The sequence below is a fragment of the Lysinibacillus sp. GW823-FHT06C08 genome, from assembly GCF_058795135.1.
This window is the reverse complement of record NZ_JBXAHN010000010.1, coordinates 1-57,671: the sequence shown is the minus strand read 5'-3', so window position 1 is coordinate 57,671 and position 57,671 is coordinate 1. Positions and strand designations below refer to the sequence as shown.

The 57,671-nt window shown below is 37.4% G+C and carries 58 protein-coding genes and 1 riboswitch (1 of these 59 running past the window's edge); of the genes, 39 read left to right on the top strand and 19 right to left on the bottom strand.

All coding sequences use genetic code 11. The annotated features are described in order from the left end of the window. The 3 genes from AC1Q6O_RS19665 to AC1Q6O_RS19655 form a co-directional block, all read left to right on the top strand. A protein-coding gene (locus tag AC1Q6O_RS19665) for an SGNH/GDSL hydrolase family protein (RefSeq protein ID WP_089986815.1) crosses the window boundary here: on the top strand, positions 1-430 show its 3' portion. Its footprint begins 482 nt before the window's first position; 430 of the gene's 912 nt are visible here — the last part of the coding sequence; its start codon lies beyond the left edge, outside the window; its stop codon occupies positions 428-430. Positions 431-553: 123 nt separating this feature from the next. After that, positions 554-1,711, top strand: a complete 1,158-nt coding sequence (locus AC1Q6O_RS19660; protein WP_089986816.1) for an exonuclease SbcCD subunit D — start codon at positions 554-556, stop codon at positions 1,709-1,711. Then, positions 1,708-4,788 (top strand): SbcC/MukB-like Walker B domain-containing protein, encoded by a 3,081-nt coding sequence (locus AC1Q6O_RS19655; protein ID WP_089986817.1) that lies wholly within the window; start codon positions 1,708-1,710, stop codon positions 4,786-4,788. The genes AC1Q6O_RS19660 and AC1Q6O_RS19655 overlap by 4 nt, the downstream gene beginning before the upstream one ends. Before the next feature lie 40 nt (positions 4,789-4,828). Here the strand turns inward: AC1Q6O_RS19655 and AC1Q6O_RS19650 are convergent, their stop codons facing one another. Both AC1Q6O_RS19650 and AC1Q6O_RS19645 read right to left on the bottom strand, forming a co-directional pair. After that, positions 4,829-4,951 (bottom strand): small protein YxzF, encoded by a 123-nt coding sequence (locus AC1Q6O_RS19650; protein WP_008173566.1) that lies wholly within the window; start codon positions 4,949-4,951, stop codon positions 4,829-4,831. Positions 4,952-5,006: 55 nt separating this feature from the next. After that, a complete protein-coding gene (locus AC1Q6O_RS19645; protein ID WP_008173564.1) occupies positions 5,007-5,330 on the bottom strand; it encodes a magnetosome magnetite crystal formation protein family in 324 nt (107 codons plus the stop codon). Between the two features lie 126 nt (positions 5,331-5,456). Continuing rightward, positions 5,457-5,564, top strand: a riboswitch (TPP riboswitch). A gap of 134 nt (positions 5,565-5,698) precedes the next feature. Here AC1Q6O_RS19645 and thiT point away from each other — a divergent pair. Both thiT and map read left to right on the top strand, forming a co-directional pair. After that, entirely contained in the window at positions 5,699-6,259 is a 561-nt protein-coding gene (gene thiT / locus AC1Q6O_RS19640) for an energy-coupled thiamine transporter ThiT (protein WP_008173562.1), read from the top strand. A gap of 170 nt (positions 6,260-6,429) precedes the next feature. After that, positions 6,430-7,185 carry a type I methionyl aminopeptidase gene (gene map / locus AC1Q6O_RS19635; RefSeq protein WP_008173560.1) on the top strand — a complete coding sequence of 252 codons (756 nt, stop codon included), beginning with the start codon at positions 6,430-6,432 and terminating at the stop codon, positions 7,183-7,185. A gap of 27 nt (positions 7,186-7,212) precedes the next feature. Here map and AC1Q6O_RS19630 read toward each other — a convergent pair whose 3' ends face one another. Beyond that, positions 7,213-7,908, bottom strand: a complete 696-nt coding sequence (locus AC1Q6O_RS19630; protein WP_492402019.1) for a TspO-related membrane protein — start codon at positions 7,906-7,908, stop codon at positions 7,213-7,215. A gap of 218 nt (positions 7,909-8,126) precedes the next feature. On the opposite strand from AC1Q6O_RS19630, the gene AC1Q6O_RS19625 reads away from it, so the two are divergent. Continuing rightward, positions 8,127-8,936 carry a polyphosphate kinase 2 family protein gene (locus tag AC1Q6O_RS19625; RefSeq protein ID WP_008173556.1) on the top strand — a complete coding sequence of 270 codons (810 nt, stop codon included), beginning with the start codon at positions 8,127-8,129 and terminating at the stop codon, positions 8,934-8,936. Between the two features lie 175 nt (positions 8,937-9,111). Beyond that, positions 9,112-9,699: a GNAT family N-acetyltransferase gene (locus tag AC1Q6O_RS19620; protein WP_008173553.1), complete on the top strand. Its 588-nt coding sequence runs from the start codon at positions 9,112-9,114 to the stop codon at positions 9,697-9,699. 71 nt (positions 9,700-9,770) lie between these two features. Here AC1Q6O_RS19620 and AC1Q6O_RS19615 read toward each other — a convergent pair whose 3' ends face one another. From AC1Q6O_RS19615 to AC1Q6O_RS19605, 3 genes are all read right to left on the bottom strand, one after another. Continuing rightward, on the bottom strand, positions 9,771-10,334 hold the full coding sequence (locus tag AC1Q6O_RS19615; RefSeq protein ID WP_008173550.1) for a beta-class carbonic anhydrase: 564 nt from the start codon (positions 10,332-10,334) through the stop codon (positions 9,771-9,773). A 176-nt stretch (positions 10,335-10,510) separates the two neighbouring features. Then, positions 10,511-10,645, bottom strand: a complete 135-nt coding sequence (locus AC1Q6O_RS19610; protein WP_255250397.1) for a hypothetical protein — start codon at positions 10,643-10,645, stop codon at positions 10,511-10,513. A gap of 138 nt (positions 10,646-10,783) precedes the next feature. Continuing rightward, on the bottom strand, positions 10,784-12,025 hold the full coding sequence (locus AC1Q6O_RS19605) for an aminopeptidase (RefSeq protein ID WP_342530861.1): 1,242 nt from the start codon (positions 12,023-12,025) through the stop codon (positions 10,784-10,786). Positions 12,026-12,214: 189 nt separating this feature from the next. Here AC1Q6O_RS19605 and motA point away from each other — a divergent pair, with 189 nt between their 5' ends. Both motA and motB read left to right on the top strand, forming a co-directional pair. Beyond that, on the top strand, positions 12,215-13,018 hold the full coding sequence (motA, locus tag AC1Q6O_RS19600; RefSeq protein ID WP_008173543.1) for a flagellar motor stator protein MotA: 804 nt from the start codon (positions 12,215-12,217) through the stop codon (positions 13,016-13,018). After that, on the top strand, positions 13,002-13,766 hold the full coding sequence (gene motB / locus AC1Q6O_RS19595; RefSeq protein WP_008173542.1) for a flagellar motor protein MotB: 765 nt from the start codon (positions 13,002-13,004) through the stop codon (positions 13,764-13,766). The genes motA and motB overlap by 17 nt, the downstream gene beginning before the upstream one ends. A gap of 56 nt (positions 13,767-13,822) precedes the next feature. On the opposite strand, the gene AC1Q6O_RS19590 is transcribed toward motB, so the two are convergent. Then, complete coding sequence (locus AC1Q6O_RS19590; RefSeq protein WP_008173540.1) at positions 13,823-14,044, bottom strand: DUF1128 domain-containing protein; 222 nt, start codon at positions 14,042-14,044, stop codon at positions 13,823-13,825. 178 nt (positions 14,045-14,222) lie between these two features. On the opposite strand from AC1Q6O_RS19590, the gene AC1Q6O_RS19585 reads away from it, so the two are divergent. Together AC1Q6O_RS19585 and AC1Q6O_RS19580 are read left to right on the top strand one after the other, a co-directional pair. Further along, positions 14,223-14,549 carry a hypothetical protein gene (locus AC1Q6O_RS19585; RefSeq protein ID WP_089986819.1) on the top strand — a complete coding sequence of 109 codons (327 nt, stop codon included), beginning with the start codon at positions 14,223-14,225 and terminating at the stop codon, positions 14,547-14,549. A gap of 22 nt (positions 14,550-14,571) precedes the next feature. After that, a complete protein-coding gene (locus AC1Q6O_RS19580) occupies positions 14,572-15,489 on the top strand; it encodes a YihY/virulence factor BrkB family protein (protein ID WP_090002971.1) in 918 nt (305 codons plus the stop codon). 60 nt (positions 15,490-15,549) lie between these two features. Here AC1Q6O_RS19580 and AC1Q6O_RS19575 read toward each other — a convergent pair whose 3' ends face one another. Continuing rightward, positions 15,550-17,454, bottom strand: coding sequence for a heavy metal translocating P-type ATPase (locus AC1Q6O_RS19575; RefSeq protein ID WP_427071314.1), 1,905 nt, complete (start codon positions 17,452-17,454; stop codon positions 15,550-15,552). A 261-nt stretch (positions 17,455-17,715) separates the two neighbouring features. After that, complete coding sequence (locus tag AC1Q6O_RS19570; protein WP_043989602.1) at positions 17,716-19,251, bottom strand: fumarate hydratase; 1,536 nt, start codon at positions 19,249-19,251, stop codon at positions 17,716-17,718. 190 nt (positions 19,252-19,441) lie between these two features. On the opposite strand from AC1Q6O_RS19570, the gene AC1Q6O_RS19565 reads away from it, so the two are divergent. Next, positions 19,442-20,242, top strand: a complete 801-nt coding sequence (locus tag AC1Q6O_RS19565; RefSeq protein WP_008173530.1) for a YwqG family protein — start codon at positions 19,442-19,444, stop codon at positions 20,240-20,242. Between the two features lie 43 nt (positions 20,243-20,285). Here the strand turns inward: AC1Q6O_RS19565 and AC1Q6O_RS19560 are convergent, their stop codons facing one another. Then, a complete protein-coding gene (locus AC1Q6O_RS19560) occupies positions 20,286-20,471 on the bottom strand; it encodes an SE1561 family protein (RefSeq protein ID WP_008173529.1) in 186 nt (61 codons plus the stop codon). Positions 20,472-20,833: 362 nt separating this feature from the next. Here AC1Q6O_RS19560 and AC1Q6O_RS19555 point away from each other — a divergent pair, with 362 nt between their 5' ends. Both AC1Q6O_RS19555 and AC1Q6O_RS19550 read left to right on the top strand, forming a co-directional pair. Beyond that, positions 20,834-22,018: an MFS transporter gene (locus tag AC1Q6O_RS19555; protein WP_043989601.1), complete on the top strand. Its 1,185-nt coding sequence runs from the start codon at positions 20,834-20,836 to the stop codon at positions 22,016-22,018. A gap of 236 nt (positions 22,019-22,254) precedes the next feature. Then, the gene (locus AC1Q6O_RS19550; RefSeq protein ID WP_089986822.1) at positions 22,255-22,890 is read left to right on the top strand and encodes a hypothetical protein; all 636 of its coding nucleotides are present in this window, start codon (positions 22,255-22,257) and stop codon (positions 22,888-22,890) included. Positions 22,891-23,432: 542 nt separating this feature from the next. Here AC1Q6O_RS19550 and AC1Q6O_RS19545 read toward each other — a convergent pair. The 5 genes from AC1Q6O_RS19545 to AC1Q6O_RS19525 all read right to left on the bottom strand — a co-directional run bounded on the left by AC1Q6O_RS19545 (position 23,433) and on the right by AC1Q6O_RS19525 (position 28,361). After that, positions 23,433-24,095 carry a peroxiredoxin-like family protein gene (locus AC1Q6O_RS19545; protein ID WP_089986823.1) on the bottom strand — a complete coding sequence of 221 codons (663 nt, stop codon included), beginning with the start codon at positions 24,093-24,095 and terminating at the stop codon, positions 23,433-23,435. A gap of 135 nt (positions 24,096-24,230) precedes the next feature. After that, positions 24,231-24,914: a Crp/Fnr family transcriptional regulator gene (locus AC1Q6O_RS19540; RefSeq protein ID WP_089986824.1), complete on the bottom strand. Its 684-nt coding sequence runs from the start codon at positions 24,912-24,914 to the stop codon at positions 24,231-24,233. Between the two features lie 231 nt (positions 24,915-25,145). Beyond that, a complete protein-coding gene (gene rlmD, locus AC1Q6O_RS19535) occupies positions 25,146-26,534 on the bottom strand; it encodes a 23S rRNA (uracil(1939)-C(5))-methyltransferase RlmD (RefSeq protein WP_486347505.1) in 1,389 nt (462 codons plus the stop codon). Between the two features lie 37 nt (positions 26,535-26,571). Continuing rightward, the gene (locus tag AC1Q6O_RS19530; protein ID WP_008173518.1) at positions 26,572-27,396 is read right to left on the bottom strand and encodes a polysaccharide deacetylase family protein; all 825 of its coding nucleotides are present in this window, start codon (positions 27,394-27,396) and stop codon (positions 26,572-26,574) included. Between the two features lie 56 nt (positions 27,397-27,452). Further along, positions 27,453-28,361: a TIGR01777 family oxidoreductase gene (locus AC1Q6O_RS19525; RefSeq protein ID WP_239355284.1), complete on the bottom strand. Its 909-nt coding sequence runs from the start codon at positions 28,359-28,361 to the stop codon at positions 27,453-27,455. A gap of 159 nt (positions 28,362-28,520) precedes the next feature. On the opposite strand from AC1Q6O_RS19525, the gene recX reads away from it, so the two are divergent. Genes recX through AC1Q6O_RS19510 form a run of 3 tightly spaced genes read left to right on the top strand, consistent with a single transcriptional unit; the run spans position 28,521 to position 29,920 of the window. After that, the gene (gene recX, locus AC1Q6O_RS19520) at positions 28,521-29,324 is read left to right on the top strand and encodes a recombination regulator RecX (protein WP_107922567.1); all 804 of its coding nucleotides are present in this window, start codon (positions 28,521-28,523) and stop codon (positions 29,322-29,324) included. Beyond that, positions 29,321-29,650, top strand: a complete 330-nt coding sequence (locus tag AC1Q6O_RS19515; RefSeq protein WP_008173513.1) for a YfhH family protein — start codon at positions 29,321-29,323, stop codon at positions 29,648-29,650. Before recX ends, AC1Q6O_RS19515 begins: the two co-directional genes overlap by 4 nt. Then, complete coding sequence (locus AC1Q6O_RS19510) at positions 29,651-29,920, top strand: YfhJ family protein (protein ID WP_107922568.1); 270 nt, start codon at positions 29,651-29,653, stop codon at positions 29,918-29,920. Between the two features lie 35 nt (positions 29,921-29,955). Here the strand turns inward: AC1Q6O_RS19510 and AC1Q6O_RS19505 are convergent, their stop codons facing one another. Further along, complete coding sequence (locus AC1Q6O_RS19505) at positions 29,956-30,942, bottom strand: metal-dependent hydrolase (protein WP_107922569.1); 987 nt, start codon at positions 30,940-30,942, stop codon at positions 29,956-29,958. A gap of 200 nt (positions 30,943-31,142) precedes the next feature. Between AC1Q6O_RS19505 and mutY the strand changes: the two genes are divergently transcribed. The 18 genes from mutY to AC1Q6O_RS19415 all read left to right on the top strand — a co-directional run bounded on the left by mutY (position 31,143) and on the right by AC1Q6O_RS19415 (position 51,198). Continuing rightward, entirely contained in the window at positions 31,143-32,177 is a 1,035-nt protein-coding gene (gene mutY / locus AC1Q6O_RS19500) for an A/G-specific adenine glycosylase (protein WP_492402012.1), read from the top strand. A 92-nt stretch (positions 32,178-32,269) separates the two neighbouring features. Then, positions 32,270-32,446, top strand: a complete 177-nt coding sequence (locus AC1Q6O_RS19495; protein ID WP_008173504.1) for a gamma-type small acid-soluble spore protein — start codon at positions 32,270-32,272, stop codon at positions 32,444-32,446. Positions 32,447-32,726: 280 nt separating this feature from the next. Further along, entirely contained in the window at positions 32,727-33,275 is a 549-nt protein-coding gene (ntdP, locus tag AC1Q6O_RS19490; protein ID WP_036120520.1) for a nucleoside tri-diphosphate phosphatase, read from the top strand. 226 nt (positions 33,276-33,501) lie between these two features. After that, positions 33,502-35,226 (top strand): ABC transporter ATP-binding protein, encoded by a 1,725-nt coding sequence (locus tag AC1Q6O_RS19485; RefSeq protein WP_171366111.1) that lies wholly within the window; start codon positions 33,502-33,504, stop codon positions 35,224-35,226. Positions 35,227-35,531: 305 nt separating this feature from the next. Beyond that, positions 35,532-36,545: an ABC transporter ATP-binding protein gene (locus AC1Q6O_RS19480; RefSeq protein WP_008173496.1), complete on the top strand. Its 1,014-nt coding sequence runs from the start codon at positions 35,532-35,534 to the stop codon at positions 36,543-36,545. Beyond that, positions 36,520-37,500: an ABC transporter ATP-binding protein gene (locus AC1Q6O_RS19475; protein WP_239355282.1), complete on the top strand. Its 981-nt coding sequence runs from the start codon at positions 36,520-36,522 to the stop codon at positions 37,498-37,500. The genes AC1Q6O_RS19480 and AC1Q6O_RS19475 overlap by 26 nt, the downstream gene beginning before the upstream one ends. A 31-nt stretch (positions 37,501-37,531) precedes the next feature. After that, positions 37,532-39,151, top strand: coding sequence for an ABC transporter substrate-binding protein (locus tag AC1Q6O_RS19470; RefSeq protein WP_089986830.1), 1,620 nt, complete (start codon positions 37,532-37,534; stop codon positions 39,149-39,151). 224 nt (positions 39,152-39,375) lie between these two features. Next, positions 39,376-40,380 carry an ABC transporter permease gene (locus AC1Q6O_RS19465; RefSeq protein ID WP_008173491.1) on the top strand — a complete coding sequence of 335 codons (1,005 nt, stop codon included), beginning with the start codon at positions 39,376-39,378 and terminating at the stop codon, positions 40,378-40,380. A gap of 12 nt (positions 40,381-40,392) precedes the next feature. Then, positions 40,393-41,289: a nickel transporter permease gene (gene nikC / locus AC1Q6O_RS19460; protein WP_008173489.1), complete on the top strand. Its 897-nt coding sequence runs from the start codon at positions 40,393-40,395 to the stop codon at positions 41,287-41,289. Positions 41,290-41,556: 267 nt separating this feature from the next. Beyond that, complete coding sequence (locus AC1Q6O_RS19455) at positions 41,557-42,174, top strand: TerD family protein (protein ID WP_008173487.1); 618 nt, start codon at positions 41,557-41,559, stop codon at positions 42,172-42,174. 31 nt (positions 42,175-42,205) lie between these two features. Next, positions 42,206-42,787 (top strand): TerD family protein, encoded by a 582-nt coding sequence (locus AC1Q6O_RS19450; protein WP_008173485.1) that lies wholly within the window; start codon positions 42,206-42,208, stop codon positions 42,785-42,787. A 34-nt stretch (positions 42,788-42,821) separates the two neighbouring features. After that, positions 42,822-43,397: a TerD family protein gene (locus AC1Q6O_RS19445; RefSeq protein ID WP_008173483.1), complete on the top strand. Its 576-nt coding sequence runs from the start codon at positions 42,822-42,824 to the stop codon at positions 43,395-43,397. Positions 43,398-43,785: 388 nt separating this feature from the next. Next, positions 43,786-44,979, top strand: a complete 1,194-nt coding sequence (locus AC1Q6O_RS19440; RefSeq protein ID WP_090002966.1) for an HpcH/HpaI aldolase/citrate lyase family protein — start codon at positions 43,786-43,788, stop codon at positions 44,977-44,979. Beyond that, entirely contained in the window at positions 44,960-46,321 is a 1,362-nt protein-coding gene (locus AC1Q6O_RS19435) for a phosphoribosyltransferase family protein (RefSeq protein WP_492402007.1), read from the top strand. Before AC1Q6O_RS19440 ends, AC1Q6O_RS19435 begins: the two co-directional genes overlap by 20 nt. Then, positions 46,318-47,418: a cysteine protease StiP family protein gene (locus tag AC1Q6O_RS19430; RefSeq protein WP_096365879.1), complete on the top strand. Its 1,101-nt coding sequence runs from the start codon at positions 46,318-46,320 to the stop codon at positions 47,416-47,418. Before AC1Q6O_RS19435 ends, AC1Q6O_RS19430 begins: the two co-directional genes overlap by 4 nt. A gap of 11 nt (positions 47,419-47,429) precedes the next feature. Then, the gene (locus tag AC1Q6O_RS19425; protein WP_492402005.1) at positions 47,430-48,227 is read left to right on the top strand and encodes an HAD family hydrolase; all 798 of its coding nucleotides are present in this window, start codon (positions 47,430-47,432) and stop codon (positions 48,225-48,227) included. A gap of 282 nt (positions 48,228-48,509) precedes the next feature. After that, a complete protein-coding gene (locus AC1Q6O_RS19420) occupies positions 48,510-50,141 on the top strand; it encodes a YceG family protein (RefSeq protein ID WP_171366116.1) in 1,632 nt (543 codons plus the stop codon). Positions 50,142-50,163: 22 nt separating this feature from the next. Further along, complete coding sequence (locus AC1Q6O_RS19415) at positions 50,164-51,198, top strand: toxic anion resistance protein (RefSeq protein WP_492402003.1); 1,035 nt, start codon at positions 50,164-50,166, stop codon at positions 51,196-51,198. A gap of 91 nt (positions 51,199-51,289) precedes the next feature. On the opposite strand, the gene AC1Q6O_RS19410 is transcribed toward AC1Q6O_RS19415, so the two are convergent. Together AC1Q6O_RS19410 and AC1Q6O_RS19405 are read right to left on the bottom strand one after the other, a co-directional pair. Then, positions 51,290-52,378 carry an FUSC family protein gene (locus AC1Q6O_RS19410; protein ID WP_008173466.1) on the bottom strand — a complete coding sequence of 363 codons (1,089 nt, stop codon included), beginning with the start codon at positions 52,376-52,378 and terminating at the stop codon, positions 51,290-51,292. 135 nt (positions 52,379-52,513) lie between these two features. Further along, positions 52,514-53,800, bottom strand: coding sequence for a glutamate-1-semialdehyde 2,1-aminomutase (locus tag AC1Q6O_RS19405; RefSeq protein ID WP_089986838.1), 1,287 nt, complete (start codon positions 53,798-53,800; stop codon positions 52,514-52,516). 130 nt (positions 53,801-53,930) lie between these two features. On the opposite strand from AC1Q6O_RS19405, the gene bcp reads away from it, so the two are divergent. The 3 genes from bcp to perR all read left to right on the top strand — a co-directional run bounded on the left by bcp (position 53,931) and on the right by perR (position 55,910). After that, positions 53,931-54,407, top strand: a complete 477-nt coding sequence (gene bcp, locus AC1Q6O_RS19400; protein ID WP_239355278.1) for a thioredoxin-dependent thiol peroxidase — start codon at positions 53,931-53,933, stop codon at positions 54,405-54,407. Continuing rightward, positions 54,404-55,348 (top strand): D-2-hydroxyacid dehydrogenase, encoded by a 945-nt coding sequence (locus tag AC1Q6O_RS19395; protein ID WP_107922577.1) that lies wholly within the window; start codon positions 54,404-54,406, stop codon positions 55,346-55,348. The genes bcp and AC1Q6O_RS19395 overlap by 4 nt, the downstream gene beginning before the upstream one ends. Before the next feature lie 118 nt (positions 55,349-55,466). After that, a complete protein-coding gene (gene perR, locus AC1Q6O_RS19390; RefSeq protein ID WP_089986841.1) occupies positions 55,467-55,910 on the top strand; it encodes a peroxide-responsive transcriptional repressor PerR in 444 nt (147 codons plus the stop codon). Positions 55,911-55,931: 21 nt separating this feature from the next. Here perR and AC1Q6O_RS19385 read toward each other — a convergent pair whose 3' ends face one another. Then, a complete protein-coding gene (locus tag AC1Q6O_RS19385) occupies positions 55,932-56,285 on the bottom strand; it encodes a YgzB family protein (RefSeq protein WP_008173457.1) in 354 nt (117 codons plus the stop codon). A 146-nt stretch (positions 56,286-56,431) separates the two neighbouring features. On the opposite strand from AC1Q6O_RS19385, the gene AC1Q6O_RS19380 reads away from it, so the two are divergent. Beyond that, positions 56,432-57,319, top strand: a complete 888-nt coding sequence (locus tag AC1Q6O_RS19380; protein ID WP_043989585.1) for a nucleotidyltransferase-like protein — start codon at positions 56,432-56,434, stop codon at positions 57,317-57,319. Positions 57,320-57,671: the final 352 nt, after the last annotated feature.

Genomic DNA, 57,671 nt, shown 5'->3' with positions numbered 1-57,671 from the left:
TTATTTTGCCTATCCAGGTGTTCATCTCACTCAAAAAGAAGGAACAAATGCACAGCTTGTGAAATTAAATACGATTTTACAGCAACAGGCAGAGCTAGCCGGAGCTGTTTATGTAAATGTGTATGACAGCTTTGGATTAAATGCTACTAACTACTTACCAAACTATGCAGATGTTCATCCAAATATGGAAGGTTATCGCGAAATGGCCAATGCAGTTTTAAGGGCATATAGTGGTAGTGATGCCTTAAATATTGCTTCATCACAATTACCGCAACCGAATCCTCTGTCATTTGAGGAAATTTTAAAAGAGCGAGCTTCCACACAGCTTAAACAACAAAAGGTGACATCCTCCCAGTCTGTTCAAAACGTACGTTCCATTCAGGGATTTCACGGCTATACAGCTTTTATGGGGAAGTTGGAAAAGAGATAAATAATGATGAGTAAAGGCATCTTAGAGGATGCTTTTTTTTATGTGTACTAAATTCCCCAAACAAAGGAAAAAACAATCCATTACAAGCCATGATAAAATAGTAAAAGGACAGGAGGTACAGGAATGAAAATATTTCATACAGCAGATTGGCATTTAGGAAAGCTCGTTCAAGGCGTCTATATGACAGAGGATCAACAATATATCTTACAACAATTTATACAAGCTATCGATGAAGAAAAGCCAGATGTAATTATTATAGCAGGTGATCTATACGATCGTTCCATGCCCCCTATTGAGGCAGTGAATTTACTAAATGATATATTAGCAAAAATAGTTTTAGAGAAGAAGATTCCTGTTTTAGCTGTTGCAGGGAATCATGACAGTGCAGGCAGATTAAACTTTGGTAGTCGTTTGATGCGTGATAGTGGTTTATATATTAAGGGGCAGTTTACGAAAGATCATGCACCCATTATTATCAATGATTCACATGGAGAGGTGCATTTTCATCTTGTACCATTTGCAGAGCCTACCACTATTCGCAGTATTTTTGAAGAGGAGGCCATTCGTTCTCACCATGATGCAATGCAGAAAATTATTGAACATATAACAGCAGGTATGGATACAAATAAACGCAATATATTTGTTGGACATGCCTTTGTGACCAAATACGGTGAGGAGGAAGCTAATACTAGTGACTCAGAGCGTCCGCTTTCTATTGGGGGTTCAGATTGCGTGAATGCTGCTTTATTTAAACCATTTCATTATACAGCACTCGGACATTTACATAAGGCACATTTTGTCTTAAATGAAACAATTCGCTATGCTGGTTCACCATTAAAATACTCATTGTCTGAGCATCTACATGAAAAAGGCTTTTTAATCGTCGATCTAGATGAGCAAGGAAATAGTACTGTAACTAAAAGAAAGTTCATGCCAAGACGAGATTTACGTGTAGTGGAAGGACAGTTGGAGGATTTATTAATGCTTCCACGAAGTGATGATTATGTATTTGTTCGATTGACGGATGCTACGTCCGTGTCTTCGCCAATGGAACGTATTCGTACCGTTTTTCCACATGCCATGCATGTTGAACGTAAGATTTTACGACAAGAGAAACCAAGCGAGCTTCAAGTAGTAGAAGCAGAAAAGCATGAAGATATCGATCTATTCCGCTCTTTCTTTACAGATATAATTGGGATACAACCAGATGAAGATACCGAGCGTCTGTTTACGGAAATGCTACAGGAATTATTAGATAAGGAGCGAGAAATAGTAAAATGAAGCCATTAAAGTTAACGATTACGGCATTCGGTCCTTATAAAAATACGGAAATAATTGATTTTGAACAGTTAGGGGAACATCGTTTGTTCGCTATCTCTGGCAAAACCGGTGCAGGGAAAACGACGATTTTTGATGCGATTTGTTATGCACTTTATGGGTCAGGCAGTGGTGAGGATCGTCAGGATACGGCTTTACTGCGAAGTGGCTTTGCTGATGATGATGTATATACAGCAGTAGAACTTATTTTTGAAATGCATGGAAGGGTCTATCAGATTTTACGTCAGCCTGGACATATAAAGGAAAAAAATAAAACAGCTACTGGTAAAAAGGTGGAGTTAGCGGAAGTAAAAGAGGGAAAGCTCGATTATAACATTGTTGAAAAGCAGCAAACACTTGAAGTCGATAAAAAGATTCAGGATATTATTGGTCTGACAAAGGATCAATTTAGCCAAATTGTGATGCTACCTCAAGGTGAATTCCGCAAATTATTAACGTCGGATTCTACAAACAAAGAGGTCATATTACGAAAAATCTTCAAAACAGATCGCTTTGGTGTTATGACAAAACTGCTTGATGCGAAACGAAAAGAGGCAGAAAGTGATCTTGAACGTGCCAAGCAATTAAAAGAACATCTACTTGGTCAAATTGTTGGTGCACTTCCACATCGTTCCTCTCCTTTGTTCACACAAATTGCTGATAATACGGAAAATATGTTTCAGCTAAAGCAAGCACTGGAAGAGGAGCTTACCTATTATAGAAAATGTTTTGAAGATGAACAGCGCCAGTATGAGGAAGCCTATAATCATCATCAAAAAGAACAGGAGTTTTACCGTTTAGCTAAAACGCTTAATGAACAATTTGAGGAGCAGTTCAAACGTCAAAAAAGACTAGAACTGCTATTAAATGAGCAAGACAACTTCCTTGCAAAGGAACGGGAGATAGCCTTAGCAGAACAAGCGGAGCGTTTACTACTACTGGAGCAACAATGTTTGGATTTACGAGCCGAACAAAATTTAAAAGAACAAGCCTATCAGCAAGCTAACAGTAGTCAACTACAAACCAAGGAGCTGTTACAAAGAGCTCAAGAAAAATATGAAGCGGAAGAGGCAAAAGAGTCAGAACGTCAACAGCTTTTGCAGCAGGAAATGCAGCTCCAAGCATTGCTTCCTAAGTTCGAGGCTTATGACAGCAATGTACAGCAACTGCAAATTGCTAAGCAATATGTAGAAACGGCTAAACAAGGGGCAGCGGATAACCTAGTGCTAATCGATAAAGAAAGCGCGCAATTAGAGGAGCTTTCACAATCAATTGAGCACTATGAAAAACAATTGGAACCGTATGAAGGTTACTTAGAACAACTACCAAAACTGCGGGAGCAAGTAGCTTTGCTCATGAAGGTGGAGAAATATACAAAAACGGTAGAGATAGCGAAACAAGATGTTATCGCTACTCAAACTCATTATCAGGACAGTAGACTGGAGCTTCAACAATTAGAGCAACGCTGGCTGACAAGCCAAGCAAGCATTTTAGCTCAGCAGCTTAAAGAAGGGCAACCTTGTCCGGTTTGTGGGAGTACGACTCATCAACAAACACATAATGAGCAATTGGAAATTGTTGAGCTTGCTCAGGTGGAAACGTTAAGGAGAAAAGCTTCTTCAGACGAGCGTTTGTATTTGGAAAAAGAGGCATTTTTAACATCCGCACAACAGCTTCAGCAAGAGGCACTGACACAAATAGAAGCATACGCGATGAAGCAACAGGATCAAGCACAAATAATAGCTTCCTTAGAAAAAATGGAACAAGAGATTACTAGCTTAAAGATTATCAATCAACAGTTAGCTCAAACAAGGATTAACCAGAAGGAACAGCGTTTAGCAATAGAGCATTTGCAACATAAACAAGTCAAACTTGAGGAATATTTAACTGAGCAGATGAAGGGCTGGACAAGACTGCAGGCAATTGTAGAAGAACAGCATAAGCAAATGCCAACAACTATGCCAACCTTAAAGCAATTAAAACAAACACTTACCGATGTTAGTAAACAGAAAATGGATTTACAAAAATTATGGCAGGAAAGCCAGCATGATTTACATGCCGCGAAGGAAGCTGCCAGTAATGCTAAACTAGCTGTGGAAATCGCCAAACAGAATTTTGAAGAATTAAAGCTCAAAATGAATGACAAGCGTGAGCAGTTTTCAATAAGCATGCAGGAAGCAGGCTTTGTGTACTATGAAGACTATGCAACTGCGAAAAGAAGTGCCACTCAATTAGAGGAACTTCGAAAGGCATGCAATGACTACAGGTTACATGTTCATACGTTACAAATTCAAATTTCAGAAGGAGAAAAACATCTACAAGGGAAAGAGGAGCAAGATTTAGCCCTGATGGAGGCAACTGTGGAAAATCTCAGAATCGCCTATGAGGATGCCTTTAAACAACTTCAACAAATAGATGGATTTGCGAAATCATGTCTAAGCTTCATCAACAAAGTAGAAGAAACAGAGAGAGAGCTTCGTTTACTTGAGAGTGAGGCAGGTCGAGTGAAGGAGCTGTATGGCTTATTAAATGGGCAAAATTCGAAAAAACTGTCCTTTGAACGATATATTCAAATTAATTATTTAGATCAAATTACAGAGGCAGCCAATATTCGTCTTTATCATTTATCTAACGGTCAATTTGAACTTAGACGTTCAGACAGGCTTGAAAAGCATGCCAAGCAAAGTGGACTTGGGCTTGATGTATATGATGCTTACACAGATCAATTACGAGATGTTAAAACGTTATCTGGTGGTGAAAAGTTCAATGCATCATTAAGCCTTGCTCTAGGAATGGCAGATGTTATTCAAAGCTTCCAAGGCAATATTCATATTGAAACCATGTTTATTGATGAGGGCTTTGGCTCGCTCGATGAAGAATCATTAAATAAAGCAATAGACACATTAATCGATTTACAAGATTCTGGACGAATGATTGGTGTCATCTCTCATGTGCCTGAATTAAAATCAGCGATGCCAGCCGTTTTACATGTCGAAAAAACATTGAATGGACATAGTCAAACACATTTTGAAATAAAATAAAGGAAGGTGTATTTCCGGTTTAAGGAAATACGCCCTCCTTTTATTTTTTTCGAGAACTGACTGTAGAAGTTGTCCCTTTTTTTGCTGCCATCACTTTTTTTACGATTGGTATAACAATAGGCGCTAATTTAACAGCGGTTTTCACTACTTTTGATACTTTCATCAAAAACACAGCTCCTTTTTAATTACTTCTACCTGTTTATTTTAAAAATGAAACATTAGCGGATAACTCGAACGGCTTGAATAATATTCCATATAACAATTCCGAGCGAGACAATTCCGTAAATGGCGAACGAAATGAACCAAATGATCATGACTGTACTATTACTTGAAGTGGGGTCTAAACTAAATGTAGAAAAGACAAAGACAATGAAAAATAAGATCCCAAATACGAAAGGAATTAGATGGGACACTAATGCGCGAATAGAATGTCTTTTGATGTCAGCATCTTTCGTAACGAAGTAAACAATTAATGGTACGATGAAAGGAGCAAAGAAAATACTGAGATAACTAAAGGCAGATAATATTTTTTGGTTCTCCATAGTTGTACCTCCTTTTTTAATATTTACGCATGGAAAACAGTAAAGTTTCAAAAATTAAGTATGGAAGAGGTTGTAATCATTCCGTGCTTTGCGTACAATGAAAGTGTTCAAATTAAATTCAGATGTAACGACCACAAGGGGAGCTGATGATGTCAGCTGAGACTGGGCACGTAATGCCTTGACTCTTTGAACCTGTAAGCTAACACTTGCGTAGGGATGTGGATAGAAACCGACACTTGTACGATGTGAGGCTCTGTCCTGACATCGTTTTTTCATTCTTAAGAATAAAAAGGTGTCAGAGCGAATCAAATCAGCGCATTTCTATTCCTGCTCTTGTATCCTACATCGGAACAAAGGAGAGAATATGTATGGACAAAAAAAGACTATTAATGCTAGTGGAGATTGCAATATTTGCAGCGATTGGCCTCGTGCTCGATCAGGTCTCCTTTAAAGTATGGGCACAAGGTGGCTCTGTTAGTCTTGTTATGGTACCAATTATGTTAATTGCATTTCGCTGGGGTCTAGTAGCTGGCCTAACAACAGGCTTGCTTGTAGGTGTTATGCAAACCATGTTTGGAGCTTATATTGTACACTGGCTTCAAGGTTTATTAGATTACGGTGTTGCTTTCACAGTTGTAGGGTTAGCGGCCATTGTACGCAGACCTTTACTGGAAGCAGCAAATCAACTAAACAAAACAAAAATGGCGCTTTATATTATTGTAGGTACTGTATTTGCAGGCTTCTTGAGATATGCAGCGCACACTACTGCTGGCGCGGTATTTTTTGCAGAGTATGCCGGCGATCAAAATGCGTGGATCTACTCGATTATTTATAATGGTACCTATATGCTGCCCGCAACAGTATTAACAGCTATTGTGGGAGCGTTATTATTCACAGCGGCTCCACAACTAATGCAACGTAAAGCATAATGCCAACCCCTTCATATTGGTGAAGGGGTTTTTTATGTAGTCGTAAGAGAATAGAGCTCTTAGCACTTTGCCAAGAAGGCAGGCATACAATATTTAAAGCGTTTAGCGTTATACGCGTAAAAAGTTATGTTATATTAAAGAGTAGATATTAGATGAAAGGGACGTTATACATGATTGTAAAAACGCAAGAAGAAATTGAAGCTTTTAAAAAAATTGGACGCATTTGTGCAGAGATTCGTGAAGCGATGAAGGCTGCTACAAAACCAGGTGTCACAACACTTGAACTAGATGAAATTGCTGGTCGAATGTTTGCTGAGGCAGGTGCCATTTCAGGACCAAAAGGAGAATATGACTTCCCAGGATATACTTGTATAAGTGTCAACGAGGAAGTAGCGCATGGTATCCCAGGTAAACGTGTTATTCAGGAGGGAGATATCGTCAATATCGATGTTTCAGGCTCTTTAGATGGCTACTTTGCCGACACGGGTATTTCATTTGTAGTTGGTGAAGGCTATGAAGACAAAGAAAAACTATGTCGTGTTGCCAAAGATGCTTTTGATCGTGCTATGACAAAGGTAAAGGCTGGCTCTAAATTAAATCAAATCGGTAAAGCTGTAGAGCGCGAAGCGAATGCTAATGGCTTAACAGTTATTATGAATTTAACAGGCCATGGTTTAGGTCGTTCTTTACATGATGAACCAAATCACATTTTAAATTATTACGATGCATGGGACTCTACGATTATGAAAGAAGGCATGGTTCTTGCAGTTGAGCCATTTATCTCAGCAAAAGCAGAGCATATTGTAGAAGCTGGTGATGGTTGGACATTCATTACACCTGATAAGTCTCTTGTTGCTCAAATTGAACATTCAGTAATTGTTACAAAAGATAAACCAATTATCCTTACTTCATTAGACGAAGAATAGGATTACAAAAAAATCCTGCACACCAAATTATTTTTGGTAGGCAGGATTTTTTTTAATGAATAAAATACCAACTAAGAGTACACCACATAAAAATAATGCAGCTGTTGTTACGAGTAGCTCATCAAAACCATTATGTAAAGCGATTCCTATATAAGCCCATATAAAAACACTTGGATACATGATATCAAAGTGATGAAAGCGGATATGTAGCGCAATGGCTCCACCTAATGTCAGTAAAATAACTGCCCAAAGAGGAGTGCTTAGACCAAAACCGTTCCAACCATAAGCTGTTAACGTAAAGCTAATATTTGTGATAAAAATAAATGTCATCCATGCAAAATAAATGGCGAAAGGAATACGACCCGACAGTGATTTGTCATGAATTGGATACGTATTGTACAGCATAAATAAATACAAGACTAAGAGTAAGGTAATGCCGAGAGAAACAATAAATAATTCATGATGCCATACATATATCGTTAATGCTTGTAAAATATTTATGCAACTAAAGAGCGCAGACTGTTTCATAGATGTCTTTTTGATGTTCATCACTAACCAATAACCGATTAATAAATAAATGACAATCCAAATTATATGACTTCCATCAACAGGTGCAAATACCACCGAAAAACGATTAGAAATTTCTAAAAAAGATTGACCGTTAAGTTTCATGAAAAAGGATGAAAAGGTTAGGATGAGTGAGACAATATAAGAAATTGTCATCAATAAAAACCGAGGCATGCTTTCCTCTCCCTTCGTGTTAGATTGTATAGGGAAAAGACAAATAAGTATAGTACCGTCACTCAATTTATTATAACGGAAATTTCCATCAATGTATCGTGTTGTTTTGCTAATACTATCTACAATTTACCATCTCAATAGGCATCCATTTATTTCTTTAGTACAATAAGAATATATCCAGATTAAAGGAGTGAAGCTTTATGACGCAAAACATAAAAAATTTAGACCTATCTATTGAACTAGATAAAAAGATGTATAAAAAGAAATTACAAGTACTCCAATATGAAATGTTAAATGCCCAACAATTTTTATTAAAGAATAAAATAGGTTTAATTTTAGTGTTTGAAGGTATGGATGCAGCTGGTAAAGGAGGAGCGATAAAACGTTTAATTGAACGTGTTGATCCACGTGGCTATGTCGTCCATCCAATTTCAGCTCCACAGCCACATGAATTACGCTATAACTATTTACAGCGGTTCTGGAGAAAGCTACCTCAGCACGGGCAAATCGCTGTCTTCGATCGTTCATGGTATGGTCGTGTATTAGTAGAACGAATTGAAGGATTCGCGACGAAGGACGAATGGTCTCGTGCCTATGAGGAAATTAATAATTTTGAAAAGATTTTAACTGCGGGAGACTACATAATTATTAAGTTCTGGCTTCATGTTTCAGATGAAGAGCAATTAAAACGTTTTAAGGAACGAGAACAAAATCCATACAAGTCTTGGAAGCTGACAGACGAAGATTGGCGTAATCGAGAAAAGTCACCGCAATATGTGGAGGCTGCCAATGAAATGTTTGAAAAGACCGATAAGAAAAATGCTCCGTGGGTTTTAGTAGCTGGAAACGATAAAAAATATGCGCGTGTGCAGGTGCTACAAGAAACGCTTGCACATATTGAACGAGAGGCATTGAAACGTGGACTTCATTTAACTAATGTATTAGACAAGGCGCATTTAGAGGATGCTGAGTCATCTAGCCTGGACGTGTTAAATGAGAAAAAGAAGTAAAAGATAAAATATGAATGATGGTGCTATGACATGAAGACATGAGCTGTTTTAGTTGTAGCAGCATCTTTTTTTACATACAATAAGGTAAAACTAGGGGTACCCCCCCGTAATTTCCGATGCTTGAGAAGGTAGTATAAATTTTTATCGATATTGATTGGAAGGCTAGTGTGGAGAAATGGTGCTTAAAATTTGGAATTTATTAAGAAAAAAGGGTGGGAATGTGGTAACAATAAAGGGGGAAAAATGCTACATCCGCACATTCCAAGAAAATGATGCACGAAGTTTAACAGGTCTCGTAAGCCGCAATAAATACTTTTGGTCAACATATGAGCCTTTACAAAGACCTGAATACTATACAATCGACGCGCAATATAAAAAAATTCAAGAAAGTTTATATTTAATGGATTCAAAGCGAGAATTTACTTTTGGTATTTTTGAGCATGGTACTAATAATCTAATAGGACATATTGCACTATATGCTGTAAAACGATTACCCTATTCAAGTGCATTTGTGGGATATGCTATGGATGAAATTTACGTAGGTAAGGGAATTGTCACTGAGGCAGTGAACATGGTAGTCCGGTTTGCATTCGATCAAATTGGGCTACATCGTGTCGAGGCATATGTATCAACCCAAAATAATCCCTCTATGCGTGTCTTAGAGAAGGCGGGCTTTCAACAGGAAGGTCTTTTAAGAAAGCTTTTATATATAAATGGTCAATGGGTCGATCATTATATGTATGCCCGTTTAGAGGATGAATAAATAAACAAGTGCCTTTCTATTCGATGGAAAGGCACTTGTTTATTGATTTGCTATAAATCAAGTTAGAATAACTATTGATGGTTACCGTTTTCAATTAAATCTAGATGACCTGTATTTGGGTCAATAATTAAACCATGTACAGGAACGTCTTTTACCATTAATGGGTGATTTCGAATCGTGTCGACACTTTTCTTAACACTTGTCGCTACATCACCAAAACCACGTAAAAATTCTTTTAAATCAAAACCAGAATACTCCAGCATTTTGATGGTTTCTGGGTTAATACCTCTTTTAACCATTTCACTTAACATAGCATCAGGATCAACTGCGCTCATACCACAGTCATAATGTCCAACTACGTAAACTTCATCTGCTTGTAGGCCATAAACAGCAACTAATAAACTACGCATTACAGCACCGAAAGGATGGCTTACTAAAGCACCGGCACTTTTCACAATTTTTACATCGCCATTACGGAGATTCATCGCTTTTGGTAAAAGCTCTACAAGACGAGTATCCATACAAGATAAAACAACAATACGTTTATCAGGATATTTTGTAGTGATGAATGGTTCATATTTTTTCTCTTGTACAAACTCTTTGTTAAACTCTAAAATATCATGTAACATTGTCATGAAAATTGCTCCCTTCCTTACAAAAAATATTTTAGAGCAAAACTTTAATTATGCAAACAATAAAGACTTTATTCAGACAATTTTTACAATAAAGAAGCAAACTTCATACACTTTAACAGATGAAAAACGTTGAATCTATAAAAAAACAGCTACCTTTACAGTAGCTGTTTTTTACATTAAAATTTTTCGCTTGGCTTTGGATCTACAGTTACTGAAGACTTGCTATCTAAACCAACTTGTAGGTAGTGGATGAAGAATCCAGTTGAAATTAATAAAACTGCTGAAAATCCAAGAACAGTTGTAATGAACATTTTTAGAGCTCCTCTCTACTTAGATGATCTACTAATTACCCTAAACTAATTATACAATAGGATACTAGGAAAATCTAAGGATAATTTATGACATCCATAACATACTAGCCTAGAATACTATTAGTAAGAATGGCTTATTTAGAATGCCCAATTTCCATCACGGAATATTGGGTCTTTTTGATTATCATGGGTAATGCCATCGATATTCATTTTATTGGAGCCAATCATAAAGTCTACATGTGTCAAACTTTGGTTAATGCCATGCGCTGCTAACTCATCTGAAGTCATTTCTTTACCACCTTCAATACAAAATGCATAAGCACTACCAATGGCTAAATGATTAGAGGCATTTTCATCAAATAATGTATTGTAAAATAATAAATTCGATTGTGAAATAGGGGATTGATGAGGCACTAATGCTATTTCACCAAGATAATGCGCCCCCTCATCTGTTTCAATAAGAGAAGCTAAAATTTCTTGACCTTCCTCAGCTTTTACTTCAATAATACGGCCATCTTTAAACGTTAATGTGAAATTATCAATAATATTACCGCCATAGCTTAACGGTTTAGTGCTGGATACGAACCCATTCACACCAGTTTTTAACGGGGCAGTGAAAATTTCTTCAGTAGGCATATTCGCCATAAATGTTTGACCTTGTACGTTGGCACTACTACCGCCTGTCCAAATGTGATGTGCAGGTAGCTCGATTGTTAAATCTGTGCCTGGAGCCGTATAGTGAAGGGACTTATACTGTTTGCTGTTTAAATAATCGGCTTTGTCGTGTAACTCCTTATCGTGAGCTAACCAAGCCTCCACTGAATGTTCAAGATCAATACGCGTCGCCGCAAAGATAGCTTCCCATAGGGCATCCATTTGTTGATCCTCTGGTAAATCAGGAAACACCTTTGCTGCCCACGCTTTGGATGGAGCGGCGATAACTGACCAACTAAATTTATCAGATTGTAACATTTGATAATAGTTCGCTAATGCTTGGCCAGAAGCTTTTTGGAACGCCATAATTCTGTCACGTTCAATGCCTTTCAGTAAATCTGGGTTTTGTGAACTAATGCTTAGGAAAGCTGCACCATTTTCAGCCAGCCATTCGCGCTCTTGAACTTTCCACGGTGGAAAGAAATCAAATGAGTCTTTCGGTGCTCCTTCATAGCGAGCACGAACAAGTTCGTCATCAGACAAATCGACAAATACCTGTTTTGCACCATTTTCATAGGCCATTTTAGTAATAATTTGAGCTAATTTTAAGTTATCGGTCGAACAGCTTATATAAAGATATTGATCTTTTTGGATATTTACTCCTATTTTTACCGCTAATTCGGCATATTTTAGTAATTTTGTGTTAAATGATAATAACAAATTCATATCCCCTTTCGAAATAAGACAGTTTAGTGTAATATTCTTAATTCAATATAATCAAAAATGGTCGAAATGTGAATAAAAAGCATTAATTACATCGAAAAATATTTAAAATACATTTATACTAGCATTATATATTTAAAATATGGAAAAATAGACGAAATTAAGAGTAATAGTAGATTTGGAGGTTCTAGAATGGATAAGTCATCGGTCATAGGGTTAATAATTGCGTTTATAGCGCTATTAACAGGGATGGTAATGAAGGGTGTAAGTTTAACAGCTTTTTATAACCCAGCAGCTATCCTAATTATCATCTTTGGTACTATTTCCGCAGTAACAATTGCCTTTCCAATGCAAGAGTTAAAGCGCGTACCAAAGCTATTTAAGATTCTTTTTAAAGAAACTAAATTAGCAAATGATATTGAAATTATTAAGATGTTTTCGCAATGGGCTGACTTAGCTCGTCGTGAAGGGCTATTAGCTCTTGAAAGTAAAGCATCAGAAATTGAAGATCCGTTTTTGAAAAATGGTCTTACATTAGCGATTGATGGACAAAATGCAGACTACATCCGTGATGTATTAACAGAGGAAGTAGAAGCTATGGAAGAACGTCATGCTAGTGGTTCTGCCATTTTTACACAAGCAGGTACATATGCACCAACTCTTGGGGTTCTTGGTGCAGTAGTAGGTTTAATCGCCGCATTGGCTGATATGAATGATATCGAAAAGCTTGGACACGCTATTTCAGCAGCTTTCATGGCTACATTACTCGGTATCTTTACTGGTTATGTTTTATGGCACCCATTTGCGAATAAATTAAAACGTAAATCTGCTTTAGAAGTGAAACAAAAGAGAATGATGATTGAGGGTATCCTTTCAGTATTAGAAGGGGAGGCTCCACGTGTAATTGAACAAAAACTATCATCATACTTAACGATGGAAGAACGTCGTCAAATTTCTGTTGAAAGCGGGGCGGGTGGCCTTGGCAAAGAAAGCTAAGAAAAAAAAGCATGATGAGCATATAGATGAGTCTTGGCTAGTACCATATGCCGATATCTTAACATTGCTCTTAGCTGTGTTTATTATACTATTTGCTTCAAGTTCAGTAGACCAAGAAAAGCTAGAAAGAATGTCAGCCGTTTTTAGTCAGGTTTTTGATGGCGGAACAAGCTTTTTAGAGCAGCCTTCACCAGTGCCTAGTCCAAATGCGGATAGCGATCAAACACCACAACAAAATTCAGCCTACTTAAAGGATCAACAGGAGTTGGCTGAAATTAAAGATAGTGTCGATAATTTTATCGCTGTCAATGAAATGGAAGGTCAATTCGCTACAGAAATGACAGATGAAGGCTTACTTGTGACAATTCGTGATAGTATTTTATTTGATCCTGGTCAAGCAACGATTAAACCAGAGTATATTCCTATTGCGAAGGAGCTTGCGGGTGTATTAGTATCCAATCCTCCACGTAATATTGTTATTACTGGTCATACGGATAATGTTCCAGCGGGCCCTAACTTCTCTTCAAATTTAGAGCTATCATTAATGCGTGCCTCTAATTTTTATATGGTTTTATTAGACAGTAATTCTCAATTAAAATCTGAGAACTTTAGTGCAAAAGGCTACGGTGAAAACCGAGCGATTGCACCTAATGATACAGCAGAAGGCCGTGCGAAGAACCGCCGTGTCGAAGTACTTATTCAGCCGCTAGTGACTGAGGATGGCTCGGAAGCGAAGAATACACAATAAATTAAAAAGCTATTAGCACGGACTGTTTGTCTCATGCTCATAGCTTTTTTGTTTGCTTATTTACGTAAAGAACCCAATTCAGCCACAATCGCTTGCATTTCGCTTGGGCTAAAGGAATCTCTTTTCATAACCATTTCATATAAATACGTTAAGTCTTCATAGTTTGCTTCATTGAAATGTTCCGATTTCATTGCATCGACATTTACCATACGAAGCTTATCCTTCATTTGATCAATCATATAAATAACGTTTTCCTTTGACGGGACTGATAAATCCATTTTTTACCCTACCTTTCGTACTCTTCGCAATAATCATTTCATTGAATAAAAAAAATGTCAACTCCGTATTTGAGCATTGCTTTAAAAATAGACTGTTATTGGGTAGAATAAGGGCAGTACACTAGTTTATTTATGAAATATTAGGGAATATGCAATTACACAAGCAGGGGGTTTTAATATGGGACAAAGTAAATTATTAGTATCAATCGTAGCAGGAGCAGCAATTGGTGCAGCATTAAGTATGCTCGATCGCAGTACTCGCGAAAAAACAATCGACACAACTAAAAAAATGAAAGAAGCTGTCACGTACTATGCAACAAATCGTGAAGAATTACAGGTTCTAGTGGAGGAGAAAGTACTGGCTGCGAAGGTGCTTTGTGAAAGTGTGTCAGACAATGTCAACACTATTGCAGAGAAGGTAGAGGAATTTAAAGAATTGCCAACTACGATTCAAAGTATGATTGATGACACAAAGTCAGCTTTTACTTTACCTCATAAAGAATAATTGTAGTTTTAGGAGGAGTTGTATGGAAAAGAAAAAGGCAACAATGCAAAATGCCTTTGGATACGTCAAATCATTCGTGTCTCCTGAGGGAGAAGCGATTGATGTCATGACATCCAAGGGCTTTGTCCAAGATTTGATAGGTCGGTTAAAGCGAGTAGAAATTTCAGCGCTTTCCGCACAGCTCGCTTATTTCTTTTTACTATCATTCTTCCCATTACTTATCTTCCTTGTGACATTACTACCATATCTTAATTTGGAAACAACGCAGGTTTATTCATTTTTAGTAAATGTATTGCCAGATGAAGTTTATAAGCTTATTGAAAATACGTTGAAAGAAATTTTAACAAACCGTAATAGTAGTTTATTGTCCATCGGGGTACTAGGTACGATATGGTCGGCATCTAAAGGTATTAACGCGCTAATTCGAGCTTTGAATAAAGCATACGATACAGAAGGAAGAGCGGGTATATTAGATAGAGGGCTATCTCTTGTTTTTACAGTGGCTCTTGTTATTGTCATTGCAGTCGCTCTTCTATTGCCAGTATTTGGCCAGCAAATAGGTCATTTCCTATTTTCAATCGTCGGCATAGAGGAACAATTTGAATCGGTCTGGCATAATTTAAGATGGTCAATACCACCGATACTTATTTTTATTGTTTTAATGGGTATTTACTGGTTCGTGCCTAATACAAGCCCAAGGTTGAAAATATTGGGTGTTTGGCCAGGGGCGATGTTTGCTACACTTGGCTGGTTAGTGGTCACATATGCTTTCTCTTTCTATATTAATAACTTTGCGAATTATTCTGCTACATATGGTAGTATTGGTGGCGTTATTATTTTAATGCTCTGGTTATATTTTACGGGAATTATTTTAATCTTTGGTGGAGTATTAAATGCTACAATGCAGAAAAGGGCGTTACAAAAGCAAATTAATAGATAAGGAAATGACCAGATAAAAAAAATGGCCTCGCTTCTCGTAGGAGAGAAGTGAGGTTATTTTTTAAACATTTTTATTCAGCATGCGTAAGCCATTCAAAATAACGAGAATGGTACTACCCTCATGCCCGATTACACCTAAAGGTAAATCGACTACTTGTAAAAAGTTAGAGGCAATTAAGAAAATAATTACCCCAATGGAAAAGATAATATTTTGTTTGACAATTCGTTGCATTTTACGAGACAGACGAACAGCATAAGCGATTTTAGATAGGTCGTTTTTCATTAATACAACATCAGCTGTTTCTAACGCAACGTCTGTACCTTCACCCATCGCAATACCAGTAGTTGCGGTAGCCAATGCAGGGGCGTCATTGATGCCATCACCAACCATTCCTACAAATTGATGTTGGGACAGCAAACGTTTCATTTCTGTTACCTTCGTTTCAGGTAGACACTCCGCTACATACTCTGTAACACCAGCTTCTTTTGCAATTACTTTCGCTGTTTTTTCGTTATCGCCAGTAAGCATGACTACTTGAATACCAAGCTCTTTTAATAATGACACAGCTTTTTTCGCTTCGTTACGGACGGTATCCTTTAAAGCTGTTAATGCGACAATGCCATTCTGGTCACGGATGAAAATAACCGTTTTACCTTGTGCAGCAAGTTTTCCCGCAGCGCCATTTGCAAAATCATTGGCATGTTGAGCATTCACAAATTCCGGTTTACCAACTTGATATTCCTTGTTGTGAACGATCCCTTTCATACCCCATCCTGGGATATCCTCAATTGTTGCTTGTGGTAAGGCAGTAACTCCTTCCGCTTTTGCATAGGAAGTAATGGCTTGAGCAAGAGGGTGGTTGGACTGTGTTTCAATCCCTGCAAGAATAGCTAAAGCCATCTGAGGTTCGAATCCATCGCGGACAATAAAATCTGTCACGACTGGTTTACCTTGTGTTAATGTTCCTGTCTTATCGACTGCTAATGCCCCTAAAACACTGAGATGCTCTAAATGTAAGCCACCCTTAAATAGCACACCATTTTTGGCGCCATTTGAAATAGCTGCAAGTGTCGCAGGCATGATGGCTGCGACAAGTGCGCATGGAGATGCAACAACCAATAAAACCATGGCACGATAAAAAGTTGTTGTCCAATCCCAACCTAGTACGAAATGGGGAAGGAACATCATGATAGCTACACCAAGTAAAACGAATTTCACATAAGTTCCCTCAAATTTTTCGATGAATTGTTGAGACGGAGATTTTTCACTTTGAGCACTTTGGACAAGCTGGATAATTTTTTGAAAAAGTGTTTCTGAATTGGCTTTCGTCATTTCCATCGTAATCGCACCATTTAAGTTTACTGTTCCTGCAAAGATTTCATCACCCTCGCTTTTTAAAACGGGTAATGGTTCACCACTTATAGCTGACTCATCAATGGAAGACTGTCCTTTAAAAATAATACCGTCGGCTGGAATACGTTCCCCAGGTTTGATCAATAAATGGTCACCAATTTGTAAGGTAGAAACGGATACTTTCATTGGCTCAAAGTTGCCTCGAACTAACCAGGCTTCTTCTGGCTGAAGATTCATTAATGCAGATATTTCACGATGACTTTTATTCATAGCATAAGTTTCAAGTGCACCACTTACTGCAAAGATGAAAATAAGAATAGCACCTTCTGTCCAATAACCTATGGCTGCGGAACCAATAGCTGCTAATACCATTAGTAGTTCAACATTCAATTTCTTATCTTCTATTGTTTCTTCAATACCTTCTTTTGCTTTGGCAAATCCACCTACACAAAAGGCAATGACATAAAGAAGAACAGAAGCGGTTGTTTGTCCGCTTGTATCTAAACGCCATGCAAGTAAGATGAATATACCAGCGATTAACGCAGCGATTAATTCTGCATGCTCCTTTATTTTCTCAATTAAACTTATATTTTCTCGATTAGAGTATTCCATTCTTATCCCTCCTGATAATGAAAATCAATATCAAAACCTTTAATTATAAACACTTAAATGTGATGTGTAATTGAAAGTGGATTTCAATTACCATATCTTTTGTTTAGAATTATTATAACAAAGGAACTTATAAAAATAAAGAGGAGAGTTGAAAAAGTGGGATTTTTTATTAACAGAAAAAAGGCACAGTCTATTCACTAGGAATATTCTGTGCCTTATAAAAGTGTGCAGTCAGAAGGGCTACTGCTTACTTATATTGAATTAGAAAACTCTTTCTGCGTGCAATGCAAGTTTTTCTAAAGATGATTTATCGACATCTGCGTGTAAGGAGTTGCCGTGTGAATCCATTGTGACAACTGCTGTGAATTTTTCAACATTTAAGTGCCACATAGCTTCTGGAATACCGAATTCCATTAAATCAACACCATCTACACCTTTAATGCAGTCTGCGTAATATTGGGCTGCTCCACCGATAGCATTTAGGTAAACACCACCGTGTTCATTAAGAGCTTTTAATGTTTTTGGTCCCATACCACCTTTACCGATGACAGCACGAATACCGAATTTCTTCATGATATCACCTTGATATGGCTCCTCACGAATAGAAGTAGTTGGACCAGCTGCTTTTACTGTCCAATTGCCTTCCTCATCTTTTGCCATAACTGGACCACAGTGATAAATAACTTGTCCATTTAGATCCACTGGTGCATCATGGCTCATTAAATGATGGTGGATAGCGTCACGACCAGTATACATACGTCCTGTAATAGAAACTACATCTCCAACTTTTAGTGAACGAATTTGTTCTTCTGTAATTGGTGCAGTAAGCTCTACTACATTTGTTGTGTTGTCTTCTGTTGTAGCAGCCACTTCATCCTTGAACGTAATTTTTTCACCTTCTTGGTAGTGCCATTTAATGATTTCACCAGTTTGAGGATCGATGTCAACAGCCATACGACGGTAAGCCCAGCAGTTATATGCTACAGATACATAGAAGGAAGCTGGAATACGGTGCATAACCCCAATTTTACAGCCTAGTAATGTTGCTTCACCACCGAAGCCCATTGTACCGATACCAAATGTATTAGAAGTTTTCACCACATACTCTTCTAATTTGGCAAGATCAGGATTCGGATTTGTATCTTCGACATGACGGAATAATTGTTCCTTTGCTAAATCGTAGCCAGAAGAACGATCTCCACCAATACCAACACCGATGAAACCAGCTGAACAGCCCTGACCTTGTGCTTGGTATACAGAGTGTAAAATACACTTACGGATACCATCTAAGTCACGACCTGCACGACCAAGACCATCTATTTCACATGGAAGACTGTATTGAATGTTTTTGTTCTCACAGCCGCCACCTTTTAGAATTAATTTAATCGTAATGTAATCATTTTCCCATTGTTCAAACTTCATAACTGGTAAACCATCGCCAAGGTTATTACCGCTATTGGCACCAGTTAATGAATCCACTGCATTTGGACGTAGTTTTGCATCAGCTGTCGTATCAATGATTGCTTTTTTAATCGCAGCTTTAATTTCTAGTTGGTTTACGCCCACAGGTGTATAAATTTTGAAAGTTGGAAGACCAGTATCTTGACAAATAGGTGATACATTATCTTCTGCCATAATAATATTATTTGAGATTGTGTCTAAGCTCATTGCCGCACGTGTTCCAGCATTCTCCGCTTCTTTTGCTTTTTTAATCGCACGACGTACATCTTTAGGTAAATTCGTGGATGTTTCAGTAATTAAATCATAAAGACTTTTCTCCAAAGTTTGTTGATTCATTCGTGTATTGCCCCCCATAGAAAATTTGATTATTTCCACGTAACATTATACTCTTTTCAACTAATGAAAAAAAGAGTCCTTACCTATGAGGGATAAATTTACGCATAGTTTAATAGTATTTTAATAGAGAGTTGATTTTATAGAACGTTTGTTCTAAACTAATAATAACCCACAATTAGGAGGAATTTGTATGTCTGCTAAAACTTTACTTGAATTACCGGAAGAATTTGAACAATATAGACCGCTAATAGAGGAAACAATGAAGCCTGTTGTCCTTATTGATGCGGATGCTGGAAAAACAACCTTGTTTCAGAGTAAGTTTGCGGGGGACCCTTATTTCCCACTAGCAATGGAATATCCTAAAAATGCAAGTGGACAACCACTAAAGCTTTTAGCCCAAGTTAATTTTGCAGAATTGCCTAAGCATTTGCCGAATTTCCCAGAAGAGGGGATAGTGCAGTTTTATATTGATGGCTATGACGATGTATTAGGAATGGACTTTGATAATGGCAAAAATCAAGAAGGTTTTCGTGTCATTTTTCATGATACCGTTATACATGATGAAGCGCAGCTTATTCAAGATTTTTCATTCGTAGAAAAGGAAGATGAGGAAATGTATTTTCCAGTAGAGCGTGAAATGACATTATCTTTTAAAACAGGTTTTGAACCCTTATCGATTGATGATTACAGAGCTAATGACATTTACAGTCATATCTTAACGACAATTGAAGATAACGAAACATTAGAAGATGCCTTTTATGATGCTTTAACTGGGGATGGACTTAAAATCGGTGGTTATCCTTTCTTTACACAAGAAGATCCACGTGCATACGGTGATTATACAGACTCTACAATTTTGCTATTGCAAATAGATAGTGTGGGGGATGATATACTATGGGGCGATTGTGGAGTTGGCAATTTCTTCATTACTGAGGAAGAATTAAAAAATAAAGACTTTAGCAATGTTCTTTACAATTGGGACTGTCATTAAAAAAACAAGCGAGCATACACAGTGCTCGCTTGTTTTGTAATTTTTATTGTTCACGAGCATTAAATTGCTCCATTTTGTCTTCTAGGTCATCCATCATTTGAATTAAACGATCAATATCATCTAATTCAGCTGTTTCAGGATCTAGGGCATCTAATACTTCTAAAAACATTTCAAGACGCTCTCTTAAATAGGTTACTTGCTGTTTTTTATCAGTGATTGGCTTGGACATTCGTACACCTCATTTCATCCCTTTCATCGTAGCTGATTTAGGCTGAAATTTCAATGTTTAGGTAGACACCTAGGACTAAGCGATTAATTTTAAAAATAAGTAGACGGAATATTTACAATATTGAATTTGTATGTTAAAGTTGTTTTAAGATAAAGTAAAGGAGCTGATCGAAAACATCTTTACAACTCTAACTCGAAAAGGAGGGAGTTTAAACAAGTACTCGGTAATAATCAAAAGCCGAATTTCGTGTTTATACAATTAAATGACTATAAGTATTCGTTAAGCCTTAGCGTAAAATCACATGTGGTGAGCGCTAAGGCTTTTTGGTATGCTGTTCTTTGGGAGATTGATTGGAGGAAAAGATGACATACTTCTCAGATTACAGCAAAAAAAGATTTACCATATTAGTAATAATTGTATCCATATCAGGCTTTTCGCAAGGGATGTTATTACCGCTCATTTCTATAATTTTTGAACGTGATGGCGTTTCCTCAGCATTAAATGGCTTGAATGCAACGGGCTTATACATAGGGACATTATTAATTTCACCATTTATAGAGCAACCATTACGAAAATGGGGCTATAAACCGATCATTTTGATTGGGGGCGCACTTGTTTTTATCTCCTTATTGGCATTTCCTTTATGGAAAAGCGTCACATTTTGGTTTGTGCTTCGTTTACTGATTGGTGTGGGGGACCATGCCTTGCACTATGCCACTCAAACATGGATTACTAGTACTGCTGATCATAAAAGCTTGGGAAAAGGGATGGCTATCTATGGCTTGTCTTTTAGTATAGGTTTTGCCGTTGGGCCACTGATGGTAAAGTTGATTGAAATAGGTGAAGCTTTACCATTTATTGTTTCGTCAATCATGTGTTTGATGGCGTGGTCTTTTGTATTCTTCTTACAAAATGAAAAACCTGAGCGTTTAACAGGGGACTTACATGCAAGAGGGTGGAAGCGTTACAAAATGGCTATTTTATTTGGTTGGATTGCCTTTTTAGGACCTTTTGTATACGGATTCCTCGAGTCTTCATTAAATGCATTATTCCCCGTATATGCACTACGTAAAGGGTTTGAGGTGGGCATGATTCCAATTATTTTATCAGTCTTTACATTTGGTGGTATTTTAACTCAAGTACCATTAGGTGCACTGGGAGATAAAGTGGGAAGAAAGAATATTTTGATGGTAGGGTCATTTGGTGGCGCTATTATTTTCGCAATTGCCAGCTTTTTAGAGCATTCACAAATGGCTGTCGCTATAGCGTTTTTCTTAACGGGCACACTAGTTGGCTCGATGTTCTCTTTAGGGATTACATTTATGGCAGATTTAACGCCAAAGGAGCTACTGCCTACTGGGAATTTACTCTGTGGAATTGCCCTAAGTATAGGTAGTTTAACCGGACCGTTCTTAGGTGGAGTTTATTTAGAATATGTAAAAAACTATAGCTTCCTTTTACTTGTAGCAATGCTATTGCTAGTTGTGGCTTTCATATTACTCCTATTTGGACGTCTTAAGAACAAACAGGCATCGATGGCAAAATAAAAAGAGCGGGGCTCATCTCCCGCTCAAAAACAAAAAAACGCCCAGCAAATCCGTGCTGTTATGGCGTTTTTTGCGTAACAAGGATGTTCCGTCCAAGTTACATAGGTTTGGCACCTAAAAAAGAATTATACAGACAAATTCTTATGAAATCAATAAAAATAAAAAGGGATATTTTGGACATTGCTGCTATTTTTAAATATAATGGAAGAACACTTGCTTAAGAAGGAGGTTTTATCATGACCGAAATGAAAAAACTATCTATTCATCGCGCTTTAACAGAATTAAAAATGCTACAGCAACGGATTGAAGGGGCAACAAATGAGGTTAGCTCTGTAGTAGCCAATCGTAAAAGTAATCAGAAAATAAATGGAATAGAAATAGTTGAGTATGAGAAACAAATGCAAGCATCCTACGATAAAGTAATGGGCTTAATTAGCTATAGACATAAAATAAAAGCTTTAGTTGTACAATCGAATGCCCGTACAATGGTAATCGTTGGAAAGGAAGAAATGACTGTCGCGGAGGCCATTGAGCGGAAACAATCTATTCAATATGAAAAGAATTTGCTAGAAGTCATGCAACATCAATATCGTTCTGCTATTCAAACAGTCGCCAAAGAAAATGATGCCTTACCAGCTAAACTGGAAACCTATTTAATTAATATATTAGGCAATAAAGATAAACAATCTCCGGAAGAAGTAAAATTACATACGGACACATTTATGAAAAGAAATGAATTTGAAATCATTGATCCACTAAATGTCAAACAACAAATAGAGACATTAAGTAGTCGGATCGAGGAGTTCGAATCAGAGGTCGATGCAGTCTTATCTGAATCGAATGCCACAACATTTATTGAAGTCCAAGCTTAAGGGATATGCATGGCCTTGCGAAAACGGAAAACGAAGAGTCGCTCGCGCTTCAAGGCATGTGTGTGAGTTTAAACATCAAACATGCCTTACACAAATAAAACTTACAATGAAAATAACCTAAAAGCTTAAAGGTTAAAGGTAAAAGTATAAAATTTACGCTTCAAAAATCTTTCTATAAAAGTTGAAAATTGAACCTTTAAAAATCTTTTAAATCCTGGGGTAATGGTTGAGGTATCGACTTTTCAGGACCGTCCGTCATCCACCAGGCAGCTCGTGCTGTGCATCATAAAGAAAGGACGTCTCCATTTATTTTGAGACGTCCTTTTTATGATTATTTATTTTTCAATACCAGCTTTGCAACACATTCTACCAGTTATGATTAAATGTCCGATAAATAGCAAAGTAACCATTAGTAACGATTATTATATTGTTTAAATTGGCGGCTATCAATCGACTCTGTTCCAACTCCTCATTAACCTAAACGAATGTGGTAACTGAGAGACTGTTTTTTTATTTCATCATATTTTTATAATTCTAGGATGCTAATAAAGTGACTGAAGAAAATGCATCACCTTACTAGGTTCCATACGTTTTTTATAGTCTGCCTCCACGCTAGCTAAACGGATAATTCCTGCTTTATCGATTACATAAGTAGCTGGTACTGGAAGTTCCCAAGAATGGTCACCATTAAATGTTTCGAGTGATATATCAAGCGATCTGTAGATAGGATACACATACTCAGGCAATTTAAATTTCAGATTATATTTTTCAGCAGTTTTATTTTGTAAGTCGCTTAAAACATGGAAATTTAATTCATTTTTATCTTGTACAGATGCAGAATAGTTTGGAGTTTGCGGGCTAACTGCAATTAATTGGCCACCAATTGCGTTAATGTCATCATTCATTCGCTGGTATGCTTTCAACTCAAGGTTACAGAATGGACACCATGTACCTCGGTAAAATATAAGAACAACGGGACCTTTCAAAATTTCCTCAGACAAAGTTATCTTTTGTCCTGTAGAATTCACTAAAGTGAAGTCAGGCGCTTTGACTCCAGCTATTAAACCCCTACCCGAATCAGATGTACGTAAATCATGAATGGATTTTTCGAATATATCCAGCACTTCCTTTGGGAGCACCTTTTCCATATGTGTAGCTGCTATATCTAATTCATTTTGCAATTTTTGAAATGGTGTGTTTTTCATTATGTCATCTCCGTATCGTATTATATTTTGTATGTAGTTATACGATACATCTTTATCTAGAAGAAAGATGTAATGTTGTTTACAACTCAATTTGAAAATCTCTATGCTACTTGATACTATCCAGCATTTTTTAGCCTATGAAATGTTCCTCTCCAAAAGCTTTTCTCGATGAATATAGATTGTTTTAAATCCTGTCTTAATGACTTCTTCTTTAACAAGTTCTTGTAAAACCACAGTTACAGCTTCTCTGGTTGCACCAACTAAATTGGCGATTTCTTGATGTGAAAGAGGAAAATCTATTTTGTAATACTCATTATCACCCGTAAGTCCAAACTGATCAGATAGCTTAATAAGCGCATATAAAACTTTGTCATGTAGTTTCCCAAGAGCTAGATTTTGCGTTAATTGACTCATACCGATAATTCGATTACTTAGTACTTTTAATAATGTCATCATAAATTGAGGCCGCTGAATTAAAAAATTTTCAAATCTTTCCTTATTCATCAAACAAATGTGGCTTTCCTCTATCGTTTCAATATAATTCTCTCGAGTACCAAATGAAATAATATCCATTTCCCCAAATACATTACCTTCGTTAAGTATATCCGAAGTAAACTGCTTACCTTGTGCATTTACTTTATACAGGCGCAACTTCCCCCTTTTAACAAAGTATAGCCCCTCCGAAAAAGTTTCTGGTGTTTGAATAAAAGTGTTTTTCGGAAAGGTCGTTATTAAAGTTAATTGTTCCATCTCTATTAAATCTTCCATCGAGAGCGAATTAAGCAGATTAAATTGTGATAAGTATTGAATGTTATCCATTTTTCCTCCTTATAATTGCATGAGCCCCCAAGACTATAACACAATGTAAACATATTGAAATCAATCAATAATTGGTGACAGTCACTCAACGTTTTTCATTTTGTTTTTCAAATGTTGAGCTATTCTTATTAGAGAAGAAAACTGTAGCAATAGGTATCAAAAAAGAAAAAAGCGCAGTCTACAAAATGCAGACTACGCCTAATCAAGTCGCCAAAATTTACAAAGGAAATATCATTTTTGATGTTCTGCTTTAAGAACCATGGAGCAAACACATTCTACCTGTGCCGTTTGTGAGAACATATCAACAGGTTGAATGTACTCGACATGATAAAGCTTCGATAGTTGCTGTAAATCCTTCGCTAATGTAGATGGATTACAAGAAGTATAAACAAAACGCTTTGGTTTAAGCTTAAGCACGGTTTGGATAAACTCGGGTGCTAGACCTGTACGTGGTGGATCTACTGTAATAACATCTGGTGTAAAGCCTTCTTTGCGCCATTTTGCTAAGACACTTTCAGCAGTACCAACAGCATATTTGGTATGCTTGAAGCCATGGTTGCGCGCATTTTTACGGGCATCTTGAATGCTTTCGGGAATGACATCCATCCCTCGAACTTCTTGCGCTTGATCTGCTAGCCAAAGTCCCACAGTCCCAACTCCACAATATGCATCCACTATTGATTCTTTACCAGTTAATGCAGCTGCTTTTTTAATTTCATTATAGAGATGAACTGTTTGTGTAGGGTTAAGCTGGAAGAAAGCACGAGCCGATAAGTCAAAGGCCAATTCGCCAAGCTCTTCATGTATCGTTTCTTTACCGTCAAGAACTATTGTCTCATCACCAAAAATTAAAGAGGTTTTCTCACGATTAATATTTTGTGCAATGGAGACAATGCTCGGATCGATTTTTTTAATCCGTGTAATCAGTTCAGCTAAATGAGGAATTTCTTTACGGGTAGTTACAAGTACAACTTGTGTTTCGCCTGTACGAATCCCTGTACGTACTACGATTGTACGCACTAAGCCATCAAGTGTTCGTCCATCATAAATAGTGATATTTAATTTTTGTAAAATCTTACGTGTTGCAACGGTAACTTTAGAAGTGACAGGGTGCTGCACAAGGCAATCGTTAATATTTAGAAGCTTATTACTGCCCTCAACAAATAAGCCTGCATATACTCGCTTGCCTTCCTTACGCACTTGGAATTGACTTTTATTACGATAATGCCAAGGATTATCCATTCCAAGTGTTTTTCGTACTTCCACCGTTTCAGCTAGAGGTTTCGCATAACGCTCTAAAGCTTGGATGACAATATCACGTTTTTCCGATAGCTGTTTTTCGTATGTCATATGTTGAAGCTGACAGCCACCACATTCATTGTAGACTGGACAAGGTGCTTCCTGACGGTGCTTAGAGACTTTACGAATGGATAAAATCTCAGCTTCAGCAAAATTATGTTGTGTCTTCGTAACCTGAGCTGTAATTTCTTCGCCAGGAATAGCTCCTTTGACAAATACTACATTTCTTTTATAAAAACCTACACCTTCTCCATTGATGCCAAGCCTTTTTATTATTAGTGGGAATTGTTGTCCCACGGTCATTGTTGTTTGCTGCGTCAAACGTTCCACGTCCCTGCTTTATAATGTCATCTCCCCATTATAACGAAGGAGCAGACGATTGCAAAGCAACAGGAAAATCTTCATATTCTAATACTAAATCATCAAGTGATAAGAAGGTATAGCCTTGCTTTTTGGCCTCTGCAATAAACATTGGCAAAGCTTCGGCATTATCTTGTGCAACAGTATGCATTAAAATAACGGCACCTGGATGCAATTGCTCCATGAGCGCATTATAGGCATAATCTGCACCACGTCGTTCATCTTTCATCCAATCCTTAAAGGCAACAGACCAAAAAATATGACGATATCCTTCCGCATTTCCTACTTCTAGCAGTTTGGCATTAAAGGTTCCTTCTGGTGGGCGAGCATAGGTTGTGCGGTCTATGCCAGTCAATTCACGTAATTTCCCATCAAACTTTCGCCATTCTGCACGCATGCCCTCTGGTGAAAGTCGAGCCATATTAGGATGACCATACGAGTGGTTGCCAATAGTATGACCATCCTTCACCATCCGTTTTACTAGGTCACTGGCACTGTCTAAATAATGCCCAGTTAAAAAGAAAGTGGCAGGTACATCTTCTTTTTCCAATGTATCCAAAATACTTTCGGTAAAGCCGTTTTCATAGCCATTATCAAATGTTAGGTAAGCAATTTTTTTATCTGCCTTGCCTTTATAAATAGCCCCGTATTTATCAAGTAATTGATCAAGCTGTGCACCAGCTTCTGCCTGTTCACCATTTTTTGCACGTTTAAAGCCCCAATGATGTTCATCAGAACCTGCAGCAAAATATGGATTAATGCTAATACCTGCGGCAATAATAAATGTAGCGATTACCGCACCTACAATATGTTGTTTCCACATAAAAAACGCATCCTTTCTTTTTCATTAGGATGCGTAAAATAGCTATAAATTATCCACTAATTCTGAGCAATTAATAAGTCTTCAAGTGCTTCTGTTAAATGCGGATATTTAAATATGAAATGATGCTCTTCTAACACTGCTGGTCGTACATGTTGACCCTCTAAAACAAGAGTGCTTTGTTCTCCAAGCGCCAAACGTATTGCAAAACTAGGAACAGGCAGCCAATGTCGTCTGTTCATGATCATTGCGATTGATTGCCCGAATTCTTTCATGCGCGTCGCATGAGGTGCGGTTACATTGAATGGTCCATGAATATTTTCATGAAGGATTGCGAAATATAAAGCACGTGCCACATCTTCAATATGTACCCACGAAAGCCATTGCTTACCAGATCCGATTGTTCCGCCAACATGCATTTGATATGGTAATAACATTGGTGGTAATGCCCCGCTCTCTCTACCTAAAATGACCCCAAAGCGTGCAAGGGCGACACGAATTCCTAATGGTTCTGCTCGTTTTGCATGGCGTTCCCAATCATGAACGGTCGTGCCTAAAAAATCGTTCGCCACATCAGTAAATGTTTCATCATAAATAATCTCTGAAGAATGGGGGTAAAAACCTACGGCACTTGCATTAACAAGGACTTTAGGTTTTTTCGTGAGCTTTTCCATTATGCGCACGATTTCAAGTGTCGCATGCATCCGACTCCAATAAATATCCTTCTTTTGTTTGTTTGTCCATCGACCATTGTTTAAAGAAACTCCCGCTAAATTTACAAAGGCATCTGCTCCTTCTAATGCCTCTATTGGTAGGGCTTCATCCTGCAACCATTGTACATAATGAATGCCATTTTTTTCGGAAGGTGCACTCCGAGTTAAGACAAAAATATTATGACCGTTTTCCTCTGCTAGCTTGATAAAAGCTTTTCCCACAAAACCAGTTCCACCCGCAATCACAATTTTCATAAGAATCACCCCATTTTTCAAAAATTACACTTACTAATAATTGTATCATTTAACACGTATGTGAACATCTAAAGTACCCCTAGAAGATGGGGGATGAATAGCATCGAATAACGGATACCATAAAAAGAAATGTTATAATGGACAGGTGAGGTGTTGGCTATGCGTATGATTACAAAAATTGCACGTCAAAAAAACAATCCTGAACGTTATAATATCTACTTAAATGAAGAATATGCATTTCCTGTTGACGAGGCTATTCTGCTTCAATTTGGTTTAACAAAGGGGAAGGTTCTCGATGAATTTGAAATTCAGGAAATTGCCTACGAGGATGAAATACGGAAGGCGTTTAATAAAGGATTAAACTTTCTTTCTTATCAAATGCGAAGTGAGCACGAGGTGAAGAAAAAACTTCTTACTTTAGAATTTGGTGAAGCGGTAGCTTTAGAAGCGATTCAGAAATTAAAATCGTATGGCTTTATAAATGATGAAAACTATACCAAAGCTTTACTGGATACAAAAAAGGCGACAATGAAAAAGGGACCGAGAGCTATTAGACAAGACCTCATTAAAAAAGGAATTGATAAAAACCTTCAAGATGAGGTACTTGCCACATATAGTTTGGAAGAACAAATCAAATTGGCCTTACAGTTGGCGGAAAAAATTGTACGTTCAGAAAAAAGAAAGACCCCAGCACAAGTAAAGGCTAAAATTCAGGATTATCTGTTAAGAAAAGGCTATGCATTTCCGATTGTAGAAGAGGTGCTTAATCAAATAGAGCTTGAGCAAGATGAAGAAAACTGGCAACCATTACTCGAAGCACAAGGCGAAAAAGTTTGGAAAAAGTACGTATCGAAGTATACTGGTTATGAGCTAAAAATGAAGGTGAAGCAGACGCTCTATCAAAAGGGTTTTCCTATAGAAGTAATAAACCGTTTTATAGAAGAGAAGGAGAATGAAGAATGAACGAAAAGAATTATGCTGCTATGTCTGAGCATGAACTGCGTGAGGAAATTGCGTTTTTAAAAGAAAAGGCACGAAAGGCAGAGCAGCTTGGGATCATTAATGAATTTGCTGTATATGAGCGTAAAGCATTAATGGCAGCGGCTTATTTAGTAGATTTAGACACAATTGTGCCTGGTGAAATGTATCGTATTGATCGTTCAGATAATGAATTTTTCCAAGTTGATTATTTAAAGGGACGCTTTGCATGGGGACATCGTTTAGGCGGTGACAAATATCAAGAGGCATTACCTGTATCTATGCTGTCTCCTGTAAAGGTGGGCAAATAAGTGGAGGGGAAAATTGAAAAATTGACAGCAGAACTGCTGGCAAAAAATCCACAAATGTCAGTTGGACGTGCCCGTGTCTGGGTTGAATTATTATGGAGCGACTTTGAATCAACTTCAGCCAAAGCAGGATATGATTATCGTGGGGCAGATTATACAGAAAATCTTGTCCGCCAATTAATTACAAGCTATGGTGATAAACTACATGCCTTTGCAGGGCGCAATCCAAAATATGCCCATCTCCTAGATGCTAGCGATGATATGATACAATAATAAAACCCTGACCAATGTTGGTCAGGGTTTACTGCTTAATTACTTGCACCAATTTGTAATTTTTTCTGAAGCTTATCTTCTGTAAAAATCCAACCCGTGTAAGATGTAACGATTTCATTATCGTCATTTAAATGTGCTACTGCCACAAAGGGGTAGCGATTGTCACTCCGATAACGCAAGTCGATTAAACGTACCTCCAATAAGCCGTTTTCTAGCTCAGAAATCTCCCATCGGTACATCGGGGAGAACGACACGAAGGCAGCTAAGTTAGGGTCTTTCATGGCTGCATGAATAAGGGCAGTTTGAGGTAAAGGTTTAATTTCGAATTTATCATAAATATTAACAGTCCTGCCATAAGCCCGCCCAACATAATAATGTGTTTTAGACTTGGCGGCAATTCGCCAATGGAAGAAGCGCATAGTTGGTGCTACGATAACATATTCTTCATCTTGTATCGTGCTGTGGACTGCATTTTTTACTGCTTTTTGAACAGCGAATCGTAACAGATAATAAATCACGATAATGATATACATGATGCTAAATGTCCAAACAGGATTGGCTCCAAAAGCCCATAATACAATACCCATACAATGCAAGGAAAAAATAATTGGATCAAATGTATTGATGACACCTAATGCAACCCATTTTCTGGAGAAAGGCCGTATTGCTTGTGTGCCGTACGCATTAAAAATATCGACAAAGACGTGAAGAGCGACAGCTAAAAATGTCCAAAGCCATAAATGAAACACATTTACGTCTTGCAAAATAAGGGAAATAACAGCTGTAATTAAGATTGGCCATATAGCTACTGCTGGTAGTGAATGTGTAATTCCGCGATGATGTCGAATATAGATAGCATTATTGCGTAGTTTTAGCACAGTATCAACATCCGGAGCTTGTGAGCCAATTATCGTACCTGCCATGACGGCAGTAAAGGTCATTGAGTGATTTGCTACTATAGGGTCGGCTAATGCAAGACCGCCAAGGGCAATACCCATAACGAAATGTGTACCTGAATCCAAAAATATCCACTCCTAGTATGCAGTAAAATCGAGTACAATTTGCATACATCTTTATTTCATTTATAAATAACTTTATTCAATTTTTAGTATGGTGACATTCGATAATGACGAATATTGTAAGTTATGGACGAATGTTCATTCTTTATTAATTGTATACCCTTTTCAACATAAATTAAATCGTAAAAACTTTGGAGGTCACTGTGAATTACCCATATGTAACAGAATTTCGACATTCTTTAGTCGAATGGTTTAACGCTGAGAAACGCGACTTACCGTGGAGACATACTACAGACCCCTATAAAATTTGGGTTTCTGAAGTGATGCTACAGCAGACACGTGTCGACACAGTTATTCCTTATTACAATCGTTTTATGGAAAGTTTTCCAACATTAGATTTGCTTGCAGAAGCTCCGCAAGATTATTTATTAAAGCATTGGGAAGGACTTGGCTATTATTCACGAGCGCGTAATTTACAGGCAGGTGCACGTGAGGTTTTAGAATATTACGGAGGCGTGGTCCCCGATAATCGCCATGAAATATCAAAATTAAAAGGTGTTGGACCGTATACCGCTGGTGCTATTTTAAGTATTGCCTATAACAAGCCCGAACATGCAGTAGATGGCAATGTTATGCGCGTATTAAGCAGAGTGCTGAATATAAGTGAGGACATAGCCATACCAAAAACCAAAAAAATTTTTGAAGCTGCAGTGGAGGAGCTTATTGATCCTACTAATGCATCTTCCTTTAACCAAGGCTTAATGGAACTAGGGGCACTTATTTGTACACCTACGTCACCAAAATGTTTATTATGCCCTGTGCGAGAGTATTGTACAGCGTTTAATGAAGGTGAACCGGAAAAACTGCCAGTTAAATCGAAAAAAATAAAGATGAAGCATTTGAGTTATGATATTCTGGTCTGTCAAGATGAACAAGGACGTTTTTTAATGGAGCAACGTCCTGAAGAAGGGTTATTAGCTAATCTTTGGCAATTTCCAATGTTTGATACTAGTCAGGTTTCAGTAGAAAGCTTCTTAAAGGAATATTCCATCAGTGTACAAGCTAAGCATGAACTGCTTACGTTTAAGCACGTGTTTTCACATTTAACATGGCATGTAAATAGTTATTATATGAAGTGTGGATTTACATCGATGGGCGATTGGTTCACTCAAGAACAAATAGAACAATTGCCGATGCCTGTTCCCATGTTAAAAATTTGGGAAGAGGTAAAAAAATAAACAGGAAAATAAATCCTACTTTAAACGATAAATTAGTGAGCATAAAATTCATCACCTCGGTACACAATAATTAGCGTGGAGGTGAATGAATAATGAAAAAGCAAAACAACCAAAATTTCCAACCGAATAAAAACATGCAACGTCAAAGTGAAGAATTTGGTTATGAAACGGACGTAAATGAAGTGCAAAAGCAAAATGCTAAAGCAGAGCAAAAGAAAGCTCCAGCTTCAGGTCGTTTCTCTAAAACTAACCAAGATTTAGGTGAGTAACACTTTGTAATTGCATAATTGCATTTACCTCTAAGGGGCTGTCTAAAAATCCGAAAAGATGAAAAAGACAGCTCCTTTCTATATTCATTTAAAAAACCAAAAAATACCAAAATGGCGGAGCTTCTAATAAATTTTGCTTAAAGTTAACGAAATTTTATACAAATTCAAAATAGCGTAGTGAAATTTGTGGTTTTCTAACTACACCTTTCGCGTACACATTGCTATAATATACTAGAGACTGCTAGATTTAGGTAGCATAGACGAAAAGGTGGGCTTCAAAATGGCATTACCAGTAGAAGGAGAAACGATACAAATACATAGTTATAAACACAATGGCCGCATCCACCGTGTTTGGCAAGAAACGATGGTTTTAAAAGGAACAAAAAATATTGTGATCGGTGCGAATGAACGGACACTTGTGACAGAATCCGATGGTCGTACATGGCTAACGAGAGAGCCTTCTATTTGCTATTTCCATGCGGAACACTGGTTTAACATCATCTGTATGCTACGAGAAGACGGTGTGTATTATTATTGCAATCTAAGCTCACCATTTGTGTTCGATAATAATGCCATTAAATATATCGACTATGATCTAGATATTAAAGTTTTTCCTGACATGTCTTATACGCTCTTAGATGAGGATGAATATGAGCTTCATCGTAAGGAAATGTCTTATCCTGATGTGATTGATAAAATTTTAAAGCGCAATGTCGATAAGTTAATAAGCTGGATTCAACAAAAAAAAGGACCATTTGCACCCGATTTCATCAATGTTTGGACAAATCGTTACAAGTTCCAGCTTGATATGCAGTCAGATGATTGTTAGTGACACCTATTAGTTAACTAATAGGTGTTTTATATTGCCTCTTTTAGCCACTCTTAATGAGCATCTTCCACACTGTTAGGGAAGGTACATACAAAATAGTTAGCGGTAAAGTCATCATAACTGTATTTTAATCAAAATATTGCTATAATACATAGGGCATTCATCAATGGATGCCTGTTTCTTTTTGTAAGGATGTGATGAAAACTTGGGAAGCATAAAGCGATATATGCGCTTTGTAAAACCATATTCTTGGGAAATCGTTCTAACGATTGTTATTGGTATAGTTAAATTTGCTATTCCATTATTTATTCCATTACTCATTAAAATTGTGTTGGATGATATTATTGCTGCGGACGACTTAACAAATGGAGAAAAAACAAAAGAGCTGTTATATTGGCTGGGCGGAACGATTATTGTGTTCTTTATTATACGTCCACCAATCGAGTACTATCGTCAATATTTTGCACAACATGTTAGTAATAAGGTGCTGTTTGATATTCGGAAGGAAATCTACGCACATTTACAACGATTAAGCTTAAAATATTATGCCAATACACGTGCTGGTGATGTTATTTCTAGGGTCATCAATGATGTTGAGCAAACGAAGAACTTTGTGATGACGGGTTTAATGAATGTGTGGCTAGACCTTGCAACCATTGTGATTGCAGTAATTATTATGCTAACCATGGATATTAAGCTCACATTAGTGGCCTTATTAGCGTTCCCGTTTTATGCATTGAGTGTGAAGTACTTTTTTGGAAAACTGCGGGACTTAACACGTAAACGTTCTCAAGCACTTGCAGGTGTACAAAGCTATTTACATGAACGAGTAGCTGGTATGAGTATTATAAAAAGCTTTACGCTAGAAAAGCATGAACAAACATTATTTGATGAAGCAAATGGGGAGTTTTTAGAGAAGGCCCTTGATCAAACAAAATGGAATGCTAAATCCTTTGCTGTTGTAAATACTATTACAGATGTAGCGCCTTTACTAGTTATTGCTTATGCAGGTTATGAAGTCATAAATGGTACTTTATCTGTTGGAACAATGGTTGCCTTTATCGCGTATATCGAACGATTGTATGGCCCACTTCGCCGTCTTGTTAGTTCTTCAACAACTTTGACACAATCCATTGCATCCATGGATCGAATGTTTGATTTAATGGATGAACCATATGAAGTGAAAAATAAAGTTGATGCGCGAGATTTACCATCCGCTACGGGAGAAGTTCGTTTTGACAATGTATCTTTCCAATATGAAAAAGAAGGAGTATCTATTTTAAATAACATAAATTTCACTATAAAACCTGGTGAGACTGTCGCCTTCGTTGGAATGAGTGGAGGCGGTAAATCCACCATTATTAGCTTAATTCCTCGTTTCTATGATGCAACCGATGGTGTCGTAACGATTGATGGACAGGATGTACGTGATGTTACATTGCATTCACTACGTTCTCAAATAGGAATTGTCCTCCAAGATAATATACTTTTCAGTGACTCCGTTAAAGAAAATATTTTAATGGGAAAACCAGATGCTACAGATGAGCAAGTGATAGAGGCTGCCAAAGCAGCGAATGCCCATGATTTTATTATGACTCTGCCAAATGGTTATGACACTAAAGTAGGTGAACGAGGAGTAAAACTATCAGGCGGGCAAAAACAACGAGTTGCCATCGCTCGAGTATTTTTAAAAAATCCTCCGATTTTAATTCTTGACGAAGCAACTTCAGCGCTCGATTTAGAGAGTGAAGCATTGATTCAGGAATCATTAGAGGAGCTAGCTCATGAGCGAACAACTATAATTATTGCTCATCGTCTTTCGACCATCACTCATGCTGACAAAATTTTTGTTATAGACCATGGTCAATTAATCGAAAACGGTAATCATGAGCAATTAATGACAAAGCAAGGGACATATTATGATTTATTCCAAGTGCAACATTTGGAGTAATAGTAGTGAATTTACACAGAAATCATCAATTGTGAAATTTTTTTCAAAAAAAGTCTTTCATTTTTTAAAAATGGAAGGCTATTTTTTTTTGAAAATCTATATAAAAATATTACTTTATAAGATGTAATTAATACTGAAGGCGAATGATGCAGAAAAACTACGTAAATTGCAGAATATTAATGATTGAAAGAGTGATGATTTTTAGTTAGAATTATCTGAAAATAGGGAATTTAACAAAAGTTATAGCATTCTGTTAATATAATTTATACAATTAAGTAAAATATAGGTAGGGTGGGACGTTGCGCATGAGGAAAAAGCTACTAGAAATAAAAGGTTTAAGAACAACCTTTTTCACAGATAATGGACAAATTCCTGCTGTAGATGATATCGATTTTTCTGTCCAAGAAGGAGAAATATTAGGGATTGTCGGCGAATCGGGAAGTGGTAAAAGTGTTACGTCACTGTCCATCATGGGATTAATTCCATCACCACCAGGCAAAATAACAGGTGGTGAAATATTGCTAGATAATAAAAATCTAGTGAATTGTACAGAAAAACAAATGCAGAAAATACGTGGAAAAGACATAGCTATGATTTTTCAGGAGCCTATGACTTCACTAAATCCGTTGTTTACAATAGGTGATCAGTTAAAGGAGGCCATTTTAATCCATAATCCAAAATGGTCGAAAAAGAAAGCGTTTGCCAGAGCTGTTGAAATTATGAAACTTGTAGGGTTACCACGTGCTGAGGACTTACTAAAGGATTATCCGCATCAGCTATCGGGTGGTATGCGACAACGGGTCATGATTGCTATGGCACTTGTCTGTGATCCACAGGTTTTAATTGCGGACGAACCGACAACTGCTTTGGACGTTACGATTCAAGCTCAAATTTTACAGCTAATGAAGGACTTAAATAAACGATTGAATACAGCAGTCCTGTTAATTACACATGATCTAGGTGTTGTAGCAGAAACATGTGAGCGTGTGATTGTCATGTATGCTGGACAAATTGTAGAAGAAGCACCGATTCAAGAAATATTCTCTAATCCGAAGCATCCCTATACACAAGGTCTTATTCAATCAGTGCCTGATATGCGTTTTAAAAAGGATAATTTATATTCGATCCCTGGAAGTGTACCAAAACCAGGAAGTATTCAAGTAGGGTGTCGTTTTGCGGCACGCTGTGAATACGCAATGGAACGTTGTTTACAGGAAACACCACCTTTATTTGAAGCAGCAGAGCAGCATAAATCGAGATGTTTTTTACTAGAGAAGCAGGAGGTGGAGCAACGTGTCGAAAGTGTTATTAAAGGTTGATGGCTTAAAGAAATATTTCCCGATCCGCAAAGGAGTCCTAAATACACAAACAGGGGATGTAAAGGCAGTAGATGATGTTTCCTTTGAAGTTTTTGAAGGAGAAACATTAGGGATTGTTGGTGAGTCAGGCTGTGGTAAATCGACAACAGGTCGTTTACTAATGCGGTTACTAGAGCCTACTGAAGGAAACATTGAATTCGCAGGTAAAATGATTTCAGAATTATCCAATAATGAAATGAGGAAGGCGCGTAGAGATATTCAAATGATTTTTCAGGATCCCTATGCTTCATTAAATCCTCGCCATAACATTGGCAAAATATTGGAGGAGCCTCTTATTGTTCATGGGATAGGTAATGCAAAGGAGCGAAAACAGAAAGTGTTGGAGCTACTTGAGATTGTTGGATTGGATGAATATCATATCAAACGCTATCCCCACCAGTTTAGTGGTGGTCAGAGGCAACGAATTGGCATCGCGCGTGCGTTAATGACCAATCCTCGTTTGCTCATTGCGGACGAGCCGGTATCGGCATTGGATGTGTCCATACAGGCACAAGTATTAAATCTATTGCAAAAGCTGCAAAAGGATTTAAAGCTAACCTATATTTTTATTTCTCATGATTTAGGGGTTGTGCGCCATATTAGCAATCGTGTGGGCGTCATGTATTTAGGTAAATTAGTAGAGTTGACAGCGAGTGAGGGCTTATATGCTGAACCGCTTCATCCATATACACAAGCACTCTTATCTTCGGTCCCAGTGCCAGATCCAACGTTTGAACGTGAACAAATTATTATTACTGGAGATATTCCAAGTGCATCCAATCCGCCGAGTGGCTGTACATTCCATACGCGATGTCCTTTTAAAATGGAACAATGCTCACAGGTAGTACCTAAAATGCAAGAAGTGAAACCAGGTCATTATGTTGCTTGCCATCTATATGAGGCACTCCAACATTAAATGATATAAAAACCACATAGGGGGAAATTGAATGAAGAAAAAGAAGCTCTGGACTTTAGGTGTAATGCTGCTCCTTATTCTCTCGACGATCTTAGCAGCTTGTGGCGGCTCTGATACAAAGGATACGGGTAGTAAAGATACTTCAACTGGTGGCGATACAGCTAGCAGTGGCGATCCAAAAATTTTAGTGTATGGTCGTGGAGGAGATTCTGTAGCACTTGACCCTGCTGTTGTCACAGATGGTGAATCCTTTACGGTGACAGCTAATATTTATGAAACATTAGTAAACTTTGGTGAAAAAGATGTAACGATTCAGCCAGGTTTAGCAAAATCATGGGAGGCATCAGAGGATGGTTTAACATATACTTTCCAGCTAGAGGAAGGTGTAAAATTCCATGATGGCACAGCTTTCAATGCTGAGGCTGTTGTTAAGAATATTGAGCGTTGGAAATCAGGCGCAGATAAACACCCTTACTTTAGTTCGCAATTTCTAATTGGTGACAAGCAAATCATTGAATCAGTAACTGCAGAGGGTGACTATACAGTTGTCTTTAAATTAAGCCAACCACAAGCACCATTCCTGAAAAACTTAGCAATGTCTCCATTTGCGATTGCTTCTCCAACAGCATTTGAAGCAGATGAAGAGGGATTGTCAGCAAATCCTGTAGGAACTGGCCCATTCAAATTTGTTAGCTGGGTACGTAATGATTCAATAACAATTGAGAAAAACCCTGATTACTATATTGATGGCTATCCTAAATTAGATAAAGTGATTTATCGTTCTATTCCAGAAAACTCTGCACGTTTAAATGATTTATTAGCAGGCAATATCGATGTAGCTGATGGCATTAGTCCATCTGATAAAGCAACTATCGAGGGAGATGCTAATTTACAATTAATTGAGCGTCCATCTATGAATGTTGGTTATTTAGGTTTAACAGTAACACGCCCTCCATTTGATAATGTAAAAGTGCGTCAAGCAGTTAACTATGCAATTAATAAACAAGCATTAGTGGATGCATTTTATGAAGGGCTAGCAGAGCCAGCGAAAAACCCAATGCCACCAGTAATTTCTGGTTATAACGATGAAGTTACAGGCTATACGTATGATCCTGAAAAGGCGAAAGCATTACTTGCTGAAGCAGGCTATGATGGTAAGGAAATTGAGCTTTGGGCAATGCCAGTACCACGTCCATACATGCCGGATGGACAAAAAGTGGCAGAAGCGATTCAAAAGAACTTAGAGGATGTAGGCATTAAATCCAAAATTGTATCGTTTGAATGGGCTACTTATTTAGAAAAAGCACAAAATGGTGAAGCTGATGCATTCTTACTTGGCTGGACAGGTGATAATGGGGATGCGGATAACTTCCTATATACTTTATTAGATGGAGATAATATTGGCTCTAATAACTATACATTCTATGACAATCAAGAATTACACAAGTTGTTAACAGCTGCTCAAACTGAAGTCGATGAGGACAAGCGTAATGAACTTTATAAGCAAGCTCAGGTAATTATTTCTGAGGACGCTCCATGGGTTCCACTTGCTCACTCTACGCCAATTTTAGCTGCTAACAAGAAAGTGACAAATTATATTGCGCATCCTACTGGCTCTGACCGTTTAGATGCGGTAGATATTCAACAGTAATTTTATGTTTAATTGAATAAGTGAATTAGAGAATCTGCTTGCTTTTCTGCGGGTAAGCCGTGGAATTCTAGCAGATTTTTTTCTAGTAAAAGAAAACCAAATTATTTCTCCTGTATGAAAGATCACTCATCTAAACATTCAAAACCGTTTGGTGAAGGCACAACCTTTCAACAGAATATAAAGACTTCAAAGTAGATTATGAAAATCATAGAGAGGTGATGAACATGCTTCACTATATGGGGAGACGTTTACTTCAACTAATCCCAGTTTTGCTTGGAATGACTTTTATTGTCTTTATGTTAATACGAGCAATACCTGGTAATCCCGCTCAAGTTATTTTGGGACAACAGGCGACAAAAGAGGCGGTCGAGGCATTAAACGCAAGTTTAGGATTAGATAAACCTTGGTATACACAATATTTTAGTTATTTGGCAGGCATTTTTCAGGGAGATTTAGGGGTTTCCTTACGTACAAAATTACCTGTATCAGACGAAGTTTTCCCATACTTAGCAGCAACAGCTGAACTAGCCTTTTTTGCGATGATTATTGCGATTGTTATCGGTGTAAATGCTGGTATTATTTCTGCGTGGTTCCAAAATTCTTGGTTTGATTATACAGCGATGATTGTCGCATTAATCGGTGTTTCTGTACCGGTGTTCTGGCTTGGCTTGATGGAGCAATGGACATTTAGTAGCAAGCTTGGATGGTTGCCTACCTCTGGTCGAGAAGATGTGCGAAATCCTATAACCGCCATAACCCATTTTTATTTATTGGATACGCTCATTCAAGGTCGCTTTGATCAATTCGTCGAAGTCCTAAAGCGACTCATATTACCAGGTGTCGCACTGGCAACTATTCCGATGGCTATTATAGCCAGAATTACAAGGTCTTCTATGCTGGAAGTTATGCGCTCAGATTATGTCCGCACTGCAAGAGCAAAAGGCCAAAAAATGTTTATTGTTGTTTATAAGCATGCATTGAAGAATGCCGTTATTCCTGTGTTAACGGTAATTGGTCTACAAACAGGATTACTGCTAGGTGGTGCCATTTTAACAGAGACGATTTTTAGTTGGCCAGGAATTGGTCGTTATATTTATGATGCGATTGGCTTCAGGGACTATCCTGTTATTCAATCAGGAATTTTAATCGTTGCATTTATTTTCATCATGATTAACTTAATCGTGGATTTACTGTATACAGTCGTCGATCCGCGTATTAAATACAAATAGAAGGGAGTTGCAATGATGACTGGAGCAATCGATATAAAAAAAGAAGCAGCACCAGTTCCAGAAAGGGCAGTAGGTCCATGGCTCGAAGGCTGGCGTAGCTTTAAAAAGAGCAAAGTGTCACTAGTGGGCGCCGGGATTGTTATATTTTTCGTTTTACTGGCTATCATTGGTCCGTTCATTGCACCACAGGGCATCAATGAACAAGATTTAACGAAGCGTTTACTGGCACCATCCGCTGATCATTGGTTTGGAACGGATGATTTTGGAAGGGATATCTTTTCGCGAATCATTCATGGCGCAAGAATATCGCTTTGGGTAGGCTTTTTCTCCGTTATTTTATCCGTTATAATGGGTAGTTTACTTGGCATCATTGCAGGTTATTATGGAAAATGGATCGATACGATTATTTCGCGTATTTTTGATATTATGCTAGCTTTCCCGAGTATGCTACTAGCGATTGCAGTAGTATCAGTGCTAGGTCCATCTTTACAAAATGCATTAATTGCTATTGCCATTATTAACGTACCGAACTTTGGACGCTTAATCCGCTCAAAAGTATTAAGTGTCAAAGAAGAGGAATATATTGTAGCAGCAAAGGCAATTGGCATGCGTGATTCACGAATTCTGTTTTCTCATATATTGCCGAATTCAATCACTCCGATTATTGTACAGGGGACGCTTGCTATTGCAACTGCCATTATTGAAGCGGCGGCATTAGGTTTCCTTGGGCTAGGCGCGCAAGCCCCAGCACCCGAATGGGGAAAAATGCTTGCCGATGCAAGGAAGTTTTTATTAAATGCACCATGGACAATGATTTTCCCAGGGATAGCGATTATGTTAACGGTTCTTGGCTTTAACTTAATGGGGGATGGTTTACGTGATGCACTAGATCCGAAAATGAAAAATTAGTAATTAGATTCATGAGCCTTCTACAAGCTAGAAGGTTTTTTTTCGGCTGTTTTGAAAAGGAACTCTTTTACAGTTGAAGCGTCCTTTATAGAAATATTCCTACAAAATAAAATAAAAAAAGATGAACCTTTCGGAGCCATTTATTGAATTTTTTGTCACGTTATTTTAGACTTAAAGTATTGTTGAAAAAGACAATCTAAATGCGTAGATTATGACTTTACATATAGTCTTTCAATTGAAATACATATTTTTAGGAGGGTGTTCAAATTGGCGATTAATTTACAAAAAGGGCAACGTGTTGATTTAACAAAGGGTAACGCAGGATTAAATAAGATTAAAGTAGGGTTAGGGTGGGACCCTGTCGGCCAAGAAAAAAGCGGTGGCTTCCTTGGTGGCTTATTTTCTAGTAGAAATAGTGGCAGTGGTAGAAGCGTTGACTGTGACGCCTCCGTATTAATGCTGCAAGATGATAAAGTTTTAGCTGGGGACGATGTCATTTATTTTGGGAAATTAACAAGTAGCTGTGGTTCTGTTCGACATTCTGGCGATAATTTAACGGGAGATGGCGATGGAGATGATGAAGTAATTACAATTGAGCTATCGTCTGTTCCGACACAATTTAATAAGCTAGTGTTTGTCGTAAACATCTATGATGCGGCAGGTAGAAACCAACACTTTGGTATGATTCGAAATGCATATATTCGTGTGTATGATGACAGGACAGGAAGCGAACTAATTCGCTATAATTTAAGTGATGATTATTCGAATTTAACGACGTTAATCTGTGGTGAAATTTACCGTCATCAAACTGAATGGAAATTCGCAGCAGTTGGTTCAGGAACGAATGATCTTAAACTTGGCGACGTTGTTCGAAGATATCAATAAAATAAACGACTATTTAGGAGGAATAAAAAGTATGGGCATTTCACTACAAAAGGGTCAAAAAGTAGATTTAACAAAAACAAATCCGGGATTAACAAATGTAATTGTTGGTTTAGGTTGGGATACAAATAAATATGATGGTGGAAATGATTTTGATTTAGATTCATCTGTATTTTTACTTGCTGATACAGGAAAAGTAGCAGATCAAAATGACTTCATTTTCTACAACAATACAAAAGGTGGTAATGGGTCAGTTGAACATTCTGGTGACAATTTAACAGGTGTTGGTGAAGGTGACGATGAAGTGGTAAAAGTCGCATTAACTCAAGTTCCTGCACATGTTCAACGACTAGCATTCACTGTAACTATTCATGATGCAGAATCACGTAATCAAAATTTCGGCATGGTATCGAATGCATATATTCGTATTGTAAATGCTGCATCCAACCAAGAACTAATTCGCTTTGATTTAGGTGAGGACTTCAGTATTGAAACAGCAGTTGTAGTCGGTGAATTATATCGTCATAACGGAGAATGGAAATTTAACGCAGTTGGTGCTGGCTATCAGGGTGGCTTAGCTGCTTTATGTAATGACTACGGCTTGAACGTAAACTAAAATTTCATCTTTGGAAAGAAAGGGAGATTTTTGAATGGCTATTCAATTAAGTAAAGGGCAGCGAATTGATTTAACGAAGCAAGACCCTAGTTTAAACAGCATCGGCATCGGCTTAGGCTGGGATGTTAAACAATTTGATGGTGGGCAAGATTTTGACCTTGATGCATCTGTATTTTTACTAGATGCATCGGGCAAATGTCGTAATGAACAAGATTTTATCTTTTACAATAATTTAGCAAGTCCAGATCAATCTGTTGTTCATGCAGGGGATAACCGCACAGGCGAAGGGGATGGGGATGATGAAAAAATCCTCGTCAACTTAAAGCAAGTATCTCCTCAAATTGACAAAATTGTTGTAACGGTCACTATTTATGATGCAGAGGGACGTCATCAAAACTTTGGACAAGTCCTAAATGCTTATGTTCGGTTGACAAATGAAGAGTCAGGAGCAGAGGTATTGCGTTATGATTTAGGCGAAGATTTCAGTATTGAAACAGCCGTAGTATTTTGTGAACTGTACCGTCATAATGGCGAGTGGAAGTTTGCGGCAATCGGCTCGGGCTATCAAGGCGGCTTAGCAGCATTAATCAGCGCATATGGCCTACAGTAACTAGTAAGTTGCAGGTACATGATGAGAATCATGTGTGATGTACTTAATAAATGATTAAGTACATATGCACATTAAAGTATAGGTTCTATTAGTAGGCGGGATTTAGGAATATTTATGATGCGTACTTAATTGAGCGAGTGTCAGAGTTTGAAACGACTGCATATATTTTAAATCCGCTTATTGTACTGAAAATGTTTGGGAGTATTTTTGTATTCCATCCACCACACGAAGTATTTTTCATTATTCTAATTGCTGCGTTCTTATTGACATTTGTTGTACAAAGATGAATAAGAAATCAGCAGTGTAACATGGCACTGTATTGGTCTGTAAGGAACAGGCTGATACAGTGCTTTTTTCACAAAGGCATAATTATTGGAGAGTGGATTAGATGCAACACTTTGCAACAGAAGCAGAGACGATTTTTTATAAAAAGCCGCAGCCTTTTACGAAATGGGCAACGCCAGATATTTTATCCTATGCATTAGGTGCTACTTTGTATATGCCCGCTTCCATGCCTAATATTGTAGGTTTGATCCAATCACAAAAATATAAAGAACTTACGTCACTTGTTATTGATTTAGAGGATGCAGTAGGGGATTCAGAATTAGGTGATTGTGAGGAAAAGTTGATGGAGGACATTAGCGAGTTATATAAACTCTATCAACAAAAACAATTGCAGCTCCAAGATATCCCCTTACTTTTTATTCGTGTGCGTCATGTTGAACAATTTAGTTATTTAACTGCTAGATTAAAAGAAAAGCAGGAAATTTTAACTGGTTATGTCTTTCCGAAATTCACAGCGACGCAGGGAGCACATTATTTTGAGCTTCTTGAGAAAACAATTCAAGAAAATAATCTTACCTTATACGGGATGCCGATTTTAGAAAGCCGGGAGGTTCTATATAAAGAATCTCGTATGGAGGCATTATTAGCCATTAAATCGGTTTTACTGCAGCACAAATCAAGGGTGTTGAATATACGAATTGGTGCTACTGATTTTTGTGGAATTTATGGAATTCGCCGCCGTATGGACTCGACCATATATGATATTAGCGTAATAAGGGATTGTATAGCTGATATAGTGAATATTTTAGGACGTGAGGAAGACGGCTTTGTGATATCTGGGCCAGTGTGGGAGTATTTTAGTAATCAGCGTGTGTTAAAACCGGCATTACGCATGACACCATTTAGTGAAAAAGGTGCGCTTGAAACGAGGAAAGCATTATTAGACGATTGCTTAGATGGACTAATGAAGGAAGTTTTAATGGATAAACAAAATGGAATTGTCGGTAAAACGGTCATTCATCCAAGTCATATCCGTGTTGTGCATGCACTTTACGCTATTTCATATGAAGAGTATTTAGATGCACTTAGTATTGTTGAACATAATGATGGTAGTAAAGGTGTCATGAAAAGTCATTATGCTAATAAAATGAATGAAATCAAACCGCATATGCGATGGGCACAACGCATTTTAAAACAGGCACATGTCTATGGCGTTTATCATGAATCTATGGATTTCGCCTCACTATTATTAAATTCTGAACTAGGTGGTCATATGTATGCAACAACAAATGAGTAAACTTACTATTTTACCAAACTATTCAATCGATATTGAAATTACCTATAACCCACACAATTTTGCGCTAACAGATTTATTTCAAATGGCAGCTCGTATAAATAAGAAGAGACAATTTTTATTTGTAAGTACTGTGCTTGGCAAGCATTTGGCTGTTCGCCCACAAATTCCTATACTAACTGGAGCTCTATTAGCTATGATGTACGACCAGCAAGACAGTAGTCAAAAGGTCAATACAATATCGTCTATTGTTCAAGCTTTAAAAGAAGGAATAAATGTAGAGGAACTACAAAATTCTGTGAAAGAAAGTGTAGAGTTAGCACAAGAGACATTGTTTATTGGGTTTGCGGAGACGGCCACTGCACTTGGACATGCCGTATTTAATGCATTTCAATCAAATGCTATGTATATTCATACTACTCGTGAAGTCATTCCTCATATTGAACCATTTGTCACATTCGAAGAAGAACATTCCCATGCGACAAGCCATAGAATTTATACAGAGGAACCTGATGTTTTACAGCAGGCTAAGCGTATCGTGTTAATAGATGATGAGATTACTACTGGGAATACGGTCATCAACATAATTGAAACATTAAAAAAAAAATTTCCTGATGTTAAACAGTACGCTGTCCTATCCATTTTAGATTGGCGATCGGACCAGCAGCGAATGATCTTTCAGCAATTAGAGGGGCAATGGGGGATTTCTATTGAATTCATCTCCATTATGTGTGGGACATTCAATTGTACAGGAGTACCTAGTTTAACAAGTGTACAGCCGAGCATTACGACCATTGCTGCAAGAAACATCAACCTATTGCCCATCAAAGACTCCACTGATCGTCTTTTCTATCATTCAATTGCAGAGAATAGCAAGATGAACAGTCAGCCGTATTTAAAAGCAACAGGGAGATTTATGCTAACATCTAAACAGCATTTTGAACAAAATCACATGTTACAGACTATCGCCAAGCAATTAAAGGAGCTACGAACGGACGGACCAGCTCTTGTGATTGGGACTGGTGAGTTTATGTATGTGCCTATGCAAATTGCCTCTTATTTAGGGAATGATGTTTATTTTCAATCAACAACTCGCAGTCCGATCTATTGTACAGACGATTTAGATTATACGATTACAGAGAAAATAGTATTTGAGAGTCCCGAGAATAATGGGGTCGAAAATTATTTATATAATGTTCAAAGCCAACCGTATACGGAACTTTTTCTACTAGTGGAACGTATAGCAAATAAAGAGGTAGTAGCTCGGATGGTGGCGGCTCTGCAGTCAGTTAGTGAAGCAAAGGTATATGTCATTTGTATGCATGAGTTGGAGGGAGCACGATGAAATCGACTTTACAGCCAGATAGAATGGGTAGCTATGCACAAGAGGACGTTATTTTTTTATTGCGTGATATTGGAAATGTTTTTCTAGAGATGGGTAATGAAAAACGGGAGCAGCTTATTCAAGCAGGTACGCATTATTCTGAAATGCTACCAGTGGAATATCACCCATCAAAAACATATATGAATCTATTTTATAAAACCTTGGATGCTTCCGCGAATAAAATAGCCATAGCTGTTGGGGTAGTAGCAGAACGAATCATTAAAAGTAGAGGATTAGACAATTTAATACTTGTTAGTTTAGCTAGAGCAGGTACACCAATCGGTATTTTAATCAAACGGTACATATCGATGAACTATAAGGTGGATGTGCCACATTATTCGATTTCAATTTTGCGTGGTCGTGGATTTGATGAGGCGGCGATACGTTATATTTTGTCACAACATCCACAAGGCTGTCTTCAATTTATTGATGGTTGGACGGGGAAAGGTGCTATAACGAAAGAATTGATCCACTCTTGCCAAAAATTTAATGGACACTATCAAGCGCAGTTAAATGCTGATTTAGCTGTATTAGCAGATCCAGGGCATTGTGCGACGATTTATGGAACTCGCGAAGATTTTTTAATTCCATCGGCTTGTTTAAATTCAACTGTCTCTGGCTTGGTGAGTAGAACTGTTTTAAATTTGCAGTTTATGGATGAGCACGACTTCCATGGAGCAAAATACTACAAAGAATTAGAAGATATAGATGTCTCGAACTTGTACATAGATCGTATAGTCGCATGCTTCAAACAAGTACAGAGTGAGATTATCAGTCAACTTCAGGACGAAGCCACTTCTCTTATTACTTGGGCAGGTATGAAATCGGTCCAAAATATTCAATTGGATTTTGATATGGATAACATTAACCTTATTAAACCAGGTGTTGGAGAAACGACAAGAGTTTTATTGCGACGAATACCTTGGAAAATCTTAATTAATCCACAGTATATGGATGAGCTAGAGCACATTTTATTATTAGCTCATGAAAAAAATGTAATAATAGAAGAATATTCGCATATGTCTTACGCATGTTGCGGCTTAATAAAAGAATTGTAGAGGAGCTCACCATGATATTATTCACATCAGATTTAGATAGAACACTAATTTATTCTAAACGTATGATGGAAATGTTTCCGCCTATTTCAGATAAAGTGGTCGTTGAACAGAAGGCTAATGAAACGATGAGCATGATGACAAAAGAAACGGCTATTTTATTGCAACAAGTGCATCAGCAAACACTATTTGTCCCTGTTACAACTAGAGCGTTGCATCAATATAAAAGAATTCAATTTATAAATGACTTGAACCCTGCTTTTGCAATTACGAGTAATGGGGGTACAATATTAGAGAAGGGTCAGCCATACGACAAATGGACGAAAACATTAGGTAGTCGTATTGAAGATTCTTCAATTCCGCAAGAGGATATGTCACAACTATTTCAAACCATCAAATCCGATACATGGCTACAACGTTCCTTCTATATAGACGACCTTTTTTATGTCCATCATGTAAATCGGGATGTTTTACAAAAGGATGATTTACACGCCATTGTTCAAGAATTCGATGCCCATGGTTGGTGCGTTCTTCTGCAAGGAAAAAAATTATATTTCATGCCAAAGGTTTTGACCAAGGAAGCTGCAATAGAATATATGATGGAGTTTTGTACATACGATGTGCATATAGCAGCAGGTGATTCTATGATGGATTATGGAATGCTGATGTTGGCTGATGTAGCTTTTACACCAAATCACGGTGATTTAAAGGATAAACAGCCAAAAATACTACATAATACAACATACTCGCCGTATGAGGGGGAAGCATTTACCAAACATTTGCTTCAGACTGTTTTACAGCATGCAACATAACCAGATTTTTCTCTATTATAGGATAGAATTATGGATGGCAAACGAAATTTTTCATAAAGTACATTTGCATTTGTTTGTTTACAACCAAGTTATTATGCCTGCAATCAGATTAGTTTTTTTACATTTTACTTAGTAATGGTGGAATAAAACTTCAGAAAAGTGGAATCCATATTTTACTAGGTTCTATTTTTGGGATGTTACGTATACCTTTTCAAACATAATATACCTGTTGAATTTAGCTTAAGGTTACTGAGGATGATTTTTTTAGGAGGTGGCGTTTGTATGCAAACAATCACAATTAAATCAATAGTCGAGCGTAATCCAGATGATTGGCTACAGGCGTTTCAAGATTCACCAAAGAATCGTGCATTTTATGAGGAAACACCGCAACAAATAAGTTTTAGCCGTATTGCTCTACGTGTTTTAGGAGTACCAATTGAGGAAGATGAGTATTTTAATTTATTATTTACTTTATCTCAAAACCAAAATATTCATATTTTAAGTGAAGAATTAAATAAGCATATTGAACAGAAAGACTTTCAAGCTATACAACAAATTTTATCGCAGCATCAGCAAACACCTAAAGGGCTTACTATTAATCGTTTAGTTGCGATGATGTATGGGTATCAATTGATTCCCAAACATGATGACAGCATTATGAATCGACATTTACAGCTAACGACTATTAAGGTTATAGAATTATTTCAACATCAACAATCGCTAGGCTTACTTTCCAATGAATTTCGCCGTTTTTTAATTGATCTGGTGAAGTGGTTAAAAAACCATTGGATTCAATGGGCTAAAGCTCTGAAGCCTACTGATGATTTTCCTAAAGTTGTTTGGTATGGAGAAGCCACTGTTAGTCAGCGATATTTTCTTTTACTGCTAATGGAACTTGGCTGTGACGTATTAATATTTCATCCAGCAAAAGTCGATGAGTTTGCTGAGTTAGATCCTACTGATTCGTTTTCCGTCAGCTATTCCTATACGAGCCAAACAACATTACAGCCATTTCCTGACAAGCCTCGTGATCGTCAGGCAACTGTAGGGTATCGTTCTAGTCAGCACTTTGAACAATTAATGCATGACCAGCAATCAGGAGTCTATAGACCGTGGCAATTTAAAGACTTTATGCCACGCTCATTAACTTTACGTATGACATATGATGATATTTTTATTTATGCGAAGGAAAAAGCATTGGTAAGACCGCAATTTGATATCAATGGAAATGAAGTAGTGATCCCTGTCATCTTTGCTAAAATCAGTGGAGTCTCAAGCCAGCGTGAGGAATATTGGCACTTAATGCATCAGTTATTAATAAACCCACAAACTATCTTCGTGCAGGAATTCCCTTTTACAAAAACGAGCAAGGCCAACTTTCATTTTCACTATAAACATTGCTTAGTAAATGGTGAACTTTCAGTAGAACGTATTATACAAAGTGATTGGTGGCAGTATGGTGAATTATCGTTGGAGCTACAGCAAGCCATTGCGCATACGATCAAAACATCTTGTGAGCAACCCATGTTAAAACAACAGCCTAATGAGACTTTATATGATTTACAGTTATTTTTATTTAAGCAGCTAACAATGATTCCTCAAGAGATCCTAAGATTATTGCAAAGCTTCGACTATTCACAAGAGATACCGAAGATTGTTTTGTATCAAGCGCCACAGCAACCAGCCTTATCGCGTGAAGATATTGCCTTACTAGCGTTTTTAAATCGGTTCGGGATGGATATCGTTTTTTATAATCCAACAGGTCAATTAGATTTAGAAAAGCACCTGCAAGAGGACACGTACGATGTACATCGTTTAGAGCATATGTTATTTGACTTGCCCTATGAAGAACCACAGCAACAAAAAACGGCACCGGATAAAATTATTAAAAAGCTCTTTAATCGCTTTTTCTGATGATAGGAAGGAGGCGGCGACCATGTCAAACATCCCAATGATGCTTGAGCAGCTGACACAAGAAACAGCAGATGCCGTCAAACAACAATTACGAGAGCATGTAGAGGTCCAACAAATTGCTCATCAGATTGATATAAAAAATCAGCTAGAGCTAATGGCGTTGGGAAAAGAGCCAGCTAACAAATTAGCAAAATTTGCAGATCAAATTTTAGCTATAGTGACCCAATCAGCTACTTTTGAATCCAATGCACTATTTAAACAGCTTGAGGCCATAATGCTGACATTTGATAAAAAAGATTTTACTGTGCAAAAGGGTTTCTTCAAGAAGCTATTTACACGTAAATCCAAAAGTGAAGATGATGTATATGCAAAATACAATGTGCTCGGTAGAGATATTGAGAAAATTCATTACCAATTTGTACTTATGGAAGAGGAATTAGCGAAGGATAATCGATTACTCGCTCGATTATACAAGGAAGATTTGATGTTTTACCTTGACTTAGAAAAATATATCGTAGCAACTGATATGAAATTACATGAGGTGCAAACCACATTAATTCCTATGTATGAAAAACAGGGTGAGGCAGGTAATCAGGTAGCCAAAATGGAGCTTAATCGCTTACAGGCAATTGCAGAACTGCTTCAACAAAAAATAGATGAGTTAGAGAAATCAAGAATGGTTGCCATTTTAACAGCCCCACAAATTGAGATGCTACGTCAGGGGAATAGTGAGTTGATGGAACAGATTAATGGCGCATTTGTTAAAACCATTCCTGTTTTTAAAATGGGGCTGATGAATGCTGTAAATGAAAGACGGCAGCAATTACAAAATCAATCAGCATCCGCCTTTGAAAATCGGATGAAGCAATTTGGAGAAGCTAGCAATGAAGCGGTTCACCTAAGCACGACTCTTGCCCAGCAAGTGGATACAACCCAGACGCTAGAAGAAATGTGGGATACCATTGTTACGGGTATTGCTAATTATCAGCATTTACGGAAAGAGCAGACAGATAAACGTAAGCAAGCTGAGCAGCAATTGCTTGCGTTACGTTCTTAATTTTACCTCTAAGTACATTTTACTTAGGGGTTTTTTCGTATAGTAAAAAGCGACAGATTCGCTGTACATGAATCTGTCGCTTACATGGTTGCTAGATAAATTCTTCTTCAAATTCTACATTAATTTCATGGCCGTGGTAGCTTTGGTATGAAACAATCAGTGTATCTAGATGCTCTAAATTTTCCTCGTAATCTAATATCCTCGATAAAATATAGAGTAAGTGATAGCTGGAAAATTCTGTATCGCCTTCTTCGCGAGCAAAGTTCACTTGCTTGATGAAAATTTCCATTAGTTCATTGCGTTGAACATAGTCGATGCTTTTGCTCCACTCAGAATGCTCAGGCTTTAATTTCCCTGTATATTTTAAGAGCAATTGTTCGTGATACGTTAATAAGGAATCAAGCCGTTCCTGAATCATTAAGTGAAATTGCGTAGGAAGCTTAGCTAATTCGTTTTCGTGATTATGCAATCGTTGTAGCAATTCTAAACTTTTTTTGGAAGTTAAAATCATTTGACGATAGACGACCAATTTACGTGCTTTTACATACTTTTTATTTTTGAAGTAATTACGCTCTTCTTTATATAAGTCATACAGCGTATCCACTCGTAACATACGGCTTTTAAATTTACTTAATGCACCCTTTGTGGATGTATGCTCAGAAGCCTGACGTACCGCAAGTCGTGTCCAACGAATAATATCATCCTGCAAAATATAAATTTTGCGGAATAGTTTGATCTCATATTTCGGTGGTAAGAAAACAAGGTTAACGACAAATGCTGCTAACACGCCGACTAATATAGTAACAAAGCGTATTAAACCAAATGTTAAAAAGTCTTCTCCTTGGAACTCCATAATGGCCACAACTGACACCAGCGCTAACGAAAGAGATTTTTCTAGTTTAAATTTCAACATTAAACCTATAGCTATTATGACAGCTATGCCAATGGCAACCACATGATGGCCAAAAAGTAGGCCGAAAAAGACAGCAATGGTTGCACCTATAATATTTGCTTGCACTTGCTCTACAATGGTTTGATAAGAGCGATAAATAGAAGGCTGAATCGCAAAAATGGCTGCTATTCCAGCAAAAACAGGTGAAGGTAGTTTTAATAGCTCTGCAATAAACAGGGCAAATACGATAGCGACACCAGTTTTAAATACGCGGGCACCTAATTTCATAAAGATGTCCTTTCTGTCTAATATTTTTTAGCTTCTTTACATTATAGAAGGAAGTGCTCATAAAATACATAGATTTGTATGCATGAATAAGAAAAAGGCGACTTATGATAGAAAGTCGCCTTCGTATGTTCATTATTATAATTGTGAAAATGCGTAATTTACAGCTTTAATCGTTTCAAGAATATCTGCTTCCGTGTGTTCTGTAGTTAAGAACCATGCTTCATATTTAGAAGGAGCTAGATTAACGCCTTGCTCAAGCATTAGTTTAAAGAAGCGGCCAAAAATCTCACCATCAGAGTTTTCGGCTTGCTCATAGTTTTCAACTTTCACATCTGTAAAGTAAATCGTCAGCGCCCCTTTAAGACGATTTAACGTGATTGTCACTCCATGCTCTTTAGCTGCAGCTAAAATTCCTTCTTCTAAAATCCCACCTAACCGATCCATTTCATCGTAAATGCCTGGTGCTTGCAGGACTTCTAAGCATGCAATACCTGCTTGCATAGATGCTGGATTTCCGGCCATCGTTCCGGCTTGGTAAGCTGGGCCAAGTGGTGCGACTGTATCCATAATTTCTTTACGACCACCATATGCACCAATTGGTAAACCGCCACCAATAACTTTTCCAAGTGCTGTTAGATCAGGTGTTAGGCCAAGTAAGTTTTGAGCACCACCGTAGTGGAAGCGGAAAGCCGTGATAACTTCATCGTAAATTGTTAAGGCTCCTTTTTCTTTGGCTGTAGCGTGTACTAATTCAAGGAAGCCAGGATTCGGTTCAACAATACCGAAGTTTCCTACGATTGGTTCTATTAAAATAGCTGCAATTTCTTCGCCCCATTTATTCATTGCTTCTGTAAAAGCTTCAGGGTTATTGAAAGGTACCGTAATAACTTCTTCAGCTGTAGAAGTCGTAACCCCTGCTGAGTCTGGTGTTCCTAATGTAGCAGGACCTGAACCAGCAGCTACTAATACTAAATCGAAGTGACCATGGTAGCATCCAGCAAATTTCATTATTTTTGTACGTCCTGTATAGGCACGTGCAACACGAATAGTTGTCATAACAGCTTCTGTACCAGAGTTGTTAAAGCGTACTTTATCCATAGACGGAATGGCCTCTTTTAGCATTTTTGCAAAAGTAACCTCGTATTCAGTCGGCGTTCCAAACAATGTGCCATTTTCAGCTGCATGTGTAATGGCCTTAGCAATGTGAGGGTGTCCATGACCTGTAACGATAGGACCATATGCTGCAAGATAATCAATATAACGATTGCCATCTACATCCCAAAAATAAGCCCCTTTTCCTCGAACCATTGCCACAGGAGAACCGCCGCCTACTGCTTTATATGAACGAGAAGGGCTATTTACACCACCAACGATATGTTGTAACGCCTCTGTGTGTACTGCTTCAGATTTTGCGTGATTCATAGTATTGCCTCCTATCTTTTTATACGTAATCTATTGTAGACCTATCAGTGTAAGAAATCCAAAGAAATTAAGGAATATGACTTGATTTGTTACTTGGAGTAAAATAGAACGTACAAGGGAGGAGATAGTTATGACTTTGCAAGAAGGACAGAAGGTGCCCGATTTTTCTCTTATAAATGAAAAGGGAGAGATGGTACAGCTAACTGATTTTAAAGGACAGAATGTTATTTTATACTTTTACCCAAAAGATATGACACCAGGTTGCACAACTGAAGCATGTGATTTTCGAGATAAGTTTGAGGACTTTAGTCATTTAAACGCTGTTGTTCTGGGTGTTAGTCCAGATGATGCAAACAAACATACAAAATTTATTGATAAGCATGGATTGCCTTTTTCTTTATTAGTAGATGAAGATCATGCTGTAGCGGAGGCATACGGTGTATGGGTCTTAAAGAAAATGTATGGACGTGAATTTATGGGTATTGAGCGTTCAACATTTTTAATTGATTCGGAGGGTAAGTTAATGAAAGCTTGGCGTAAAGTACGTGTGAAAAATCATATTGAAGAAGTTTATGATTATTTAGCAGAACAGGAGGCGACAACATGAGAATCTATTTTACTTTTGAGCCAAGACCAGATTTACGTGAACCATTATTAGCAGAATTCCCACAAGTCGATTTTATATTTGAAAGCGGAATAACAAATGAAGAGCTTCAACAAGCGGATGTATTAGTTACATATGGTGAGGATTTAACAACAGAGAGCATCCAACAGGCGACGAAGTTAAAATGGATTTTTGTTGCATCAGCAGGTATTGAAAAAATGCCTGCCCAAGCTATTATGGAACGTGGTATTTTAGTTTCTAATGTAAGAGGTATTCATAAAACACCTATGGCAGAATCAATGCTAGCCCATATTTTAGCCATTAAACGCGCTTTACCTTGGATGTATGAGCAACAAAAGAAAAGTGAATGGTCAAAAAAAGCCAAACAAACTGAATTGCGAGATAGTACAGCGCTTATTTTAGGTCCAGGGGCTATTGGTTCGGAAGTGGGTCGCTTATTACAAGCCTTTGGTGTCAAGACTATTGGCTGCAATCGTTCTGGAAATGAAGCGTCAAACATGGATAAGATGATTAGCTTTGGGCAATTAAAAGAAGCTTTACCGAGTGCGGATATAGTCATTTCTGTGCTGCCAAAAACACGAGAAACAACGCATTTATTAAATGAAGAACATTTTATTGCTATGAAGAGCAGTGCGATTTTCATGAATTTTGGCAGAGGGAATTTGGTTGATGAAAAGGTACTTATCCAAGCGATTGTAGCGGGAGAAATTGAATATGCTGTTTTGGATGTATTCGAAGAAGAACCTCTGTCATCAAACAATCCACTATGGGCATTGCCAAATGTTATAGTATCACCACATGTCTCAAGCCATTCATCTCGTTATGTGGAACGAAGCTTAGAAATTTTTAAGCCAAGCTTAACAAAATGGCTAAGAGGTGACAGAGATTTAGAAAATGTCATGGAGCTATCGAGAGGATATTAAGAAAAAAACGATGAAATTAGAGGATTAGTATGTGTGATTGTTGACGAAGTAGCGCTAATTGGATACACTATTTATAACAATTATAAATTAATAATACTTATGGAAGAGGTGCATGACGATGTCTACAACGCATTTACAGGATGCACTGGACACGTTAAAAACAACTGGTGTACGTATTACTCCTCAGCGTCATGCTATTTTGGAATATCTAATTCAATCTATGGCACATCCTACTGCCGATGAAATTTATAAAGCACTTGAAGGGAGATTCCCTAATATGAGTGTAGCGACGGTCTATAATAACCTGCGAGTATTTCGTGAGGTAGGTCTTGTGAAAGAGCTTACTTATGGAGATGCTTCAAGTCGCTTTGATTTCGTGACAAATGATCATTACCATATGATTTGTGAATGCTGTGGCAAGATCGTCGATTTCCATTATCCAGGTCTCGATGAAATAGAGCATTTTGCATCACAGGTAACTGACTTTGATGTGCATTCGCATCGTTTAGAGATATACGGCACATGTCCATCATGTAAAGGTGTTACTGCTAAAGTACAATAAAAATCCTAGCTCTTTTACGGGCTAGGATTTTTTCGTTTTATGATTATAGGATTGGTCGAACTCTTTACCTTCAAGAGTAGGATCAAGCGTTAATGGCTCATTACAATACATACACATATCAACTCTACCTAAAACTTTTGTATGCTTATGGCAATTTGGACACTCAACTTGAATTGCCCGTGTTGATAATAAACCTATCCAGGCATAGACAACTGTACTACCAATAATACATAAAACACCTAATGTCATGAAAATTAAAACTAATATTGGGCTATTTTTAAAGAATATACCTCCGTACATTACAATAAAACCAATAAAGATTAGTGCTAAAGCGAATGAACGAATTTTATTAATTTTACTTTTATAAGGTTTCATTTATCTTGCCTCCCAATCTAAAATCTACTATAACATATAAGGGCAAAGTATTTTAGCTTTGAGGTAAATCAAAGAAGGAATACTTTTAGAGTATGTCGAATTTTTAACCGAACAAGAGAAGCTATATGAATAAAGGGGGGCTGAACATGGAGCAAGTATTGCGTCCTATATACCAAGAACGTGCGAGTCAGTCAAATACATTAGGCGTTATTTTAGTAGAAAAGCGTGAGGAGCAAAGTAACGTTACAGATACATTTGATACTGTTTTATTAATTATTGTAAAAGAAGCAGAGCAGCCAGTCTTTTCAAAACATTACTTATATGAAGGAAATAAAGTCGCTCTACATACGGTTACGGAAAAATTAATACGAAAATGGCTCCTAATCGGTTCTAATAAGAAAGTAGTCGATTGGATTTTCTTTGGCAGAGTACTATTTGATCGAAATGAATTTCTGCATAAATTAAAAATAGAATTACAGGAATTTCCGTATAGTGGTCGTAAGATTAAAACGGGCATTCAATTTTCAAAGTTAATCCGTCGTTATTTGGAGGGGAAAGAATACTTTGATAAGGGCAGTTATTTGGATGCATATAATCATGTAGTCGATTCTTTACACCATTTGGGTCGTTTATCGATTATTGATAGTGGTTTATACCCTGAAGTAACTGTATGGGGACAAGTGAAAAAAATTGAACCAGCCATTTATAAGCTATACGAAGAGCTAGTGACAAGTAATGAGCCAATAGAAAAGCGTCTAGAGCTTTTATTTTTAGCAAGTGAGTTTTTAATACATTCTCGTACACGAGATGGAGCACAACATATATTAGAAGTGATGCAAACAAAAGAAACCTGGTCTATTCAAGAGCTACATGACCATCAAGAACTCATGAATTACTCAGTTGATTTAGAAGTGTTTGTCGAATACTTAGTGGATAAAGGGTATATTCATATAGAGCCAGTTACTGCGAAAAACGAAATGATCTTTCACCGCCATTATAAGGTCAATAAAGATGCTCTAGAAATCGGTCAATGACTGTAGTATGCTTGTAATCGAGGTATCTAAAAAATACCTCGATATTTTTTTAGAAAAGTAGTTGACGAATAACATATTGGTATTGTATTATATTAATTGTCGCTAAGACATAACGAATAACTCGATAAAAAACACAAAAAACTTTTTCAAAAAAGTAGTTGACATGTTTTGAACGAGATGTTAATATAAAGGAGTCGCTGAAAAAACGACTTAAATAATGAACCTTGAAAACTGAACAAGCAAAACGTAATCAATAAAGTTTTTAGTAGCTAGCCTAGCTAGTGAACGAAACAAAATTTTGGACATCAAAATTGATGCCAGCAAAACAATTTGAGCTAATCAAATTTCTTTT

What these genes read in the sequence shown, in the direction of transcription:
- AC1Q6O_RS19660 (WP_089986816.1), top strand. Translation starts at nt 554, where the DNA reads ATGAAAATATTTCATACAGCAGATTGGCATTTAGGAAAGCTCGTTCAA.
- AC1Q6O_RS19655 (WP_089986817.1), top strand. Translation starts at nt 1,708, where the DNA reads ATGAAGCCATTAAAGTTAACGATTACGGCATTCGGTCCTTATAAAAAT.
- AC1Q6O_RS19650 (WP_008173566.1), bottom strand. Translation starts at nt 4,951, where the DNA reads ATGAAAGTATCAAAAGTAGTGAAAACCGCTGTTAAATTAGCGCCTATT.
- AC1Q6O_RS19645 (WP_008173564.1), bottom strand. Translation starts at nt 5,330, where the DNA reads ATGGAGAACCAAAAAATATTATCTGCCTTTAGTTATCTCAGTATTTTC.
- thiT (WP_008173562.1), top strand. Translation starts at nt 5,699, where the DNA reads ATGGACAAAAAAAGACTATTAATGCTAGTGGAGATTGCAATATTTGCA.
- map (WP_008173560.1), top strand. Translation starts at nt 6,430, where the DNA reads ATGATTGTAAAAACGCAAGAAGAAATTGAAGCTTTTAAAAAAATTGGA.
- AC1Q6O_RS19630 (WP_492402019.1), bottom strand. Translation starts at nt 7,908, where the DNA reads ATGACAATTTCTTATATTGTCTCACTCATCCTAACCTTTTCATCCTTT.
- AC1Q6O_RS19625 (WP_008173556.1), top strand. Translation starts at nt 8,127, where the DNA reads ATGACGCAAAACATAAAAAATTTAGACCTATCTATTGAACTAGATAAA.
- AC1Q6O_RS19620 (WP_008173553.1), top strand. Translation starts at nt 9,112, where the DNA reads ATGGTGCTTAAAATTTGGAATTTATTAAGAAAAAAGGGTGGGAATGTG.
- AC1Q6O_RS19615 (WP_008173550.1), bottom strand. Translation starts at nt 10,334, where the DNA reads ATGACAATGTTACATGATATTTTAGAGTTTAACAAAGAGTTTGTACAA.
- AC1Q6O_RS19610 (WP_255250397.1), bottom strand. Translation starts at nt 10,645, where the DNA reads ATGTTCATTACAACTGTTCTTGGATTTTCAGCAGTTTTATTAATTTCA.
- AC1Q6O_RS19605 (WP_342530861.1), bottom strand. Translation starts at nt 12,025, where the DNA reads ATGAATTTGTTATTATCATTTAACACAAAATTACTAAAATATGCCGAA.
- motA (WP_008173543.1), top strand. Translation starts at nt 12,215, where the DNA reads ATGGATAAGTCATCGGTCATAGGGTTAATAATTGCGTTTATAGCGCTA.
- AC1Q6O_RS19590 (WP_008173540.1), bottom strand. Translation starts at nt 14,044, where the DNA reads ATGGATTTATCAGTCCCGTCAAAGGAAAACGTTATTTATATGATTGAT.
- AC1Q6O_RS19585 (WP_089986819.1), top strand. Translation starts at nt 14,223, where the DNA reads ATGGGACAAAGTAAATTATTAGTATCAATCGTAGCAGGAGCAGCAATT.
- AC1Q6O_RS19580 (WP_090002971.1), top strand. Translation starts at nt 14,572, where the DNA reads ATGGAAAAGAAAAAGGCAACAATGCAAAATGCCTTTGGATACGTCAAA.
- AC1Q6O_RS19575 (WP_427071314.1), bottom strand. Translation starts at nt 17,454, where the DNA reads ATGGAATACTCTAATCGAGAAAATATAAGTTTAATTGAGAAAATAAAG.
- AC1Q6O_RS19570 (WP_043989602.1), bottom strand. Translation starts at nt 19,251, where the DNA reads ATGAATCAACAAACTTTGGAGAAAAGTCTTTATGATTTAATTACTGAA.
- AC1Q6O_RS19565 (WP_008173530.1), top strand. Translation starts at nt 19,442, where the DNA reads ATGTCTGCTAAAACTTTACTTGAATTACCGGAAGAATTTGAACAATAT.
- AC1Q6O_RS19560 (WP_008173529.1), bottom strand. Translation starts at nt 20,471, where the DNA reads ATGTCCAAGCCAATCACTGATAAAAAACAGCAAGTAACCTATTTAAGA.
- AC1Q6O_RS19555 (WP_043989601.1), top strand. Translation starts at nt 20,834, where the DNA reads ATGACATACTTCTCAGATTACAGCAAAAAAAGATTTACCATATTAGTA.
- AC1Q6O_RS19550 (WP_089986822.1), top strand. Translation starts at nt 22,255, where the DNA reads ATGACCGAAATGAAAAAACTATCTATTCATCGCGCTTTAACAGAATTA.
- AC1Q6O_RS19545 (WP_089986823.1), bottom strand. Translation starts at nt 24,095, where the DNA reads ATGAAAAACACACCATTTCAAAAATTGCAAAATGAATTAGATATAGCA.
- AC1Q6O_RS19540 (WP_089986824.1), bottom strand. Translation starts at nt 24,914, where the DNA reads ATGGATAACATTCAATACTTATCACAATTTAATCTGCTTAATTCGCTC.
- AC1Q6O_RS19530 (WP_008173518.1), bottom strand. Translation starts at nt 27,396, where the DNA reads ATGTGGAAACAACATATTGTAGGTGCGGTAATCGCTACATTTATTATT.
- AC1Q6O_RS19525 (WP_239355284.1), bottom strand. Translation starts at nt 28,361, where the DNA reads ATGAAAATTGTGATTGCGGGTGGAACTGGTTTTGTGGGAAAAGCTTTT.
- recX (WP_107922567.1), top strand. Translation starts at nt 28,521, where the DNA reads ATGCGTATGATTACAAAAATTGCACGTCAAAAAAACAATCCTGAACGT.
- AC1Q6O_RS19515 (WP_008173513.1), top strand. Translation starts at nt 29,321, where the DNA reads ATGAACGAAAAGAATTATGCTGCTATGTCTGAGCATGAACTGCGTGAG.
- AC1Q6O_RS19495 (WP_008173504.1), top strand. Translation starts at nt 32,270, where the DNA reads ATGAAAAAGCAAAACAACCAAAATTTCCAACCGAATAAAAACATGCAA.
- ntdP (WP_036120520.1), top strand. Translation starts at nt 32,727, where the DNA reads ATGGCATTACCAGTAGAAGGAGAAACGATACAAATACATAGTTATAAA.
- AC1Q6O_RS19485 (WP_171366111.1), top strand. Translation starts at nt 33,502, where the DNA reads ATGCGCTTTGTAAAACCATATTCTTGGGAAATCGTTCTAACGATTGTT.
- AC1Q6O_RS19480 (WP_008173496.1), top strand. Translation starts at nt 35,532, where the DNA reads ATGAGGAAAAAGCTACTAGAAATAAAAGGTTTAAGAACAACCTTTTTC.
- AC1Q6O_RS19470 (WP_089986830.1), top strand. Translation starts at nt 37,532, where the DNA reads ATGAAGAAAAAGAAGCTCTGGACTTTAGGTGTAATGCTGCTCCTTATT.
- AC1Q6O_RS19465 (WP_008173491.1), top strand. Translation starts at nt 39,376, where the DNA reads ATGCTTCACTATATGGGGAGACGTTTACTTCAACTAATCCCAGTTTTG.
- nikC (WP_008173489.1), top strand. Translation starts at nt 40,393, where the DNA reads ATGATGACTGGAGCAATCGATATAAAAAAAGAAGCAGCACCAGTTCCA.
- AC1Q6O_RS19450 (WP_008173485.1), top strand. Translation starts at nt 42,206, where the DNA reads ATGGGCATTTCACTACAAAAGGGTCAAAAAGTAGATTTAACAAAAACA.
- AC1Q6O_RS19445 (WP_008173483.1), top strand. Translation starts at nt 42,822, where the DNA reads ATGGCTATTCAATTAAGTAAAGGGCAGCGAATTGATTTAACGAAGCAA.
- AC1Q6O_RS19440 (WP_090002966.1), top strand. Translation starts at nt 43,786, where the DNA reads ATGCAACACTTTGCAACAGAAGCAGAGACGATTTTTTATAAAAAGCCG.
- AC1Q6O_RS19435 (WP_492402007.1), top strand. Translation starts at nt 44,960, where the DNA reads ATGCAACAACAAATGAGTAAACTTACTATTTTACCAAACTATTCAATC.
- AC1Q6O_RS19430 (WP_096365879.1), top strand. Translation starts at nt 46,318, where the DNA reads ATGAAATCGACTTTACAGCCAGATAGAATGGGTAGCTATGCACAAGAG.
- AC1Q6O_RS19425 (WP_492402005.1), top strand. Translation starts at nt 47,430, where the DNA reads ATGATATTATTCACATCAGATTTAGATAGAACACTAATTTATTCTAAA.
- AC1Q6O_RS19420 (WP_171366116.1), top strand. Translation starts at nt 48,510, where the DNA reads ATGCAAACAATCACAATTAAATCAATAGTCGAGCGTAATCCAGATGAT.
- AC1Q6O_RS19415 (WP_492402003.1), top strand. Translation starts at nt 50,164, where the DNA reads ATGTCAAACATCCCAATGATGCTTGAGCAGCTGACACAAGAAACAGCA.
- AC1Q6O_RS19410 (WP_008173466.1), bottom strand. Translation starts at nt 52,378, where the DNA reads ATGAAATTAGGTGCCCGCGTATTTAAAACTGGTGTCGCTATCGTATTT.
- AC1Q6O_RS19405 (WP_089986838.1), bottom strand. Translation starts at nt 53,800, where the DNA reads ATGAATCACGCAAAATCTGAAGCAGTACACACAGAGGCGTTACAACAT.
- bcp (WP_239355278.1), top strand. Translation starts at nt 53,931, where the DNA reads ATGACTTTGCAAGAAGGACAGAAGGTGCCCGATTTTTCTCTTATAAAT.
- AC1Q6O_RS19395 (WP_107922577.1), top strand. Translation starts at nt 54,404, where the DNA reads ATGAGAATCTATTTTACTTTTGAGCCAAGACCAGATTTACGTGAACCA.
- perR (WP_089986841.1), top strand. Translation starts at nt 55,467, where the DNA reads ATGTCTACAACGCATTTACAGGATGCACTGGACACGTTAAAAACAACT.
- AC1Q6O_RS19385 (WP_008173457.1), bottom strand. Translation starts at nt 56,285, where the DNA reads ATGAAACCTTATAAAAGTAAAATTAATAAAATTCGTTCATTCGCTTTA.
- AC1Q6O_RS19380 (WP_043989585.1), top strand. Translation starts at nt 56,432, where the DNA reads ATGGAGCAAGTATTGCGTCCTATATACCAAGAACGTGCGAGTCAGTCA.